General features: G+C 69.6%; 51 protein-coding genes and 3 pseudogenes (1 of these 54 only partly in view). 38 read left to right on the top strand and 16 right to left on the bottom strand.

What is annotated here, in order from left to right; all coding sequences use genetic code 11:
* The 13 genes and pseudogenes from ABGB08_RS20900 to ABGB08_RS20840 form a co-directional block, all read left to right on the top strand.
* A protein-coding gene (locus ABGB08_RS20900; protein ID WP_347592720.1) for a hypothetical protein crosses the window boundary here: on the top strand, positions 1 to 470 show its 3' portion. Its footprint begins 229 nt before the window's first position; only the last 470 of its 699 coding nucleotides appear in the window; its start codon lies beyond the left edge, outside the window; its stop codon occupies positions 468 to 470.
* Between the two features lie 31 nt (positions 471 to 501).
* Complete coding sequence (locus ABGB08_RS20895) at positions 502 to 1,578, top strand: C45 family peptidase (protein ID WP_347592718.1); 1,077 nt, start codon at positions 502 to 504, stop codon at positions 1,576 to 1,578.
* A 76-nt stretch (positions 1,579 to 1,654) separates the two neighbouring features.
* Complete coding sequence (gene arcC / locus ABGB08_RS20890; RefSeq protein WP_347592716.1) at positions 1,655 to 2,569, top strand: carbamate kinase; 915 nt, start codon at positions 1,655 to 1,657, stop codon at positions 2,567 to 2,569.
* A complete protein-coding gene (locus tag ABGB08_RS20885; RefSeq protein ID WP_347592714.1) occupies positions 2,570 to 3,667 on the top strand; it encodes a ring-opening amidohydrolase in 1,098 nt (365 codons plus the stop codon).
* Between the two features lie 324 nt (positions 3,668 to 3,991).
* Positions 3,992 to 4,549, top strand: a complete 558-nt coding sequence (locus tag ABGB08_RS20880; protein ID WP_347592712.1) for an SseB family protein — start codon at positions 3,992 to 3,994, stop codon at positions 4,547 to 4,549.
* A gap of 42 nt (positions 4,550 to 4,591) precedes the next feature.
* Positions 4,592 to 5,182 (top strand): hypothetical protein, encoded by a 591-nt coding sequence (locus ABGB08_RS20875; protein WP_347592710.1) that lies wholly within the window; start codon positions 4,592 to 4,594, stop codon positions 5,180 to 5,182.
* Positions 5,183 to 5,387: 205 nt separating this feature from the next.
* The gene (locus ABGB08_RS20870; RefSeq protein WP_347592708.1) at positions 5,388 to 6,038 is read left to right on the top strand and encodes an A24 family peptidase; all 651 of its coding nucleotides are present in this window, start codon (positions 5,388 to 5,390) and stop codon (positions 6,036 to 6,038) included.
* Positions 6,039 to 6,110: 72 nt separating this feature from the next.
* A complete protein-coding gene (aroC, locus tag ABGB08_RS20865; RefSeq protein ID WP_347592706.1) occupies positions 6,111 to 7,289 on the top strand; it encodes a chorismate synthase in 1,179 nt (392 codons plus the stop codon).
* Between the two features lie 11 nt (positions 7,290 to 7,300).
* On the top strand, positions 7,301 to 7,849 hold the full coding sequence (locus tag ABGB08_RS20860) for a shikimate kinase (protein ID WP_347592704.1): 549 nt from the start codon (positions 7,301 to 7,303) through the stop codon (positions 7,847 to 7,849).
* A 66-nt stretch (positions 7,850 to 7,915) separates the two neighbouring features.
* Positions 7,916 to 8,069, top strand: a pseudogene (locus tag ABGB08_RS20855) (adenylosuccinate lyase); the annotation flags it as partial.
* A 420-nt stretch (positions 8,070 to 8,489) separates the two neighbouring features.
* Positions 8,490 to 9,566, top strand: a complete 1,077-nt coding sequence (gene aroB / locus ABGB08_RS20850; RefSeq protein ID WP_347592702.1) for a 3-dehydroquinate synthase — start codon at positions 8,490 to 8,492, stop codon at positions 9,564 to 9,566.
* A gap of 501 nt (positions 9,567 to 10,067) precedes the next feature.
* On the top strand, positions 10,068 to 10,502 hold the full coding sequence (gene aroQ / locus ABGB08_RS20845; RefSeq protein WP_155359526.1) for a type II 3-dehydroquinate dehydratase: 435 nt from the start codon (positions 10,068 to 10,070) through the stop codon (positions 10,500 to 10,502).
* 50 nt (positions 10,503 to 10,552) lie between these two features.
* Positions 10,553 to 11,317 carry an SGNH/GDSL hydrolase family protein gene (locus tag ABGB08_RS20840; protein ID WP_347592700.1) on the top strand — a complete coding sequence of 255 codons (765 nt, stop codon included), beginning with the start codon at positions 10,553 to 10,555 and terminating at the stop codon, positions 11,315 to 11,317.
* A 136-nt stretch (positions 11,318 to 11,453) separates the two neighbouring features.
* Here ABGB08_RS20840 and ABGB08_RS20835 read toward each other — a convergent pair whose 3' ends face one another.
* Positions 11,454 to 11,780 carry a hypothetical protein gene (locus ABGB08_RS20835; protein WP_347592698.1) on the bottom strand — a complete coding sequence of 109 codons (327 nt, stop codon included), beginning with the start codon at positions 11,778 to 11,780 and terminating at the stop codon, positions 11,454 to 11,456.
* Between the two features lie 111 nt (positions 11,781 to 11,891).
* On the opposite strand from ABGB08_RS20835, the pseudogene ABGB08_RS20830 reads away from it, so the two are divergent.
* Both ABGB08_RS20830 and ABGB08_RS20825 read left to right on the top strand, forming a co-directional pair.
* Positions 11,892 to 12,119: pseudogene (locus ABGB08_RS20830) on the top strand (response regulator); the annotation flags it as partial.
* Between the two features lie 124 nt (positions 12,120 to 12,243).
* Entirely contained in the window at positions 12,244 to 12,558 is a 315-nt protein-coding gene (locus ABGB08_RS20825; RefSeq protein WP_347592696.1) for an ATP-binding protein, read from the top strand.
* Positions 12,559 to 12,702: 144 nt separating this feature from the next.
* Here the strand turns inward: ABGB08_RS20825 and ABGB08_RS20820 are convergent, their stop codons facing one another.
* On the bottom strand, positions 12,703 to 14,670 hold the full coding sequence (locus ABGB08_RS20820; RefSeq protein WP_347592694.1) for an ATP-dependent DNA helicase: 1,968 nt from the start codon (positions 14,668 to 14,670) through the stop codon (positions 12,703 to 12,705).
* Between the two features lie 374 nt (positions 14,671 to 15,044).
* Between ABGB08_RS20820 and ABGB08_RS20815 the strand changes: the two genes are divergently transcribed.
* Positions 15,045 to 15,953, top strand: coding sequence for a hypothetical protein (locus tag ABGB08_RS20815; RefSeq protein ID WP_347592692.1), 909 nt, complete (start codon positions 15,045 to 15,047; stop codon positions 15,951 to 15,953).
* Positions 15,954 to 16,002: 49 nt separating this feature from the next.
* Positions 16,003 to 17,592, top strand: coding sequence for a Na+/H+ antiporter (locus ABGB08_RS20810; protein ID WP_347592690.1), 1,590 nt, complete (start codon positions 16,003 to 16,005; stop codon positions 17,590 to 17,592).
* Positions 17,593 to 17,676: 84 nt separating this feature from the next.
* Here the strand turns inward: ABGB08_RS20810 and ABGB08_RS20805 are convergent, their stop codons facing one another.
* On the bottom strand, positions 17,677 to 18,456 hold the full coding sequence (locus ABGB08_RS20805; protein ID WP_347592688.1) for an AraC family transcriptional regulator: 780 nt from the start codon (positions 18,454 to 18,456) through the stop codon (positions 17,677 to 17,679).
* 165 nt (positions 18,457 to 18,621) lie between these two features.
* Complete coding sequence (locus ABGB08_RS20800; RefSeq protein WP_155359515.1) at positions 18,622 to 18,879, bottom strand: UBP-type zinc finger domain-containing protein; 258 nt, start codon at positions 18,877 to 18,879, stop codon at positions 18,622 to 18,624.
* A 99-nt stretch (positions 18,880 to 18,978) separates the two neighbouring features.
* Between ABGB08_RS20800 and ABGB08_RS20795 the strand changes: the two genes are divergently transcribed.
* From ABGB08_RS20795 to ABGB08_RS20780, 4 genes are all read left to right on the top strand, one after another.
* Positions 18,979 to 19,332, top strand: coding sequence for a hypothetical protein (locus ABGB08_RS20795; RefSeq protein ID WP_347592686.1), 354 nt, complete (start codon positions 18,979 to 18,981; stop codon positions 19,330 to 19,332).
* Between the two features lie 37 nt (positions 19,333 to 19,369).
* Positions 19,370 to 19,705, top strand: coding sequence for a DUF202 domain-containing protein (locus ABGB08_RS20790; protein ID WP_347592684.1), 336 nt, complete (start codon positions 19,370 to 19,372; stop codon positions 19,703 to 19,705).
* The gene (locus ABGB08_RS20785) at positions 19,702 to 20,007 is read left to right on the top strand and encodes a DUF202 domain-containing protein (protein WP_347592682.1); all 306 of its coding nucleotides are present in this window, start codon (positions 19,702 to 19,704) and stop codon (positions 20,005 to 20,007) included. Before ABGB08_RS20790 ends, ABGB08_RS20785 begins: the two co-directional genes overlap by 4 nt.
* Before the next feature lie 75 nt (positions 20,008 to 20,082).
* Complete coding sequence (locus tag ABGB08_RS20780; protein ID WP_347592680.1) at positions 20,083 to 20,457, top strand: hypothetical protein; 375 nt, start codon at positions 20,083 to 20,085, stop codon at positions 20,455 to 20,457.
* Between the two features lie 71 nt (positions 20,458 to 20,528).
* Here the strand turns inward: ABGB08_RS20780 and ABGB08_RS20775 are convergent.
* Positions 20,529 to 20,771 (bottom strand): annotated as a pseudogene (locus ABGB08_RS20775) (transglycosylase SLT domain-containing protein); the annotation flags it as partial.
* Positions 20,772 to 21,418: 647 nt separating this feature from the next.
* Here ABGB08_RS20775 and ABGB08_RS20770 point away from each other — a divergent pair.
* From ABGB08_RS20770 to ABGB08_RS20760, 3 genes are all read left to right on the top strand, one after another.
* The gene (locus ABGB08_RS20770) at positions 21,419 to 21,886 is read left to right on the top strand and encodes a glutathione peroxidase (protein ID WP_347592678.1); all 468 of its coding nucleotides are present in this window, start codon (positions 21,419 to 21,421) and stop codon (positions 21,884 to 21,886) included.
* Between the two features lie 131 nt (positions 21,887 to 22,017).
* A complete protein-coding gene (locus tag ABGB08_RS20765) occupies positions 22,018 to 23,088 on the top strand; it encodes a hypothetical protein (protein ID WP_347592676.1) in 1,071 nt (356 codons plus the stop codon).
* A 5-nt stretch (positions 23,089 to 23,093) separates the two neighbouring features.
* Positions 23,094 to 24,905: a DUF4012 domain-containing protein gene (locus ABGB08_RS20760; protein ID WP_347592674.1), complete on the top strand. Its 1,812-nt coding sequence runs from the start codon at positions 23,094 to 23,096 to the stop codon at positions 24,903 to 24,905.
* Here the strand turns inward: ABGB08_RS20760 and ABGB08_RS20755 are convergent.
* Positions 24,877 to 25,890, bottom strand: a complete 1,014-nt coding sequence (locus tag ABGB08_RS20755; RefSeq protein ID WP_347592672.1) for a LacI family DNA-binding transcriptional regulator — start codon at positions 25,888 to 25,890, stop codon at positions 24,877 to 24,879. The genes ABGB08_RS20760 and ABGB08_RS20755 overlap by 29 nt on opposite strands.
* A 201-nt stretch (positions 25,891 to 26,091) precedes the next feature.
* Here ABGB08_RS20755 and ugpC point away from each other — a divergent pair, with 201 nt between their 5' ends.
* Both ugpC and ABGB08_RS20745 read left to right on the top strand, forming a co-directional pair.
* Positions 26,092 to 27,312: a sn-glycerol-3-phosphate ABC transporter ATP-binding protein UgpC gene (ugpC, locus tag ABGB08_RS20750; protein WP_347592670.1), complete on the top strand. Its 1,221-nt coding sequence runs from the start codon at positions 26,092 to 26,094 to the stop codon at positions 27,310 to 27,312.
* A gap of 175 nt (positions 27,313 to 27,487) precedes the next feature.
* Complete coding sequence (locus ABGB08_RS20745; RefSeq protein ID WP_347592668.1) at positions 27,488 to 28,066, top strand: hypothetical protein; 579 nt, start codon at positions 27,488 to 27,490, stop codon at positions 28,064 to 28,066.
* Between the two features lie 82 nt (positions 28,067 to 28,148).
* Here ABGB08_RS20745 and ABGB08_RS20740 read toward each other — a convergent pair whose 3' ends face one another.
* The 6 genes from ABGB08_RS20740 to ABGB08_RS20715 all read right to left on the bottom strand — a co-directional run bounded on the left by ABGB08_RS20740 (position 28,149) and on the right by ABGB08_RS20715 (position 35,207).
* The gene (locus ABGB08_RS20740) at positions 28,149 to 29,537 is read right to left on the bottom strand and encodes a polysaccharide biosynthesis tyrosine autokinase (RefSeq protein WP_347592666.1); all 1,389 of its coding nucleotides are present in this window, start codon (positions 29,535 to 29,537) and stop codon (positions 28,149 to 28,151) included.
* Between the two features lie 3 nt (positions 29,538 to 29,540).
* Positions 29,541 to 30,554, bottom strand: coding sequence for an MraY family glycosyltransferase (locus tag ABGB08_RS20735; protein WP_347592664.1), 1,014 nt, complete (start codon positions 30,552 to 30,554; stop codon positions 29,541 to 29,543).
* Positions 30,551 to 31,570, bottom strand: a complete 1,020-nt coding sequence (locus ABGB08_RS20730) for an NAD-dependent epimerase/dehydratase family protein (RefSeq protein ID WP_347592662.1) — start codon at positions 31,568 to 31,570, stop codon at positions 30,551 to 30,553. Before ABGB08_RS20730 ends, ABGB08_RS20735 begins: the two co-directional genes overlap by 4 nt.
* 156 nt (positions 31,571 to 31,726) lie before the next feature.
* On the bottom strand, positions 31,727 to 32,986 hold the full coding sequence (locus ABGB08_RS20725; RefSeq protein WP_347592660.1) for a polysaccharide biosynthesis C-terminal domain-containing protein: 1,260 nt from the start codon (positions 32,984 to 32,986) through the stop codon (positions 31,727 to 31,729).
* Positions 32,970 to 34,124 carry a glycosyltransferase gene (locus tag ABGB08_RS20720; RefSeq protein ID WP_347592658.1) on the bottom strand — a complete coding sequence of 385 codons (1,155 nt, stop codon included), beginning with the start codon at positions 34,122 to 34,124 and terminating at the stop codon, positions 32,970 to 32,972. The genes ABGB08_RS20725 and ABGB08_RS20720 overlap by 17 nt, the downstream gene beginning before the upstream one ends.
* Before the next feature lie 36 nt (positions 34,125 to 34,160).
* Positions 34,161 to 35,207, bottom strand: coding sequence for a glycosyltransferase (locus tag ABGB08_RS20715; RefSeq protein ID WP_347592656.1), 1,047 nt, complete (start codon positions 35,205 to 35,207; stop codon positions 34,161 to 34,163).
* A 3-nt stretch (positions 35,208 to 35,210) separates the two neighbouring features.
* On the opposite strand from ABGB08_RS20715, the gene ABGB08_RS20710 reads away from it, so the two are divergent.
* The 5 genes from ABGB08_RS20710 to ABGB08_RS20690 all read left to right on the top strand — a co-directional run bounded on the left by ABGB08_RS20710 (position 35,211) and on the right by ABGB08_RS20690 (position 41,911).
* Entirely contained in the window at positions 35,211 to 36,539 is a 1,329-nt protein-coding gene (locus tag ABGB08_RS20710; protein ID WP_347592654.1) for a hypothetical protein, read from the top strand.
* Positions 36,532 to 37,686 (top strand): glycosyltransferase, encoded by a 1,155-nt coding sequence (locus tag ABGB08_RS20705; RefSeq protein WP_347592652.1) that lies wholly within the window; start codon positions 36,532 to 36,534, stop codon positions 37,684 to 37,686. The genes ABGB08_RS20710 and ABGB08_RS20705 overlap by 8 nt, the downstream gene beginning before the upstream one ends.
* Positions 37,687 to 37,784: 98 nt before the next feature.
* On the top strand, positions 37,785 to 38,732 hold the full coding sequence (locus ABGB08_RS20700; protein WP_347592650.1) for an NAD-dependent epimerase/dehydratase family protein: 948 nt from the start codon (positions 37,785 to 37,787) through the stop codon (positions 38,730 to 38,732).
* 2 nt (positions 38,733 to 38,734) lie between these two features.
* Positions 38,735 to 39,994, top strand: coding sequence for a nucleotide sugar dehydrogenase (locus tag ABGB08_RS20695; RefSeq protein WP_347592648.1), 1,260 nt, complete (start codon positions 38,735 to 38,737; stop codon positions 39,992 to 39,994).
* A gap of 243 nt (positions 39,995 to 40,237) precedes the next feature.
* A complete protein-coding gene (locus ABGB08_RS20690) occupies positions 40,238 to 41,911 on the top strand; it encodes a hypothetical protein (protein ID WP_347592646.1) in 1,674 nt (557 codons plus the stop codon).
* Between the two features lie 40 nt (positions 41,912 to 41,951).
* Here the strand turns inward: ABGB08_RS20690 and ABGB08_RS20685 are convergent, their stop codons facing one another.
* Together ABGB08_RS20685 and ABGB08_RS20680 are read right to left on the bottom strand one after the other, a co-directional pair.
* Positions 41,952 to 42,710, bottom strand: a complete 759-nt coding sequence (locus ABGB08_RS20685; RefSeq protein WP_347592644.1) for an SDR family NAD(P)-dependent oxidoreductase — start codon at positions 42,708 to 42,710, stop codon at positions 41,952 to 41,954.
* A 100-nt stretch (positions 42,711 to 42,810) separates the two neighbouring features.
* Positions 42,811 to 43,203, bottom strand: a complete 393-nt coding sequence (locus ABGB08_RS20680) for a carboxymuconolactone decarboxylase family protein (protein ID WP_347592642.1) — start codon at positions 43,201 to 43,203, stop codon at positions 42,811 to 42,813.
* A 257-nt stretch (positions 43,204 to 43,460) separates the two neighbouring features.
* Between ABGB08_RS20680 and ABGB08_RS20675 the strand changes: the two genes are divergently transcribed.
* The 5 genes from ABGB08_RS20675 to ABGB08_RS20655 all read left to right on the top strand — a co-directional run bounded on the left by ABGB08_RS20675 (position 43,461) and on the right by ABGB08_RS20655 (position 51,544).
* Complete coding sequence (locus tag ABGB08_RS20675; RefSeq protein ID WP_347592640.1) at positions 43,461 to 44,150, top strand: hypothetical protein; 690 nt, start codon at positions 43,461 to 43,463, stop codon at positions 44,148 to 44,150.
* A gap of 47 nt (positions 44,151 to 44,197) precedes the next feature.
* Complete coding sequence (locus ABGB08_RS20670; RefSeq protein WP_347592638.1) at positions 44,198 to 47,167, top strand: AAA family ATPase; 2,970 nt, start codon at positions 44,198 to 44,200, stop codon at positions 47,165 to 47,167.
* 197 nt (positions 47,168 to 47,364) lie between these two features.
* Complete coding sequence (locus ABGB08_RS20665) at positions 47,365 to 49,185, top strand: M14 family metallopeptidase (protein ID WP_347592636.1); 1,821 nt, start codon at positions 47,365 to 47,367, stop codon at positions 49,183 to 49,185.
* Between the two features lie 36 nt (positions 49,186 to 49,221).
* Positions 49,222 to 49,650, top strand: coding sequence for a hypothetical protein (locus ABGB08_RS20660; RefSeq protein WP_347592634.1), 429 nt, complete (start codon positions 49,222 to 49,224; stop codon positions 49,648 to 49,650).
* Between the two features lie 373 nt (positions 49,651 to 50,023).
* Positions 50,024 to 51,544, top strand: coding sequence for a S8 family peptidase (locus tag ABGB08_RS20655; RefSeq protein ID WP_347592632.1), 1,521 nt, complete (start codon positions 50,024 to 50,026; stop codon positions 51,542 to 51,544).
* On the opposite strand, the gene ABGB08_RS20650 is transcribed toward ABGB08_RS20655, so the two are convergent.
* Both ABGB08_RS20650 and ABGB08_RS20645 read right to left on the bottom strand, forming a co-directional pair.
* The gene (locus tag ABGB08_RS20650) at positions 51,522 to 54,002 is read right to left on the bottom strand and encodes an FtsX-like permease family protein (RefSeq protein WP_347592630.1); all 2,481 of its coding nucleotides are present in this window, start codon (positions 54,000 to 54,002) and stop codon (positions 51,522 to 51,524) included. The genes ABGB08_RS20655 and ABGB08_RS20650 overlap by 23 nt on opposite strands.
* Positions 53,999 to 54,742 carry an ABC transporter ATP-binding protein gene (locus tag ABGB08_RS20645; RefSeq protein ID WP_347592628.1) on the bottom strand — a complete coding sequence of 248 codons (744 nt, stop codon included), beginning with the start codon at positions 54,740 to 54,742 and terminating at the stop codon, positions 53,999 to 54,001. Before ABGB08_RS20645 ends, ABGB08_RS20650 begins: the two co-directional genes overlap by 4 nt.
* Before the next feature lie 132 nt (positions 54,743 to 54,874).
* Here ABGB08_RS20645 and ABGB08_RS20640 point away from each other — a divergent pair, with 132 nt between their 5' ends.
* Complete coding sequence (locus ABGB08_RS20640; protein ID WP_347592626.1) at positions 54,875 to 56,122, top strand: sensor domain-containing protein; 1,248 nt, start codon at positions 54,875 to 54,877, stop codon at positions 56,120 to 56,122.
* Positions 56,113 to 56,748 (top strand): response regulator transcription factor, encoded by a 636-nt coding sequence (locus tag ABGB08_RS20635; RefSeq protein ID WP_347592624.1) that lies wholly within the window; start codon positions 56,113 to 56,115, stop codon positions 56,746 to 56,748. Before ABGB08_RS20640 ends, ABGB08_RS20635 begins: the two co-directional genes overlap by 10 nt.
* Positions 56,749 to 56,847 lie beyond the last annotated feature (99 nt).

Genomic DNA, 56,847 nt, shown 5'->3' with positions numbered 1-56,847 from the left:
CGCCGCCGATGATCGAACCCGGCCGGATCGGCGGCACCTTCGCCGGCGCCGTCGAGCACCCGTTCCCCGGCTGTTTCGTGTGCGGCCACCGCGAGCCCGGCGACGGCATGCGCATCCATCCGGCGCCCACCGGCCGCCCCGGCGAGGTCGCCATGATCTGGCACGTGCACCCCGCCCTGGCCGACTGGTCGGCGACTCTGCCGCTGAGCCACGTGTGGGGCGCCCTGGACTGCCCGACCGGCTGGGCCCACCTCACCTCCGGCGGCGTCGCCCTGCTCGGCCGCCTCACCGGACGGGTGTACGGCTCGATCTTCCCCGACGCCACCTACGTCATCGTGGCCAGGACCGAAGGCCGGGAACGCCGGAAGCTGCACGCGTCCGCGGGGATCTACGAACCGTCCGGACGGCTGATCGCCGCCAGCCGGGCTACCTGGATCGAAATGCCCAATTTGAGTCCCCATAAATCGTGACAAGGATCACATTTCACTGCCGGTAGGAGCTGTGACGAGGTGGGATGCTGAGAATGTGATCCGCGCCTACACCTCAACAGACAGCGACCCCTTCGAACGTGGCCACGAGTTCGGCCAGGTCCACGCCGCTCAGGTAGCCCACACCGTGGACGTCTACCGGGACATGTTCCAGCAGCACGGCGGCTCCCGGATCGATCTCGTGGACCTTGGCACGCAGGCACTGAAGGCGATCGCGGCGTGGGCGCCCGACCTGGCCGACGAGATCACCGGCATCGCGGAGGGGGCGCGCCTCCCGGTCACCGACATCGCGGCCATCAACGCGCGGACCGAGATCCTGGCCATGCTCGACGGCCGGCCGCGCAGCGAGTGTTCCGCCGTCGTGCTGCTCGGCGACGATCCGGACAGCCCGCCGGTGGCCGTACAGACCTGGGACTGGACCCGGGACATGGCCGAGGGCTGGCTGGTCTGGACGATCGAGCACGAGGACCGGACCGTGCACACGCTCACCGAATACGGCGTGGTCGGCAAGATCGGGGTCAACTCGCTGGGGCTCGGGCTGCTGTTCACCCGGCTGCACCACGAGGACGACGGCCAGGAGGGCATCGGGCTGCCCGTGCACGTGGCCGCCCGGCGGGCGCTCGACGAGTGCGACAGCGTCACCTCGGCCGCGTACCTGCTGGCCAGCGCGGACGTGTCGGCCTCCTCGTCGTTGAACCTCGTGTCGTACGGCGCGGAGGGCAAGGCCGCGATCACCGCCGAGCTGCACCCGGGCGGGCCCGGCTGGAGCACGCCGGAGGACGACGGCATGCTCGTGCACACCAACCACTTCCTCGACCCGAGAGTGGTCCCCTACGACCCTTTTCCGAGCAAGCATCCCGGCACCCTGATCCGGCGCGACCTGCTCAGGCGCGGCCTGCGAGGGCAGACCGCCCGGCCCTCCGCGGACCAGGTCAAGGAGGTCATGTCCCGGCACGCCGGGGGCGTCTGCCACCACCGGGCGCCCGGGGCCGACGACGATCACATCACGCTGGCCACCGTCGAGCTCGACCTGCCCAACGGCGAACTGCTGGCCATGGAGGGCGGGCCCTGCGGGGACCTCACTTGGTGAATCTTGCCGAGGGAAATGCCGGTGGTGGGCGAGAGTCGCCCATGCGGGCAGGTGGGGGCGCGGCTAGTTTCGCCATGTGGATGAACGCGTACTGATCGCCCTCGGCGGGAACGCGATGACCGCGCCGGACGGCAGCGCCGCGCCGGCCGACCAGCTGCGGGCGGTCGAGCTCGCCATGGGGCACGTCGCCACGCTCATCCGGGCCGGGCACGAAGTGGTGCTCACCCACGGCAACGGGCCGCAGGTGGGCAACATCCTGCTGAAGAACCAGCTGACCTCGCACGTCGTGCCGCCGGTGCCGCTGGACTGGTGCGGGGCGCAGACCCAGGCCACCATCGGCACGATGATCATGAACTCGCTCGACCCGCTCCCGGCCGCCGTGGTGGTGACCCGGACCCTCGTGGACCCGGACGATCCCGCGTTCGCCGATCCCGTCAAGCCGATCGGGCAGTACTTCTCCGAGGACGAGGCACGGCGGTTCGAGCAGCTGGGGCAGACCTGGCGCAAGTTCGAGCGCGGCTGGCGGCGGGTGGTCGCCTCGCCCCGGCCCATCGAGATCCTGGACGCGGGCACCGCGGTCGCGCTGATGGCGGCGGGATACACGATCGTCGCCGCCGGGGGCGGGGGAGTGCCGGTGGCCCGGGGCGTCGACGGGCGGCTGGCCGGGGTCGAGGCGGTCATCGACAAGGATCACGCGGCGGCGGTGCTGGCCCGGGCCGTACGGGCCGGGGTGCTGGTGATCGCCACCGACGTGCCGAACGCCATCCTCGGGTACGGCACCGCCGACCCGCGCCCGATCGGGGTGGTCTCGGTGGCGGAACTCCGGGAGCACCAGGCGGCCGGGCACTTCGCCAGCGGCAGCATGGGCCCCAAAGTAGAAGCGGCGCTGCGTTTCGTCGAAGACGGGGGGCAGCGGGCGGTCATCACCTCGCTAGACCACATCAGTGACGCTTTGTCAGGAAATATTGGGACAACGGTAACGGAGAGTTAGATGCCGGATCCTATTGAGGTACGCAAGGTCGCCATCGAGAGTGTCACCGACGCGTCGGGGCTCGCGAAGCTGATCGACGACGGGGTGATCGAGGCGGGCCGCGTGCTCGCGGTGATCGGCAAGACCGAGGGCAACGGCGGGGTGAACGACTACACCCGGATCATCGCCGACCGGGCGTTCCGCGAGGTGCTCGGCGCGAAGGGGCATCCGGCGCCGGAGAGCGTGCCGCTGGTGTGGTCCGGGGGGACCGACGGGGTGCTCAGCCCGCACGCCACGATCTTCGCGACGGTTGATCCGGCAAAGGCCGTACAGAGCGATGAGCCGCGGGTGAGTGTGGGCATCGCGATGAGCGAGGTCATCCTGCCCGAGGACATCGGGCGTCCGGCGATGGTGGAGAAGGTCGCGGCCGGAGTACGGGAGGCCATGAAGATCGCGGGCATCGACGACCCGGCCGACGTGCACTACGTGCAGACCAAGACGCCGCTGCTCACCCTGTCCACGATCAACGACGCCAAGTCCCGCGGGCATGAGGTCATCACCGAGGAGACGGGCCTGTCCATGGACATCTCCAACTCCACCACCGCGCTCGGCATCGCCGTCGCGCTGGGCGAGATCGAGATGCCGGCCGCCGAGCAGATCCACAAGGACCTCTCCCTCTACTCCTCGGTCGCGTCCTGCTCCAGCGGCGTCGAACTCGACCGGGCGCAGATCGTTGTGGTGGGCAACGTGCGCGGCATCGGCGGACGCTACCGCGCCGGCCACTCGGTGATGAAGGACGCCCTCGACGCCGACGGCATCTGGGCGGCCATCCGCGACAGCGGCATCGAGCTCCCCGACCGCCCGCACCCCAGTGACCTCGGCGGACGCCTGGTCAACCTGTTCATGAAGTGCGAGGCCGACCCCACCGGCAGCGTCCGCGGCCGCCGCAACATCATGCTCGACGACTCCGACGTGCACTGGCACCGCCAGATCAAAGCCACCGTCGGCGGCGTCGCCGCCAGCGTCACCGGCGACCCGGCCGTCTTCGTCAGCGTCGCCGCCGTCCACCAGGGCCCCAGCGGCGGCGGCCCCGTCATCGCCATCGCCGACCTCGGCTAGCAGTAGTGAGGACGTAGTCGAACGCCTCCCGGTGGGAGCTGGCTCATTGGAGTGTCTTCGACCGGATTCGCCGATCCCGGCCGGGAGGCGGTCGTCCGCACTCGCCGGACGAGGCGCATGACCTCATAGGAGCCTGGCCACCTTCGTGATCTTCGTGGTCTTCGTTCGTCGTGAAGGCGCATGACCTCATAGGAGCCTGGCCACCCGGTCGCCGGTGGCCAGGTTGCCGTGTGGTTCGCAGTTTGTTGATGCCGGGAGGTTGCGACTCCGGCATGGTTGCGGTCTTGGGCGGGTGGCCTGATCAGGCAGGTAGGCTCCCGAAACGTGCCCAGCATCCCGAAGCCGCTCGCCCCTCACGACGACGGCAGCCCCGACCCCGCCGTGGCCGCGGCTCTCTCCGCCTTCCAATCCGGGACGGCCACTCCCGCCGACGTCCTCACGGCACTCAGCACGGCCCGCCTGCTGGTCCCCGTCGTCGCCCTCCTCACCGAATCGGAGCTCGGCGCCCACGGCCTCCGCCAGGAGAAGCAGAGCGAGATGGCCCTCCCCAAACTCATCGGCCAAGACGGCCGTGAAGCGGTCCTCGCCTTCACCGGCGTCACCGCCCTCCATCTCTGGCGCCCCGACGCCCGCCCCATCCAGGCCCTCACCCCCCAGGTCTGCCAGGCCGCCCGCCACGAGAACGCGGCCGCCGTCGTCATCGACATCGCCGGGCCCATCCCTTTCACCATCGAAGGCCCGATGCTCCCTGCTCTAGCCGCAATCGCCGATCCGTCTGAACTCGTCTACCTGTCTTCACTCGTATCAGACGTTACTATGGTCAACGTCGAACAACGACGCCCCAAGTGGCTACCAAGGTGGCTGCGGAGGGCGGTGGGCTAGCACTCGTACCTATCGGGGAAGGACTGGCAGAGAATGTCCACTGTGACCGAGCATGCGGGCGACCACGAAAGCCGCATCTCAATCCTGGAGAAGATCCAGGTCGAGGCCAAGGCGGGCTTCGACTACCTTCGCGATGACATACGGGAGCTCGTCCGGAATATGGCGGTGCTCGCCCGTGACATGGGCGAGCTCAAAAAAGGTCAGGACCGGCTGAACGAGGGGCAGGCTGAACTCGTGCAGGGGCAGGCCGAGCTCAGGACCGACATGGACGGCGTCAAGGAAGGAATGGCCGAGCTCAGGGGGGGACAGGCCGAGCTCAGGACCGACATGGACAGCGTCAAGGAAGGGCTGGCCAAGCTCGAGGTCAACCAGACCAAACTCTCGCTGGGGCTGGCCGAAGTTCGGGAGGGGCAGGCCAAGCTTACGGTCAGCCAGACCGAGTTCAGGGAGTCGCAAGGTGTGCAGATCGCGCTACTGGCCACTCTCAGGGACAACCTGAAGGAGGTCCAGAAGGAGGTCGGTGGTCTTCCGGCGTGGCGGGAGACGGCCGGTTATCGGATTCACATGCTTCTCAAGAAGTCGGAGGGGGTCACCTCGAAGGCGGCCGGCTCGGAGGAAGTCAACCCGGTCTGACGGTGCCACGGCGTTGGCGCGGGCGGGCGGCGCCCGGGAACGAATAAGGGCTGGGCGGGTGGGACAGCCAGCGTGACATGACATTCATGGTGGAGAAGAAACCGCTCTCGGTCGGGTGGCCGGGGGCGGTTTCTTGTTGGTGCACTTCGGGCTTTGGGGGTGGTGAGGGCGGGTGGCGGGTTACCGTCGCCGGGTGTCGTGGGTTGTGGTCGGAGCGCTGGGGGCGGCGGGGGTGGTCGCGGGGAGTTATGCGCGGGCGCTGGCCGAGGGGTTCGAGCTTGAGGTGGAGGACGTCCGGGAGGAGGCGCGGGAGGCGTTTCTGGGGGCCTTGCGGGGATGGCCGGTGCCTCGGACGCCATATCTGGTGGAGGCTGGGACGGGGGTGGTTTTTGGGGTCTTGGGGTGGCGGTTCGGGGGAAGTTCGTTGCTGTTCGCGGTGGTTTATGCGGCTTTCATGGGGGTTGTGCTCGCGGTCGTGGATTGGCGGACCTGGCGGTTGCCGGATGTGGTGACCCTGCCGTCGTACCTGATTGTGATCGGGCTGTTGACGCCTAGTGGGCAATTGGTCGTTGGGCTGGCATGTGGGCTGGCCTTGGGTGCGGTCTATCTCCTGCTTTGGTTGGGGCGGCCTACGGGGATCGGGCTGGGGGATGTGAAGTTGGCGGGGGTGCTGGGGATCGTGACGGGGGCGGTGAGTGTCAATGCGGCGATCATCGCGGGGGTGGGGGCGCACCTGCTGGGGGCCCTGTACGCGATCGGGCTTCTCCTGATGAAGAAGGGCGATCGGAAGAGCGAGTTTCCGTTCGGGCCTTTCATGATCTTTGCGGCGTTCGTCGCCGTGGTTGTCGAGGCGTAGGAAAGATTCGACTGTCTTGACTGATGAGCGGTATGGCGGTCGCAGTCTGAGGCGCATGGAAGACTTGGTGTCATGCTGCGCTGGTTGACCGCCGGGGAGTCCCATGGCCCCGAACTCGTCGCGATTCTCGAAGGGCTCCCCGCCGGAGTCGAGGTGACCACGGCCGGACTCGCCGAGGCTCTTCGCCGCCGGCGGCTCGGCTATGGGCGCGGGGCCCGGATGAAGTTCGAGCAGGACGAGGTCTCCGTCGTCGGCGGAGTCCGGCACGGCCGCACGCTCGGCTCGCCCGTCGCCATCCGGATCGGCAACACCGAATGGCCGAAATGGGAGACCGTGATGGCGGCCGACCCGGTCGACCCGGCCTTGCTGGAGGGCGTCGCCCGCAACGCGCCACGTTCTCGCCCGCGCCCGGGCCATGCCGACCTGGCCGGCATGCAGAAATACGGCTTCGACGACGCCCGCCCGGTTCTCGACCGGGCCAGCGCCCGTGAGACCGCGGCCAGGGTCGCGCTCGGGCAGGTCGCCAAGAACTTCCTCAAGCAGGCGCTCGGCGTGGAGATCATCAGCCACGTGCTGTCCATCGGCGCCGCCGCCAGCCCGTCGACGGACCTGCCCAGCCCCGCCGACCTGGCCGCGATCGACGAGGACCCGGTCCGGTGCTTCGACCCGGACGGCAGCGCCGCCATGATCGCGGAGATCGACAAGGCCCACAAGGACGGCGACACCCTCGGCGGCGTCGTCGAAGTCGTCGCGTACGGGTTGCCGCCCGGCCTGGGCAGCTACACGCACTGGGATCGCCGCCTCGACTCGCGCCTGGCGGGTGCGCTCATGGGCATCCAGGCGATCAAGGGTGTCGCGCTCGGCGACGGTTTCGAGACCGCTCGCCGGCCCGGATCCCGGGCCCACGATGAGATCGAGAACACCCCGTCCGGCGTGCGGCGGATCACCAATCGGGCCGGTGGGGTCGAAGGCGGTATGACCAACGGCGAACCGCTGCGGGTCAGTGCCGCGATGAAGCCCATCTCCACGGTGCCGCGCGCGCTGGCCACGATCGACGTGCTGACCGGCGAGGCCGCCAAGGCCCATCACGAACGTTCCGACGTGTGCGCCGTCCCCGCCGCGGCCATCGTCGCCGAGGCGATGGTCGCCCTGGTCGTCGCCGACGCGGCCATCGAGAAGTTCGGCGGCGACTCGGTCGAGGAGGTCGCCCGCAACCTGTCCGGCTACCTCTCCTCGATGGTCATCAAGTAAGGTAAATGATCATGAATTCGGTTCGGCGTGCTCCCGTGGCCGTCCTCATCGGCCCTCCCGGCTCCGGCAAGTCCACCGTCGGAAGCCTCCTCGCCGAGCGACTCGGCGTCCCCTTCCGCGACACCGACACCGACGTGGAGGGCACCGCCGGGAAGCCCATCGGCGACATCTTCGTCGAAGACGGCGAAGCCCACTTCCGCGAACTGGAAGCCGCCGCCGTCCGCACCGCTCTCGACGACCACGACGGCATCCTCTCCGTCGGCGGCGGCGCCATCCTCAACCCCGCCACCCAGGCCCTCCTCGCCACCCACACCGTCATCTACCTCCAGGTAGCCCTGGACCAGGCGGTCAAACGCGTCGGCCTGGCCTCGGCCCGCCCCCTCCTGGTCCTCAACCCCCGCAGCCAACTCCGCAAACTCATGGAGGAACGCCGCCCCCTCTACGAACAACTCGCCACCCTCACCTTCCCCACCGACGACCGCGACCCCGAAGACCTCACCACCGAAATCGCCACCGCCCTCGCCACCCTCAACCCCGAACCACCCATGAACCAGGAATGACCTCCCGCAGGTTCCCGGGGCGGATATGCGAGGGTGGCCACGCCGCCGCGGGTGCGGGCGGCTCCGGCGCCGTCCGAGGCGGCGCAGGCGACGGCGCTGGGCAAACTTCGCGTCGGTGGCCGACGAGTTGCTGGTGGCGTACGCGCGGCTGGAGGAGCTGATCGCCCGCAATCCGCCGCGCGGGGTGAAGGGCCCGGTCGGGATGTCGCAGGAAATGATCGGGCCTGGAGAAGATCATCGTGTAGCGGCCGGGCGGAAGAGGGCCGCTTCCCGATCCGGCTTCCGCAGTGGTGGAGGGGCATGAATTACCCCGCGGACATTGCCGCCAAGCCCCGTTTCTGGAGGGGCGGGTGTGGCTTTGTTCGCGTTCGTCCGGTGGGGATCTGGTTCTGAGTCGGTGGAGGGGTGGGGATGAATTCGCGGTGTCCTCCTGGTTCGACTTTGTTCCGGAGGTGCGATCTCGTGGGTGTCCCTCGGTCGGGTCGCGGTTGCGGAGCGGTGGGGGGCGGGTGTGAGCTCGCGCGTGGGTCTTGGTGATGAATCGCGTGATGTGGTGGTAGGAATCCTTCGGAGGGTCGGGTCGTCTGGCGGGTGCCGTGGCGGCGGGGAGCTGGAGTGCGGGACAAGGTGAAATAGGGTCATGAGCGTTTCGCGGATTCAGGTGCGTGGTGATGATCCTTACGACGTGGTCGTGGGGGCTGGGGTGCTGGCGGAGTTGCCCGGTCTGGTGGGGGATGGGGTCAGGACGGTCGCGGTGGTCTGTCCCGCGAGTCTGCCGGAGATCTCGCGGCCGGTCTGTGATGCGCTGAGGGCCGCGGGGTATGAGGTTCTGGCGTTGCCGGTGCCCGATGGGGAGCAGGCGAAGACGTCGGGTGTCGCGGCGGAGTTGTGGTCCGCGTTCGGGCGGTTTGGGATGACGCGGTCGGATGCGGTGGTCGGGGTTGGTGGGGGAGCCACCACTGATCTGGCCGGGTTCGTGGCGGCCACCTGGTTGCGTGGCGTCCGGCTGATTCAGGTGCCGACCACGTTGCTGGCCATGGTGGACGCGGCCGTGGGCGGGAAGACGGGGATCAACACGCCGGAGGGCAAGAACCTCGTGGGGGCGTTCTATCCGCCGAAGGGCGTGCTCTGCGATCTGGCGACTCTGGTGAGCGTGCCGCGTGAGGACTACGTGGCCGGGCTGGCCGAGATCATCAAGGGTGGGTTCATCGCGGATCCGACGATCCTGATGCTGATCGAGGATGATCCCGCCGGGGCTCGGGTGCCGGAGGGCGAGCATACACGGGCGCTGATCGAGCGGAAGATTCAGATCAAGGCGGATGTCGTGAGCGCCGATCTGAAGGAGAGCGGGCTGCGGGAGATCCTCAACTACGGGCACACACTGGCGCACGCGATCGAGCGAGCCGAGGACTACCACATCCGTCACGGCGAGGCGGTCGCGATCGGCCTGGTCTACGCGGCCGAGCTGTCCCGCCTGGACGGGCGGATCGGCGACGACATCGTGGATCGCACCCGCTCCATCCTGACCTCGGTCGGCCTGCCGACCTCCTACCGCAAAGACGCGTGGCCAGAACTCCGCGAACACATGCGCATCGACAAGAAGAGCCGCGGCGCCAAACTCCGCTTCGTCGTCCTCAACGGCCTCGCCCAGCCGTCCCGCCTCGAAGACCCCTCCGAGGAACTGCTGGAATCAGCCTTCTACGAAATCTCCAGATGATCTTTACCCAAGGCGTCCAGGCCCGGGAGCCAAAGCCTGACGGATATGCGCGTGTACGCCTACCGCTGGGCGATTGGCCGATGAGGGATGCGGGTTTGTCGATGGTCGTCGGATAGACGTACTCGCGTCGCCTCCTGACGGCGTGATCGCCTAGGGGTCGGCGCGTTGAGGGTCAACAGCCCATTTCCCCAGCCTGGACGACCGCGTTCCCAGTACCAACGCGGACATATCCACTCGCAAAGGTCACCGCGCGGACATGCTCGCGCTGGCTTCTGGCGGTGCGGGTGACTAGGCCGTGGATTGGCGTGTTGAAGGTCGCGGGCGGGCCTGTTCGCGTTGGGTTTCGGGGCGTGGTCGTCCTTGCTGGGATGGCTTGTTGAAGGTTGCCGGGGTCATGTTGTTTGCGGCGATGTGGGGCTAAGGTCGACAGGTCGTAGGGTCGGATGGTTCGGGAAATAGTCGGCGTTTTGTGGCGCTGGGGAGTCGAAGGGGAGTTGTGGGATGCGGGCGGTTCTGGTGCTGAATGGGCCGAATTTGGGGCGGCTGGGGAGCCGGGAGCCTGATGTGTATGGGGCGCATAGTTTTGAGGATCTTGTGGTGCTTTGTGAGGAGGCTGGGCGGGGGTTGGGGCTGGCGGTTGAGGTGCGGCAGACCGACGATGAGGCGGAGATGGTGAAGTGGATTCATGAGGCGGCCGATGGGAGGACGCCTGTGGTGTTGAATCCGGCCGCGTTCACGCATTACTCGTACGCGCTTCGGGATGCCATCGCGCAGCGGACCGCGCCCTTGGTGGAGGTGCACATCTCCAATCCGAACGCGCGGGAGGAGTTCCGGCACACGTCCGTGGTGGCGGCGGTGGCGACGGGGACGATCGCCGGGTTCGGGTTCCAGTCGTACGTGCTGGCGTTGCGGGCTATCGCGGAGGGCGAGAGCTGACACGGGGCCATCCCCCGCTAGGTTGTTGTGGGCGAAATGGGGATGGTGAGATGACGCGGTATCGGTCTTTTGTCGCGCTGGGGGACAGTTTCACCGAAGGGCTCAACGATCCTGGGGCGGATGGGCGGTTCCGGGGGTGGGCCGATCGGGTGGCGGAGCGGCTGGCACGGCTGGAGCCGGGGTTCCGGTACGCGAATCTCGCGGTGCGGGGCAAGCTGATCGATCAGATCGTCGCGGATCAGGTGCCGGTGGCCATGGAGATGCGGCCGGATCTGATCAGTTTCTGCGCGGGTGGGAATGACCTGCTCCGGCCGGGGAGCGATCCGGATCGCATGGCCAAGAAGGTGGCGGCGGCCGTACGGGATCTGCGGGGGACCGGGGCCGATGTGCTGATGTTCACCGGGGTTGATCCGCGGGATACGCCGATCATGCGGCGGGCTCGGGGGAAGTTCGCCACCTATTACCTGCATCTGCGGTCGATCGCGGATCTGTGCGGATGCCTGGTGGTGGATCAGTGGTCGATGCAGGGGCTGCGGGACTGGCGGGCGTGGAGTGACGATCGTCTGCACATGAACGAGGACGGTCATCGCATGGTCGCGGCGAAGGTGCTGGATGTGCTGGGGGTCACGGCCGAGGATGATTGGCGGAAGGTGTGGCCGCCGCGGGAACACGTGAATCTTTCGGTCAAGCGCCGGGAGGACGCGCAGTGGCTTCGCGAACATTTCGGTCCGTGGATCGGGCGGCGGCTGCGGGGAACCTCGTCCGGCGACAACGTCACCGCGAAACGCCCTGACCTCACGTTCTTCGACGAGTGACCAAACGTTCATGGTCACATCCCCCGGTGGACGATTGCCGGAGCTGAGGGCTCGGCCGACGGGTGGGCAGTCCTGCTCTCAGGATGGGAGCGAGGTCGGGTGCACGGCAGACCCGTACGCCCGGGCAGTCCTCCGCTCAGGATGGGAGGGAGGGGGCGGACGGAGCCGCCGGTGCGCCCGGCAGTTCGGCGCCGACGGGCAGTAGCGGCTCGCACGCCTTCACCGCCGCCCCGTACCTCGCGGAGAGGACGTCGACGCGGTCGCCCTTGATGTTGAGGTTGATCAGCCCGTCCGAGGAGACCGCGACCTCGGGAAAGTCGGGTAGCCCTTGTGAGCGCATGCAGGTGGTGAACGCCTTGCCGTCTTCGACGGTCGGGGCGGGCGGGGTGGCGGCGTTCCCGCCCACTACCGCGGCGAGGACTGCGGCGGCGAGGATCGCGTTTCTGATCGTGGAGCCAGACATGATGATTCACCCGTTTCTGTCGATGAAGCCAGAGAAGCCGAGGGCCGGTTACAGGGCGGGAACAGCGGCGGTTACCGCGCTGTAACCGGGGGCGGGGCATCCTGGGGGATCATGAAGGTGTTGCTGGTCGAAGATCACGAGGAGCCGGCCCAGACGGTGGCCGCGGGGCTGCGCCGCGCGGGCATGGCCGTCGACGTGGTGCTGGACGGCGACGCCGCACTTGAGCGGACCTCGGCCAACCACTACGACGTCGTCGTCCTCGATCGGGACCTGCCCGGCCTGCACGGCGACGAGGTGTGCAGGTCGCTGGCCGGCGCAGGGCACCCGGCGCGCGTGCTGACTGCATCACCGGCAGCCCCTCGACCTGGCCGCGATCACCGGACAGGCCCTCGATCAACCTGGAGACCCGGGCGTTCACATCGAGTCCGCACTCCACCCGGCACCGGCGTCCGGCGACCGGGCCTTGATCGAACGCCTGGTCGCGAACCTGCTGGACAACGCCTTGCGGCACAACGTGCCCGGCGGCTGGATCAAGGTGGCAACCGCCGTGCAGTCCGGCCGGCCCACCCTGAGGATCTCCAACAGCGGCCCAGTGATCCCGCCCGATCAGATCCACCGGCTCTTGCAGCCCTTCCAGCGCCTGGAATCCGGCAGGAAGGCTTCCGGCGACGGCGTGGGGCTGGGCCTGTCGATCGTCGCCGCCATCGTCAAGGCCCACCACGGCACGCTGGAGACCCGCCCCCTCCCGGACGGCGGCCTCGAAGTGACCCTCCCCTAGCATCGGACCCGGTAACCGTTCTCACCTAACCGAGAACTCCCCGCCGACCCCCGGCGCCGACAACCTCCGCACCCCTCCTCGCCGCACCGGCGCCAAACAGGCCCTGCTTCTCGGGTGCGAGAGGGTTTGCGCCATTTCTCGTGGTCAGGATGGGGTGGTTAGGCGTTTTAAGGCTTGGCGGACTTTTTGGGGGTCGGTTGTGCGCCAGTACGGGGGGAGGGAGTTGAGGAGGAAGGAGCTGTAGCGGGCGGTGGCGAGGCGGGGGTCGAGGACGGCGATGACGCCGCGGTCGGTGGTGGAGCGGAGGAGGCGGCCGGCGCCCTGGGCCAGGAGGAGGGCGGCGTGGGTGGCGGCGACCGTCATGAAGCCGTTGCCGCCTTTGGCGGCGATGTGGCGCTGGCGGGAGGAGGAGAGGGGGTCGTCGGGGCGGGGGAAGGGGATGCGGTCGATGATGACGAGGGTGAGGGAGGGGCCGGGGACGTCCACGCCCTGCCAGAGGGAGAGGGTGCCGAACAGGCAGGTGGCGGGGTCGGCGGCGAATTTCTTGACCAGCTGGGAGGTGGAGTCGTCGCCCTGGCAGAGCAGGGGCACGGTGAGGCGGTCGCGGAGGGCCTCGGTGGCGGCTTTGGCGGCGCGGGTGGAGGAGAAGAGGCCGAGGGTGCGGCCGCCGGCGGCTTCGATGAGCTCGGCGATCTCGGTGAGGTAGGCCTCGGGGAGGCCGTCGCGGCCGGGCTGGGGGAGGTGCTTGGCGACGTAGAGGATGCCGCTGCGGGTGTGGTCGAAGGGGGAGCCGACGTCCAGGCCGGTCCAGCCGTCGGTGCCGAGGCCCCACTGGGCGGCCATGCCGTCGAAGGTGCCGCCGAGGGCGAGGGTGGCGGAGGTCAGGATGACCGTACGGTCGCCGAAGAGCTTGTCGCGGAGCATGCCGCCGACGGAGAGGGGGGCGACGCGCAGGGTGGGCGGGACCCGGCCGTGCCCGGCGTCGAGCCAGACCACTTCGGCGCGGTCCACCTCCGAGTCGCCGCCGAACGCGTCCAGCATGCGCTGGGCGGTGTCGTGGACCTCGTCCAGCGCGGTGAAGGCGGCTTTGCGGAGGCTCGCGTTCTCGGGGTTGTCCTTGTCCCCCGAGCGGGGGCCCAGGGCGGTGAGGCAGCCGAACGCGGCGTCCCGGACCAGAGCCAGGGACATGCCGAGGGAGTTGGGAAGATCGTCGATCCGGCCGGGGGGCGCGGCGGCCAGCAGGGACTGCAGGTCCTCGGCGGCGGCCTGGAGCCGGTCGGCGACGCCCTGCTCGATCAGGCGCCCGGCCCGGCGGGCGGCGATGCCCACGCCGGTGTCGGAGAGCTCGTCGGTGACCACCGAGGTCACCCGGTCCACCAGCTCGTGCGCTTCGTCCACCACGACCACGTCGTGTTCCGGCAGGACCGCGAAGTCCTCCATCGCGTCGATGGCCAGCAACGCGTGATTGGTGACCACCACGTCGACCAGACCGGCACGTTCCCTGGCCAGCTCCGCGAAGCATTCGCCGCCGCTCGGGCAGCGCTGGGCGCCCAGGCACTCCCGGGCGGTCACCGAGAACTGCCGCCAGGCCTGCTCGCTGACGCCGGGCACCAGCTCGTCCCGATCGCCGGTCTCGGTCTCCTCCGCCCATTCCTGGATCTTCTGCACCATCCGCCCGGTGGCGCTCACCTCACGCGGATCGAAGAGCTGGTCGCCCTCGTCGTCCGGCATGCCCACCGTGGTCTTGTACCGGCACAGATAGTTGCGCCGCCCCTTCAGGATGGCGAACTCCGGCTTCTTCGGCAGCTCGCCCTCCAGCGCCTCGGCCAGCCGGGGCAGATCCCGGTCCACCAGCTGCCGCTGGAGCGCGATCGTGGCCGTGGACACCACCACGGCGTGCTCGGAACCGGCGGCGTGCCGGATCGCGGGCACCAGGTAGGCCAGCGACTTCCCGGTGCCGGTTCCCGCCTGGACGGCCAGGTGCTCCGACTTCTCCAGCGCGTCCTGCACGGCTCTGGCCATCTTGACCTGACCTGGTCTTTCTGCGCCGCCGAGCTCCTTTACGGCGGTGGTGAGCAGGTCTTCGACGGACGGCAGGTCGGGTGTTGGCACGGGGAAAACCGTACCCTGCTTGGCCGCGCCTGTGTCTGGACTGAGGAACGCAGGTCGCGGAGCGGCCGGAGTGACGAGGGAAGACGCAGGCTGAAGGCGGCCAAGCCCGCCGATCCGAAGGATCGGCCATGTCACAGCACTGACATCCGTGCCGTGTTATCGGTCTGTGACCGAGGGACCACATCCCGAAGTTCGGGGGCCCGCGGGCGAGATGCCATGGCACACTGGCCCCACCGGCCCTAGGCCAAAGACGATCAAAGACGATCTACCTCGGGTGTTCTGGTGACGGTCCGGCAAGGCCGGAATAGGCGTTTCGGTAGTGTTTCTAGAGGTCGAGTGGACGGATAAGGGCAGGTAAAGGCACTATGTCTGTCATGTCGGAAGTCGTCCCGCTGCCGTCGTTCGGCGAAGTTTTCTTTGACGCTAGAGGTCAGGACCGTGTTTTACGCGTCACCTGGCACGAGGGGACCCTCGTGCTCAGCCTCTGGCGCGGCGAGATGTGCACGGCCAGTTTCCGTATGCCCATGGACGATGTCGGCCGTCTCCTGGAGACGCTTGACGTCGGATTCGCCGAGGCCGGCGGGACATTGGAGACGCCGCACACCACCGTCGTGGACGGGACCGGTCCCTTCCCGCAACCCGAACTAGAGGACTACCCCGGAACCGGGCAGTACACCCGGCCACCGGCCCCGGGCCCGTACGAGCAGGGCTACCCGGACACCCCCGCCTACGGCCAGCCCGCACCGGCGCCGGCCGCGCTCGGGCCCAACGACGTGCTCGTCGCGCGCGGCAACCCGAACCGGGACCGCCTGGTGGCGGTCGATTCCGGCCCTCAGCGTGTCCCCGTACCTAGGGAAGTGCCCCGGGAGGCCCCCCGCGAGCAGAACCCGTACGAGCCGGCGGCCCAGGCGGGCCCGGCGGAACCGGTCTACCAGTTCCCGTCGCCGATCCCCGGCCGCCCGGCCTACCGCTTCGACCCGGAACCCCAGCCGGAACCGCAGTACCAGGAACAGCCGCAGTATCCGGAGCACGTGTACCAGAACTACCCCCCTGAGCCCCGCTATCAGGATTACCAGCAGGAACCCGCGTACTACCAGCCGGAGCAGCAGCAGTACCAGGACCCCAGGGACCCCCGCTACCAGCAGCAGCCCCCCCAGGTCGACCCCAACGACCCGCTCGGGCTGGGGCCCGTGGCCCGGCCGTATGTGCCGCCCAACGAGCAGATGTACGCCACCGGCGAGCGCCTGCGCCCGCCGGACCGTGACGACCAGCGCGATTGGTGAGACCGCCCGGGCCTGAGCACGCCCGGCGCGGCGTTACGCTGATCGTCTGATGGACGCGATCTCGGCACTCCAGCTGCTTCTGCTGCCCGCGGGCGCGCTCGCGGTCGCCGGGTTCGCCCGGCGGATGGACTGGAGCGCTCCGCTGCTGCTGGTGCTCGCGGGGCTGATCGTGTCGGTCATCCCGGGCGTCCCGGAGTACAACCTCAGCCCGGAGATCGTGCTGCTGGTCTTCCTGCCCCCGCTGCTCTACTCGGCCGCGCTGGACAGCTCCTACCTGACGCTGCGCGACGTGAAACGCCCGATCGCGCTGCTGTCGGTGGGCCTGGTGCTGTTCAGCATGCTGGCCATCGGCCTCACCGCGTACGCGATGATTCCCGGCCTGGCCCTGGCCGCCGCGCTGGCCCTGGGCGCGATCGTGGCCCCGCCGGACGCGGTGGCGGCGGCGGCGATCGGCCGCAAGCTGGGGCTGCCGCGGCGCACGATGACGGTGCTCACGGGGGAGAGCCTGTTCAACGACGCGACCGCGCTGACCGCCTACCGGGTCGCGGTCGGGGTGATCGCGGGCGCGGGCGCCAGCTTCCTGACCGCGACGGGCGAGTTCCTGTACGCGGCCGGGGTCGGCCTCATGATCGGCATGGTCATCGCCTACCTGGCCGGCCTGCTCCTCACGAAGATCGACGACGCGCTGGTGGCGAACGCGTTCTCGCTGATGATCCCGTACGCCGCCTACCTGGCCGCCGAGGTGGTGCACGCCTCCGGCGTGATCTCGGTGGTGATCGTCGGGATCTATCTGGGCCACCAGATGAGCAACACCTCCTACGGCACCCGCCTGCTGTCCAGGGCCGTCTGGCAGGTGGTCGACTACCTGCTGGAAGCGATCGTGTTCGCCCTGATCGGCTTGCAGCTGCTCCCGCTCATCCGCGGGCTCGAGGGCGAGAACCCCTGGCAGGTGACCGGATACGCGGCCGTGCTGTTCCTGGTCGCGATCATCGCCCGGTTCGTCTGGCTGATCCCGGGCACCTACCTGCCCAGGATTCTGTCCCGCAAGATCCGCGCGCGGGAGGCCCCGATCCCGTGGCAGCAGGTCGCCGTGGTGGGCTGGGCCGGGATGCGCGGCGTGGTCTCGCTGGCGGCGGCGTTCGCGCTGCCGGAGGTGAACCTGCCGGAGCGCAACCTGCTGCTGTTCCTCACCTTCGCGGTGGTGATCGGGACCCTGGTGATCCAGGGCATGTCGTTCCCGTGGCTGATCAGGAGGCTGGGCATCAGCAACGAGCGCGAACGTTTCCAGGACGATCTGACCGAGGCCGCGGCGCAGCAGGCCGCCGCCGCGGCGGGTCTGGCCAGGCTCGAAGAGCTGGTGGCCGAGGGCGTCCTGGACGTGCACGAGCGGGTGGTCGAGAAGCTCCGCGCCCGCTCGGAGCACTCGGCGCTGCAGGCGTGGGAGCGGCTGGGCGGCGGCACGGGACCGCAGGGCGAGGAGACCCCCGCCACCGTCTACCGGCGGTTGCGCCGGGAGATGCTCGCCGCCGAGCGTCAGGTGTTCATCCGGCTGCGCGACGAGCGCCGCATCGCCGACGAGGTGCTGCGCCGCGTCATGGCCGAACTGGACTTCGAAGAGGCCACCCTCGAACGCGACTAGGGCGTCCCGCCATGCGATCCCTGCGCCGACGGCTGTTGCCTAATTCACCCCGGCGATGCGTTCGCCGAAGAGGGCCCGGTGTGTTTACTTCGTGTCGTCGCGTAGATCCGCCTGGTAGCGGCCCGGGGTCTGGCCGACGACCTCGGTGAACGCCTCGATGAAGCTCGAGGGGTTGGACCACCCGCACTCCGTCGCGGTGTCGGTGACGGACCGGCCGTTGGTGAGATGGACCAAGGCGTGGTGGATGCGCGAGATGGTGCGCCAGCGGTGGAAGCTCATCCCGAGCTCGGTGCGGAACAGACGGCTCAGGGTGCGCTCGCTCGCTCCCACCGTCCGTCCCAGCTCGGCCAGGGTCGCGGTCCGGCCGGGATCGGCGTGCAGGAGATCGGTGGCGGCGCGCAGCCGGTCGTCGCGGGGTTCGGGTAGGTGCAGGGACTGCTCGGGGGTCTCGGCGAGCTCGTCGATCACCACCGCGCGCAGCCGTTCGTAGGCGCCAGGGCGTACCTCCCGCCGATCGGTCAGTGCCAGGAGGGCCTCTCGCAGGAGGGGGCTTACCGCGAACACGCTGGGGTGTGCCACGAGCGCGTCGCACAGGTCGGCCGGGATGGCGACGAGGCGGACGTCGGTCCTGCCGTAGAAGCGATGAGAGTGGTCGAATCCGGGCGGCGTCCACGTCACCCGGTTGGCCGGGGCGACCCAGGTCCCGCGTTCGGTCGTGGTGGCCAGGGCGCCGGCGGCCGCGTACACCAGCTGGCCCTGGGTGTGAAAGTGGGTGTCGAGGTGGTAGCCGTGCGGGAGCCAGCCTCCACTACGAGGCGCCCATAGCGGCGAGGGCAGTAGGGAAGATTGGCGGGTTTCCGGCATCGACCGCCAGCTTACCGGTGGCGAGTCCTCGCTCCCACCGGCATCTCGTCAGCGAACGCAACGTCGCCAGGTCCGGCATCGCCTTCCGCGGCTACTGGAAATACGGCAGAGCCAGTCTCTGACCACGTCGCACTGACGTCACCAGGAAGAACGGCTCGTCACGCGCTAGCCCATCAGGTTGTCGAGGTAGCACCAGCGCCAGGTCTCGCCCGGCTCGAAGGAGCTCATCACGGGATGCCCGGTCTCCTTGTAGTGCGCGGTGGCGTGCCGCCCCGGTGAGGAGTCGCAGCAGCCGATGTGCCCGCAGCTCAGGCAGCGGCGCAGGTGAACCCAGCGCCGCCCTTCCCGCAGGCACTCCTGGCAGCCTTCCGGTGTGGTGGCCGGCGGGTCGCCGGCCGTGGTCAGATGCTCACAAGTCCCCATAGAGCAGATGGTACGTGTTCCGATCAGGGTTCCCGTCGTCACCCGGCTCCGTGCGTTAGAGTCGCGGGCATGCGACTTCTCCCCGTTATTACCCTTTCGATGGCCGCGGTTCTGGTCACAGGATGTGGCGCGATCGAGGAGGTCACCGGAGCCGCCCAGCAGACCCAGCAGTGCATCGAGGCCGCGGGCATCGTCACCGAGACGGTGTCCAAGATCACCAGTCTGGCCGGCGACCCGGCCGAGGTGGAGAAGGCGCTCAACGAGGGCGCGAACAAGCTGACAACGTTGGCCGACGACGCGGCCAACACCTCCCTGAAGGAGGCCGCCGACGGCGTGGCCGCCAAGCTGGACGGCTACAACGTGCAGGACGCCAACGACGCGGTCGACGCGCTCCAGAAGATCGCCACGGATTCGGTCGCGTGGGTGGAGACGCTGACGAAGGCATGCTCCTGAATCCCTAGGGAAAATGTGGTGAAATATCCTATTTTCCATGGAAGGCAACGAGCCTGACCCCCGCTTCACCCTCGCCAACGAACGCACATTTCTGACGTGGTTGAGCACCTCGCTCGCGCTCTGCGCGGGCGGGGTCGCCATCGCGGCTCTGCCCGAACATCTGTTCGTCTCGTGGGTGCGCACGCTGCTGGCGCTGGTGCTGGTCACCCTCGCCGCGTTCGCGGCCCTGCTCGCCTATCCACGCTGGCGCCAGGTCCAGCGCGCCCTCCGCCGCGCCGAACCGCTCCCGCCGCCCCGCCTGGCCCCCCTCTTCGGGTACGGCGTCGCGGTGGTCGCCCTCATCGCCCTGGTATTGATCGTCATCAGCGCATGACCGGCCTGCAGAGCGAGCGCACCCGGCTGGCCTGGGTGCGCACCGCGGCCGCGCTGGCCACCATCGGCCTGGGCGCGGGCGGCGCGGCCCTCCGGCACGGGGCGGGCCCGGTGACCGGCGCCTTCTTCCTGCTGGCCGCGCTGGCCGGAGCGGTCCTGCTGGCCAGGACCGGCCTCCGCTTCTCCCGCGTCCAGCGGGCCCTGCGCGACGGCCTGCCGCTGGACGACACCTTCGACGCGCAGCTCGCCTGGGCGGGCACCCTGACCGTCATCGCCGGATCGCTGTCTTTCCTGCTTTTCTGAATATTTCAGCTGCTGTCCTGCGGCAATACGCCGGAGATGTGGTGGTTCCGGAAGGCCTCGCTAGGGTGCGGCTTCATGCGAACCCTCCCCTTGATCCTGCTTTCGGCCATCCTCGCCGCCGGGTGCTCCACGCCGGTGACCGCGCCGCGCGCCGACCTGCCCAAGGAGTGCTCGGAGGTGCCGGTCCTGATCGGCGCGAAACTGTCGGAGTTCAGCTCGCTCGCAGAGAAGCCCAAGGAGCTGAAGGCCAGCGTCGCGGCCGCGGCCACCGAGGTCGAGGCGAAGGCCGCGAGCATCCAGGACACCGCTATCAAGCAGGCCGTCCAGGGCTTCGCCGACGAGCTGAAGAAGATCGAGGTGACCACCCGCAAGTCCGCCGTCGACGCCACCCAGACCGCGATCGCGGGCGGCACGGGCACCATGGAGAAGGTCGCGAAAGCCTGCGCCTGACGCCAAAGCAAAACGCCCGGGCTGGGCCCGGGCGTTTCACCGAAGAGGGACCCCTTCCCCTGGGTTCTCTTCTAGTACCAATTGTGCGACCTAAAGTGGCCCCACGCACCACATGGTGAGCCATATCGGCCCTTGATGTATCTCAACCCCCAGCGGATCTGGGTTGCCGGGTTGAATCGCCAGTCCCAGGCCACCAGGCCCATCTTGTGACCGGGTAGCGCCTGCGGGATGCCGTACGCGCCTGACGAGCGGTTGTAGGCGCGGTGGTTCCAGTTGCTCTCCTGGGTCCACAGGCTGTCCAGGCAGCGGAACTGGACGGGTGACCAGAGCCGCCGGGTGACCAGTCGCGACGCGAAGGCCTTGACGTCGTTCGTACGGATCTCGCGGGCCGGGCGGTAGATCTGCTTGGCGGTGGTCCGCCAGGTGCCGTAGTGAACCTGCGACTCGCCGTTCTGCTGCGCTCCGATCCGCTCAGGCTCGCTCTCGGCGAGCGCCGGGGCCGAACCTAGAGCCGCGATCGTGAGCACGGCCGCGACGGTGGTGCTGCGCATGGCGCGCTGTCTGTCCATAACGCTCCCTTCTCCGGGTCGCGTGCGGAGACGGGCGCGTGAACGCGCCCGCGCGCGGTCCCGCCCATGGCGTGGGCGTGGCCGTCCGCTCGGCCATGGGCCGGATTTCCCTGGGGCAATCCGGCGGCTCCGCGACGGGTCCTTAGCGCGGATTGAAGTACGCCGACCCGGCCTCCCGCGCCGACTACGACACGCTGCGGCGAGGTATTTGCCGATCACGCGCCGAACACGGCACGTCTCGCGGGGCTGACCTGATCCGGCCCGAAGACGATCAAGGCGTGGGCTGCCCAGAAGATGGCCCGCGCGTGGCGTTTGAGATCGGAGCCCGGGGATGCGCGCGGGACACGCCTCCGAAGCGGAGGCGGAATCATGTTCTAGGTAAAGTCGGGCTTATGAGCATTCTTGATATCCCGGTGACCACCCTGGCCGGTGCCCCTACCACCCTCGGCGAGCTGCTCGGCGGCAAGGCCGCCCTGGTCGTCAACGTCGCCTCCCGCTGCGGCCTCACCCCCCAGTACGGCGGCCTGGTCCAGCTCCAGGACACCTATGGCGAGCGCGGCTTCACCGTCGTCGGCGTGCCGTGCAACCAGTTCATGGGCCAGGAGCCCGGATCGGCGGAGGAGATCCAGGAGTTCTGCTCCACCACCTACGGCGTGGACTTCCCGCTGCTGGAGAAGACCGACGTCAACGGCGACACCCGGCACCCGCTCTACCGCGAGCTGATCGGCGACGGCGACGACATCCAGTGGAACTTCGAGAAGTTCCTCGTAAACGCCGATGGTGAGGTCGTGTCCCGGTTCGCGCCGAAGGTCCAGCCGGACGACCCCACGCTGGTCTCCAGCCTGGAGAAGATCCTCTGATCTTGGTCAACAATGAGTGATCATTCTCTGAAGTGAGCGCGTCCACACCGATTCACCCACCGTTCTCACCGTGGAATGGGGTCATGTGACCCGAATGCGGGGCTCAGCACATCTGGCGCCGGGGAGTCGGAATGGCCGCACAACGTAAGTTCACTCTTCTGCTGGGGGCGGCCGTCGGCGTCGCTCTCAGCGGACTGTCCCTTAACGCCACCGCGCTCGCTTCGAGTGCGGCGGTACCACCTACTAGCGGGTATCTGGCGGCGGCGATCGCCCAGCCGTACCCACCCCAACCTCCCACGTTCGAACAGGGCTACGCGGACGGCTACGCCGCTGGTTACACCATCGGCTGGCTGGCCGGTCGGGCGGCCGCGGCCGCCAACGCGACGGGGACCGGGGCCACCAACGCGGCCCCGATCGTGCCGCCTGGCGCGCTGGCTTACGCCGCCGGCTTCCGGGCGGGCTTCCTGGCGGGCTACGAGCAGGGTTATGAGGACGGCTACGAGCTCGACCCGCCGAGGCCGACCCCGTGCATCACCAAGCTCGTTCACAAGTGTCACAAGCACAACGACAACGAGAACGAGAATGAGAACGAGGTCGAGAACGAGAACGAGAACCGGAACAAGACCGACATCCGCATTGACAACGATCAACGCCAGGACAACGATCAGCGTCAATCCGTCGATCAGCGCGTGAACGACCGTAAGCGCGAGCACTTCGATCGGCGCGAGAGCTTCGATCGGCAGCGGGGCAACGTGATTCGCGGGACCAACGTGCTCCACAAGGATGGCAGAGATCAGCTCGATCACAGCGACCGCGGCGATCACATCCTGCTGGATGGGGGCGACCACGGTGGCCACGATGATCACGGCCGGCACGGTCATCACTTCGGGCACGGGGATCGTGATCACGGCGAGCACGGGGATCACGGGCACCAGTGGTCTCGTGGCGACATCCAGGAGTTCGGCAACCTCATGGACGCCGGTGACTTCGCCGACGCCGGGGATCTCGGCTGGGCCGGCGGCCGCGGGCGTCAGGTGGCCGCCGGTGGCGGTGGCGGTGGCGGGGGCGGCGCCGCCGCCACGCTGCCGTGGACCGGAGCGCCGGTCGGCGCCGTGGCCGCGGTCGGCGGGGGTCTGCTCGCCGCCGGCGTGACCGGAACCCTGATCGCGGTTCGCCGCCGCCGCGCGAGCGCTGCCGAGTAACCAGGGTGAACAAACGCCGCCTGCTGGCGGGCCTCGCGCTCATCGGCGCGTTGCCCGCCATGGCCGCCGGGTGGTCGGCCTACCTGGGCCTGACCACCTGGCACCACCTGACCGCGACCCGATCAGCCCTGGCCGAGGCGCATGACGATCTTTCGTCGGCGTTGTCGTCCGCCAGGTCGCGCGCCGGGCGGGCGGGGACGCAGGAAGCCGGGAAGCCGCTGCTGGACTCCCTGCCGGACTTCGCGAAGGCGCTGTCGGCGGCGCGGGAGCACGCGGCGGCGGCCCGGCGGGTCACCGGGGGAGCGGACTGGGATCTGCTCTCCCGGTTGCCCGTCATGGGCGAGGAGGCGGCGGTCGTCCGGGGGATCGCGCGGGCGGCGGACCAGCTGACCCTCGCGCTCGACGAGCTGCAGGAGGTCGCCGTCGCGCTGCGCGGCTCGGTCTCCGGCGGCGTTCCCGGCCTGACCGGGCTGCTGGCGAAGCTGGCCGGAACCGACGTCACGGGCGCGGTGCAGCGAGCGCGGCTCCGGCTCCTGCTGGCTCGCGGCGAGCTGACCCGCGTGCCGGAGAGCACGGGGGTCGGCGCGATCGACGCCGCGCGGGCCAGCGCGATCAAGGAGATCGACCGGCTGCGCGGCTGGGTGGACAGGGCGGCGCAGCTCGTCGCGCTGCCCGCGCTGTTCGGCCGGGACAAGCCCAGCCGCTACTTCCTCGCGTTCCAGACCAACGCCGAGGCCCGGGGCACGGGGGGTCTGGTGGGCGCGTTCGGCATCCTCTCCGCCGGTGGCGGGAGTTTCGCGATCAAGAACCTGGCCGCGAACAACGGGCTCAGGAACGCCACCACGCCCGTGGTCGATCACGGGCCCGCGTACGTCGCGCGTTACGGCCCGAGCGCGATGGAACTGCTGTCCAATTCCAACCTCTCACCCCATTTCCCGTACGCGGCGGAGACGTGGACCCGCCTCTGGCAACGCCAGACCGGCACCCGCCTGGACGGCGCCATCGCGACCGATCCGGTCGGCCTGGCCCGGATGTTGTCCCTGGTCGGACCGGTCACGCTGCCCGGCGGGGAGCAGGTCACTGCCGCCAACGTGGTCGATCTCACCGAGCGCGCGGCCTACGCCCGCTACCAGGATCCTTTTCAGCGCAAACGTTTCCTCGTCACGATCGCGCGGTCGGTCGGCGACGCGCTGACCCGGCTGCCTGGGCTCGAAGCCCTGCCCGTCTTCTTCCAGCTCGTGGAGGAGGGCCGCCTGCGGATCTGGAGCCGGCACGACCGCGACCAGGCCCTGATCGCCACCACCCCGCTGGGCGGGACGCTGTCCACCGCGCGGGGACCGTACGCGGGCCTGGTGGTCAACAATTCCGGCGGCACCAAGCTCGACTACTACCTCGACCGCGAGCTCCACTACGACCTCGGCCCCCGGGAGGGCGACTGGCGCACCAGCCGGATCCGCATCCGGCTGACCAACGACGTGCCCGAAGGCACCCTCCCCAAGTACGTGACGTACCGGATGGACACCCCGCACGACCAGCCGCCCGTCGGCGCGAACAAGCTCTGGTTCTCCCTGTACGCCCCCGTCGGCGCCACCCTCAAGGCCGCCAGGATCAACGGCGCCACCACCGAGATGATCGTCGAGGAGGAACGGTTCCACCCCGTCTACTCCAAGGTCATCGAACTCGGCCCCCGCCGGACCGCGACCATCGAGCTGGACCTCCGCGAGCCCCACAGCGCGGCCCGCCCGAACGTCCCGGTCCAGCCCCTGGTGCGCCCCCAGCGGACCACCGTCACCTGCGCGGGCCGCAGCTGCCCCTGATGATCAGCTGGGTCGGCAGCATGACCGTCCTCGGCCGCCGGCCCTGGCGCATCACCAGCTCCGCCGCCCGATACCCGATGTCCTGCGCGGGCTGGGCCACCACCGTCAGCGGCGGGGAGCAGAGTTCGGCCCACGGCACGTCGTCGAACATCACCAGCGACAGGTCCCGCGGAATCCGCACGTCCAGCTCCCTGGCCGCCAGCACGGCCGCCTCGCCGAGCATGTTGTCCCCGGTCAGGACGGCCGTGATGTCGGGCCGCCGCTGGAAGAGACCGGACGCCGCCGCGTACGCGGAGTCGCGGCTCGCCCGCGCCGGCACCACCAGCTCCTCGTCCAGCAGGTCGCCCATCGCGGTGCGGAACGCCCGGGTCCGCTGGGTCTGCCCGTGCCGGGCCAGGAAGCCGATCTTGCGATGGCCGAGCCCGGTCAGGTATTCCACCGCCGTACGCACCCCGGCCCGGTCGTCGGCGAGCACGGCCGGCACCTCGTCCAGCACCCGCTGCTGCCCGGGCGCCGGGTCGCGCCACACCCGCCGGTCGGCGAAGACCACGCTCAGCCCCGCCCGGAGCGCGGGCGCCCACATCTCGCCGTCCCCCGACGGCACCGCGATCACCCGGTCCATGCTCTGCTCCAGCAGCGACCCGACCAGGTCGGCCTCCTGCTCCGGGTCGTCGCCGGTGACGCCGATGGTGACCGGCTCGCGGTAGGAGCGGGCGCAGGAGAGCACGCCGTCCGCGAGCCGCGCGTAGAAGTTGTCGGTGATGTCCGGCACCAGCAGCGCGATCCCGCCGCTGCGCTGCTGCCGCAGGTTCCGCCCGAGCGCGCTCGGGCGGTAGTCCAGCTTGGTGGCCGCGTCCAGCACCCGCTCCCGCGTCTCCGCGCTCGCCGACCCCCCTGACAGGACCCGCGAGACGGTCGCCACCCCGACCCCGGCCAGCTCGGCCACGTCCTTGATCGTCGTACGGCGCTGCGCTGGACTGCTCATGGAAACGATTCCATCAGAATTCCACAGTTGCCGCCAGTCTCAATCCCATAACGGGAATGTCATGACAGGCGGAAACTAGGCGAATCGCTTGACAGGCATGTCCGGTTCGGGTGAGATGCATGAAAACGTATCCACTTTTCCCCTAGTGGAGACCGGCGGCGGGGGTTCCGTGCCGGTCCTCGGGCAGCGTGAAGGACTGGCATGGCATCAATCGTTCTGAGCAACGTCGACAAGATCTACGCGGGTGGCGTGAAGGCCGTGAACGGCCTGAATCTTGAGATCAAAGACGGCGAGTTCATGGTCCTGGTCGGCCCGTCGGGATGTGGCAAGTCCACCGCCCTGCGGATGATCGCCGGACTTGAGGACATCAGCGCCGGCGAGATCGCGATCGGCGACCGGGTGGTCAACCACCTCCCGCCGAAGGACCGCGACATCGCGATGGTCTTCCAGAACTACGCCCTCTACCCCCACATGACGGTGGAGGAGAACCTGGCCTTCGGCCTCAAGCTTCGCAAGATGCCCAAGGCGGAGATCGCCAAGCGCGTCAACGAGGCCGCCAAGATGCTGGGCCTGGAGCAGTACCTCAAGCGCAAGCCGGCCGCGCTCTCCGGCGGTCAGCGCCAGCGTGTCGCCATGGGCCGCGCCATCGTCCGCGAGCCGCAGGCCTTCCTCATGGACGAGCCGCTCTCCAACCTGGACGCCAAGCTCCGCGTCTCCATGCGCGCCTCGCTCAACCAGCTGCACGAGCGCCTCGGCGTCACCACCGTCTACGTGACTCACGACCAGGTCGAGGCGATGACCCTCGGCGACCGCGTCTGCGTCCTGCGCGACGGCCTGCTCCAGCAGGTCGACACCCCGCAGAACCTGTTCGACAACCCGGTCAACCTGTTCGTCGCCGGGTTCATGGGCTCCCCGTCCATGAACTTCGCCTACGCCGATCTCGTCCGCGACGGGGCCACCGCCGCCGTGGCCTTCGCCGGCTACAAGCTCCCCGTGCCGGAGTCCACGTTCGCCGAGAAGCCCGGTCTCGACCGCTACATCGGCAAGCGCATCATCCTCGGCATCCGCCCCTCGGACTTCGAGGACTCGGTCGCCGCCAACGGCGCCTCCACCGGCTGGGTCCGCATCCCGGTCCGCGCGAACGTCACCGAGGAGCTCGGCTCCGAGATCAACGTGCTGTTCACCATCGACGCTCCCCCCGTCGAGCACCGCGACACGGTGGCCGCCGCCAACGACGGCGACGAGGAAGAGGCCACCCTCCCGCTGACCGGCGACAAGTCCCTGTGGACCGCCCGCGTCAACGCCCGCAGCCACGTCCGCCCCGGCCAGAACATCGAACTCGTCGTCGACACCCACAACCTGCACTTCTTCGACGTCGACTCCGGCCTCAGCATCGGCCACGAGGCCAACGTCGGCCGCTAAGGCCACTAGAACGTCCGCCCCCCGCCAGTCCGGCGGGGGGCGGCCACCAACCCAGCTCCACCTCAGAACGAACCCTCGCCGTCTCCCCCCTCCGACGGCGAGGGTTCTGTGCTTATGGCACAAGTTTTCGCCAAGCCTCCGAGGGTGATCCGCACTGCCCGCCTAACCTCGTCGGATGGGGTTTCGGGTGCTGTTCGTTTGTACGGGGAACATCTGCCGCTCGCCGATCGCGGAGTGCCTGACCAGGGCCGCGCTGGCGGCGGTCTCGGGGGTCGAGGTGGGGAGCGCCGGGACGCGCACGGTGGCGGGGGTGCCGATCAGTGCGGGCGCTCGGGAGGTGCTCCGGCGGATGGGCGCGGAGGTGGGCGAGTTCGTGTCCCGGCCGCTGGAATCCGAGATGGTGGTCGAGGCCGATCTGGTGCTGACGGCGACCCGGCGGCATCGGGCCGAGGTGGTGACCCGGGTTCCGGCGTCGGTGGGGCGGGTGTTCACGATCGCGGAGTTCGGCGCCCTGGTCCGGGCGGTCCCGGAGGGTCTGGTCGTGCGCTTCCTGGAGGCGGAGGAGCGGGGGAGGGCGCTGCTGGCCGAGGCGACAGCCAGGAGGGGGATGGTCCGAGTGGCGGAACCTGACGTGGTCGATCCGATCGGCCGTTCTGGGCGCGTCTATCGCGCGGTGGGGCGGCGCATCGCCGCCGAGCTCTCCGTGCCGCTGCGCCTGCTGGCCGGCGGCACGGAGAGTGCGGGTGGCTATTAACTAGAAAGTCGTGATCTGGATAGCCGCAGCGGTGAGTCGTCTGGTCGGCGGCTATGCGGCTGTCTATGGGACGGGTTTCTGGTTAACCAACCCCTACCGGGATCTTGTCGGGTTCGGCTTCCTTGACGGGTTCGTAGCTGTAGTCGTAGCCGTAGTGGTGGATGGTCCTGGACGGCGTGAAGTTGAGGATCGAGCCGATCAGGCGTCCGCTGACCGAGCTGAGCTGGGTGGTGGCGTGCGCGAGGTGGTCGCGCTGGGTCTTGGCGCTGCGGGCCACCAGCAGGACCCCGTCGGCGACGGCGGCCAGGGTGGCCGCGTCGGTGACGGGGAGCAGCGGCGGCGCGTCGATGAGCACCATGTCGTAGGACTTGCGGAGCTGGATGAGCAGCTGCCGCATCTGGTGGGAGCTGAGCAGCTCGCTCGGGTTGGGCGGGATCGGGCCGCTGGGCAGCACCTGGATCTGGTCGTCGCCCCAGGTCTGCAGGGCGTCGGCCAGGGTGGAGGTGCCGATCAGGACGTTGGTGAGCCCGACGGCGCCCTCGATGCCGAGGTAGTCGGGCACGCTGGGGCGGCGCAGGTCCGCGTCCACGAGCAGCACCCGCCAGCCGGCCTGGCCCAGCGCGATGGCCAGGTTGACCGAGGTCGAGGACTTGCCCTCGCCCGGTAGGCAGCTGGTGATCACCAGCGACCTGGGCTTCTCGTCGATGCCGACGAACTGCAGGTTCGTGCGGATCGCCCGGAACGCCTCAGCCCGGATGGAACTGCCCTGATCGCGCACGATCAACGGGTACTGCTTGGCGTCCTTCTCGTAACTGATGACGCCGAGCACCGCCCCGCCGGTGGCCTCCAGCAGGTCCTCCGGGGTCTTCACGGTGGTGTCGAGCCGGTCGTACAGGACGATCGCCGATCCGGCGGCGAGCAGGCTGAGCAGCACGCCGATGGACAGGTTCACCAGCGGACGCGGGCTGACCGGCTTCCCGGGCGTGACGGCCTTGTCGATGACCGTGACCTTGATGGTGGACTTGCTGTTCTTGTCCGGCCGCTCGATCTGGTCGATCAGCTTGGTCAGCTGCTCGCCGACCGCGTTGGCCAGCCGCCCGGCCCTGGCCGGGTCGCCGTCCTCCACGGTCGCCCGCAGCAGCACCGTGTCCGGCACGGCTTCCGCCTTCACGTTCCTGGCCAGCGAATCCGGGTTGAGGCCCTCGGGCCTGGCGACCTCGGTCACCACCCGGCGGCTGGTGATCAGGTTCGCGTACGACTTGACCCGCTGCTGCGACAGCAGGTTGGCCTGGTACGCGGTGGCCGTGGTGGATTCGTCGTCCTTGGCGGACACGAGCATGGACACCGTCGCGGCGTACCGCTCGGGCATCTGCTGGGTCACGAGCATCGCGCCCCCGGCGCCCGTGCCCGCCGCCAGGGCCATGATCCACCAGCTCCGGCGGGCCAGTCGCAGATAGGAGAGGAGTTCCAACGGTTACCGCCTTGAGGGTTGCAGCGCGGGGCGGGCGGCCGGGTAGGCGTCCACGCCCTGCAGCAGAACGACGAGGACGAGGCCCGAGCCGACGGCCAGGGCCAGGGCGAGCAGCGGGGCCAGCGCCAGGACGGCCACCGCGCAGGCCAGCCCGCAGGTCAGCGCGGCCACCGCGGCGAGCGCGAGGACCGTCTGCGAGACGGACAGGCCGAGCCGGCGCAGCCGGTGGGTGACATGGTCTGTTCCCCCGGACATCACCGAGCGGCCCGCCCGGCGGCGGGAGACCACCACCACGAGGGTGTCCACGGTGGCCACGAAGGTGACCAGCAGCAGCCCCGCCGGAGCCTGCCCGGGCCCGTCGAACACGAGCACGGCGGAGCAGGCGATGGCGAAGCCGATGAACAGGGAGCCGCAGTCGCCCATGAAGATCCGCGCCGGGGTCCAGTTGTGGACCAGGAAGCCGGCGCACGCCCCGGCCAGCGCCAGCGGGATGACGGCCGCCGCGGGCGCGCCGGTGGCGAACGCGGTGACGGCCAGCATGCCGCCGGTGGCGACGGCGACCGCGCCCAGCGCGCCGTCCATGTTGTCGAGCAGGTTGTAGGAGTTGGTGACGACCACGATCCAGATCGTGGTCAGCGGGATGTCCAGCCAGGTGCCGGTGACCGGGGCCTGCACCCCGTTGAGCACCACGGTCAGCGTGGCGAGCGTCTCCACCAGCAGCCGGGGCACCGGGCCGAGCGGCCGCAGGTCGTCGATCAGGCCGACCAGGGCGAGCACCGCCGCGCCCAGGATGATGGCCCGCACCGCGGGCTCCTCCGCCTGGAACGCGACCGGTGGCAGCGTGGCGGCCAGGATGGCCAGGCCGCCCAGGAACGGGGTGGCGCGGCGGTGCGCCTTGCGGCCGCCTGGCCGGTCGGTCAGCCGCGTCCACAGCGCGAAACGCCGGACCGGGACGGTGGTGGCGGCTCCGATCACCGTCGCCGACACCACCGTCCCCAAGCTGGCAGCGAGACTCACCGGCGGTCGGTCCCCGTCTCTTGCGCCCGATCGCCCGCCTGCCGCCCGCGGGACATCTCCCGCATGGTCTCCGTGATGGTGTCGAGCAGGATGTCGTCCAGATTGCGCTGCGGCCGCCACCCGGTCAGCGCCCGCAGCCGCGAGTTGTCCGGCACCCGCCGGATCATGTCCTCGAAGCCCTTCTGGTAGGCCTCGTGGTAGGGGATCATCTCCACCCCGGAGGTGCTCCGGGTCAGCTCGATGACCGTCTTGGCCAGCTCCAGGATGGTGATCTCGTCGGAGGAGCCGATGTTGAAGGTCTGCCCGACCGCCAGCGGCTCGTCCAGCAGCCGTAGCAGCGCGTCGACCACGTCCAGGACGTGCACGAAGCACCGGGACTGGGTGCCGTCGCCGTACACGGTGAGCGGCCGCCCGCTGAGCGCCTGGCGGACCAGGCGCGGGACGACCATCCCGTAGGAGGGGCTCTGCCGCGGCCCGACCGTGTTGAACAGGCGCGTCACCACGGTCGGCAGGCCGCGCTCCCGGTGGTACGCGTTGGCCAGGATCTCGTCCACGGCCTTGGCGGTGCTGTAGGACCAGCGGGAGACGGACGTGCTGCCCAGGATGCGGTCGGCGTCCTCGGCCAGCGGCCCGCCGGAGTTCTTGCCGTAGATCTCGCTGGTGCTGGCCACCAGGATCTTCTTGCGGTAACGGTGCGCGGCCCCGATGACGATCTCGGAGCCGCGGATGTTGGTGGTCAGCGAACGCAACGGCTGGTCCACGATCAGGTGCACTCCGACGGCGGCGGCGAGGTGCACCACCACGTCGCACTGGTGCACCAACTCGTCGACTACGAGTTCGTCCAGAATTGAGCCGTTGACCACCCGAAGGGCCGGATGCACGGCTGAGTGACGCAGGTTCTCGGCGCGACCGGTGGACAGGTTGTCGAGCACCGTCACCGAATCACCCCGCTCCAGCAGGGCATCGGTCAAATGCGATCCGATGAATCCGCTGCCGCCGGTTACCAGATAGTTCATGCCAATAGCAGCCAAGGTGACTCCTCTGCCGAACACGTGCTCGACGTGTCATATCTGTGCCAGTGAGACGGTAGAGATGGGGGATTGCACGCCCCCGACGCCACGCGCGACATGCGGCGCCTTTTGCCGTTATTTTCATTGGGGCTACCGAACGGTTTAGCCGGATCGGGCGGTGACGAGGTCGGCGCGCCGGGGCACCAGTTCCCTGGGGGCGGTCCGGGACGCCCGGACGAACCAGGTCACTTCGATCACGGCGATCAGCCCGTACGCGACCGTCGAGGACAGCGCCGCGCCGACCGCACCCCAGTGCGGGATCAGGACGCCGTTGAGCACGAGGTTCACGCCCAGGCCGATGATCGCGATGGCGGTCATGGTCATCGGCTGGGACAGCCGCACCAGGAACTGCTCGACCGGCTTGAGCAGGGCCAGCAGGATCGCTCCCGGGGCCAGCGCGAGCAGCGGAGCCACACTGGGCGCGTACGCTGGGCCGTAGACCAGTGGGATCAAGAGTGGGCCAGCCGCGGTCAGCGCCGTGACCACGGCGGCGGCGGTGAGCAGGGCAAGTCGCAGCGCCCTGGTGGTGGCCTGGCGGGCGCTGTCGCAGTCGCCGTCTGCCTGGCGGGCCAGGCTGAGCTGTCGGATGGCTTCCGCAGGGGCGCCGGCCAGTGACAGTACGGAAACCGCGACCGTGTAGAAGCCGGCATCTCGGGCGGATGCCAGCGCGTTGAGCAGCAGCACGTCCACGGTGACCAGCAGGTAGAAGGCGATGTGGCCGAGATGGTAACGGGCGGCGAGGCCGATCTGGTGGCGGGCGAGTGCGACTTCTCCGCGTAGTTTGAGCGGCTTGCTGACGACCAGGAACAGGGCGCATGGGACGGTCATGGACAGCGCCAAGCAGACGATCACTGCGGCCACGGACTCCTTCCCCAGGGCCATCAAGATCAGCAGCGGCACGCATTGGATCAGTGCGGCAAGTACCAGCGTCCGGTTGACCAGGCGTTGTCGAGACTGTAGGAGCAGCATGCCCTTGAGATTGACCGTGGCGACCCCGAACGGCACCGCGAGCAGCGCGATCGCCAGCAGTCCCGATGGCGCGAGAGGCAGCACCAGCCCGGCCGTATACCCGCCGACCGCGCACAACAGCCCCAGCGCCAGGCTGAGAAAGACGGAGTTGGCGAGCAGCGCTCTGCGTTTGTCCATGTCCGGCCAGAGGGCGATCTGGGAATGCTGCAGCGACAGATGGCCGATCTCCATGGTGATCGCGGCCGTGGTGGCCACGACCGCATAGAGGCCGCGGCTCTCTGGTGCCAGGGCGCGGGCGAGCAGCACGCCGGTCACCGCACCGATGCCCAGCCGCAGCAGCTGGCTGGCCAGGGTATCGACGGCCCGGCGCGTGGCGTCAGGCCGGCGGCTCATCGGGGCTGATCGCTATCCCGGCTCGTCGCTCCAGGTGCTCTCCGTAAAGGCGGATGTGTTCGGTGACCATGCGCTCGGTGCTGAACGTGGTCCGCGCCCAGGTGCGTGCGTTCTCACCTAGCCCAGGATGTCTCCCGGCCAGCACCTCCGTGATCGCCCGGGCCAATGCGTCCGGGGCGCTCGGCGGCACGAGCAGCCCGCGCCGAGGCAGGCCGCCGAGGAGTTCGGGCGTGCCGCCGACGGCGGTGGCGATCACCGGCCGACCCGCCGCCATCGCCTCCATGATCGCGTTGCTCAACCCTTCTCCCAGGGATGGCAGCACCACGGCGTCGGCGCGGGCCAGCAGCGGGCGCACATCGGCGATCGAGCCGAGGAAACGCACATCCACCCCAAACCGGGCCGCATCTCGTTCCAGGGCGGGGCGCTCGGGACCTTCCCCGGCCAGGGCCAGCGTCCAGTCGGTGCCGCGCGCCGCCATCAGCAGATCACCGTGCGCCTTGACCGGCCGCAGATTGGCCACGCAGGCCAGTACGGGCCCGTCGGCCGCCAGCGGCATGGGCGGCACGGCTTCGAACGCGCTATTTGGCAGCCCGTTATAGATGACTGCCAGCTTGCCCATCTTCACCGACTCGCCCTGGGCGGTCCAACTCGCCACCGCGTGCGCGTTCGTGACGACCGCGTCCGTCATGCGGTTCGCTGCCCGTACGGCGGTGGCGAGCAACGGCCCGCGGGCGGGGGCCAGGTCCCGCCGGGCCGACACCACCAGCGGTACTCCGGCCAGCCGCCCGGCAGGCACCCCGATCAGGTAGCCCCGAGTGAGGAAGGAATGCAGCACGTCGGGGGATTCGCGGCGTAGCAGGCGTACCAGGCGGCCCACCGCCCACGCATTGCCCGCCGCCGCCCAAGGCGCGCCGGACAGGCGTCGCAGCCCGAGCCTGATCACCCTGATGCCGGCCGCGTGCAGCTCGCGCTCCCGCGGTCCGCCCTCGAACAGGACCAGCACGCAGACATCGACGCCCTGGTCCCGTAGCCCTTCGGCGAGTACCACCACCTGTTTCTCGGCCCCGCCGCGGCCGAGCTGGTCGATGAGCAGGCAGACCCGGCGAACCCGGGCCCGTGCCCTCGTCAAGATCATCATGTGACGCACGGTAGTTAATGTGTGGCGTGTTGCGGGCTACCTGCTGGTCAGCAGCCGGTTATAGATGGTCAAATGTCGGTCCACAGAGACTTCTGCGGTCACGTGCTCACGGCTCCATGCCTGCGCGGCGGCACTCAGCCTGGCCCCGTGAGCGGGATCGCGGAGCAGCCGTTCGAGTCCGTCCGCGAGCGCCTCCGCGTCCCCGGGCGGCACCAGCACGCCGCGCCCGGTCAGTAGCTCGGTGATGCCGCCGACGGCGCTCCCGACCACCGGCACTCCAGCTGCCATCGCCTCAAGAACGGCGATGCCCAGTGCCTCCGACAACGACGGGTGCGCGACTAGATCTGCCCTGGCCAGCCAGCGTCCTACGTCGAAGCGAGCGCCGAGCAGCCGCAGGTCCAGGTTGAACGCGTGGGCCTGCTGGGTGAGCGCGTGCCGCTCGGGGCCCTCACCGATGATCACAATCGTGCAGTCCAGACCGCGCTGTCTGAGCAGGGCCGCCGCGCCGAGCAACACGCTATGGCCCTTCCAGGGCTGCAGATTTCCGATCGAAAGGATCACTGGTAGGTCGGTGCGGAGTTCGGCAGGGGGCTGCTGGGTGAAGGCGGTGGGCGGCAGTCCGCTGTACACCACGCCGATCTTGCGCGTGGGCACCCGGATCACCTCGTTCTCCAGCCTGGCCATCGCCTTGCTCAGGGTGATCAGGTAGTCGGCCCGGCGACTGGCCCTCCTGTCCAGGATCCGCTTCGGTGCCGACAGCCGGTCGGGTGCGCTGTGCCTACCCGCTACCAGCACCCGCACTCCGGCCATCCGGGCTAGCGCCGCCGCGGCCACGTAGCACTGGAACAGGTGCGCGTGCAGCACATCGGGCCGGGTCTGCCGCAGGTAGCGCAGCATACGCGCACAGCCGCGCACGGCCGCGGGAACGGCCCGCCACCCGTGCCGGGAGAAGGTGAGAAAGCCCAGGTGCACGATTGGCACGCCCGCCTCTCGCAGTGCTGCCTCGCGCGGGCCACCGTCGAACATGACCAGCACCTCACTGCGCAGCCCACGTGCCTTCAGCTCCCTAGCCAGCAGCACCACCTGGTGTTCCGCTCCACCGAGGCCGAGCTGGCCGATGAACTGAACAACCGTCTCGGGACGGCGCGAAGGGTCACGAATCATGATCGTGATATTACTCAGCGTGATCAATGGAGCAAGGAGAATCGCGTGGAGTTTTTGGTTGTAATGATGATGGTGGTGGCGCTCTTCTGGCTGGTGCGTGCCGCCCTGCCGCTGACGGTGGGCAGACGAGCCCTGCTAATCCTGCTCGGCGCTTTCGCCGTACGCCTGCTCGTGCATGTCCTGGTGATCAGGACCGATATGCTCGGGTACGGCGGTGATCATCTCAGCTACGAGGCATGGGCCACTGACATCGCCGAGTACTGGTCGGTGCACGAATTCCGGTTCGTCACCGGAAACGAGATGAGCCGGTTGCACTCGGTGGCTGTGCCGTGCAACCTGTTCGCACTGGTGATCGCCTTCTGTGGTGGCCCCGCCCCGCTGGCCTGTACGGCTGTGGTCGGGTTCATTGCTTGCGCGCTGTGCGTGGTGCTCTTTCGGGCGGCGCGCTTGGTCGGGGCCGACGAGCCGGCCGCGCTCCGACTGCTGTTGATCATCGCCTTCCTGCCTTCGTTTCTGTTCCACACCTCCGACACCTTCAAAGACGGCATCAATGCGTTTCTCGTAATCTTCTGCCTGTATTTGGCGATATCCAACCTGTACCGCTTCGGCGCGCTCAAGCTTGTGCTGCTCGCGCTGGCACTGGTGGCGCTGTGGCAGGTGCGGCCGTACATGGTGTTCATGTGCGCACTGCCGCTCGCGGTCGGGCTGGTGCGCGCGCGATGGGCGATCGCAGTCGGCCTCGCGGTGGCGGGGGCTGGGTTGTTCGTGCTTAGGCAGCTGCCGCTGGAGATCATGCAAGAGCAGCTGGATCGCGGTCAATCAGAGTTGGTGCGGCACGCGAACGCGGTCGGCGGCTCCGGCGTCGTCTTCGCCGATGGAGGCGATCCGTGGGCGCTGCTCGGTCCCAAGCTGCTCTACACGCTCTTCTCGCCGTTCCCATGGGCCGACGGTAGCCTGGTCTTCCAGCTGGGCAAGATCGACACACTGGTCTGGTACGCGCTGCTAGCGCTGGCCATCGTCGGGGCCAGGCGGTTGTGGCGGCGGGACCCGCGGCTGCTGCTGATCCTCGCGCTCTTCCTGATCCCGGCAACCGTCGCGTACGCGACGACGATGGCAAACGTGGGGCTAATCCTTCGCCAGCGCATGCCAATCGTCATGGTCGCCAGCCTGCTGGCCGCTCTGGCCTGGACGAAACTTCCGGCTGGGCCGGCAGTGGCCCGATCTGAGCGGGCGGAGGCCGTACATGAGTGAGCGGATCAGGGTCATGCAGGTGATCGCGCGGATGAACGTGGGAGGCCCGCCGATGCAGCTGATCACCCTGCAGGACGGTCTCGACCAGGAACGATTCGAGCAGCGCATCTACACCGGCGAGCCGGGCGAGGAGGAGGGCGACTACCTCAGTCTTCGCGGGCAGGGCGCCACCGTGCACCAGGTGCCCGGCCTGGGGCGCTCGATCGGCCCGCGCGACGACGCGCGGGCGCTGTCCACGCTGGTCCGTGAGATGCGCGGCTTCCGGCCGCACATCGTGCACACCCACACCGCCAAGGCCGGCGCGCTCGGCCGGGTGGCCGCCACGCTGGCCCGGGTGCCCGCCCGGGTGCACCAGTACCACGGGCACCTGCTGCACGGATACTTCACCGGGCCCAAGCGAGCGGCCATGATCGCGGCCGAGCGCGCCCTGGCCCGGGTGAGCCATCGCCTGGTGGCGGTGGGCGAGCAGGTGCGCGACGACCTGATCGCCGCCGGCATCGGCGACGCCGGGAAGTTCGTGATCGTGCCGCCGGGGACGAGCGTCCCGCCGCTGCCACCGCGGGCGGCGGCCCGGGCCGCGCTCGGACTGCCGCCCGACGTGCCCGTGGTCACCTTCATCGGCAGGATCACCCAGATCAAACGCCCGGACAGGTTTGTCGAGACGGCGCGGCTGATCCGCGGCGCGGTGCCGCAGGCGCGGTTCGCCATCTGCGGTGACGGTGAGCTGGCCTCGGTCATGAGCAGGGAGCCGGGAATGCACATGCTCGGCTGGCGTGGCGACATGGAGACCGTGCACGCCGCCTCCGACCTGGTGATGCTCACGTCCGACAACGAGGGCGTGCCGCTGTGCCTGGTGGAGGCCGCGCTGTCGGGGGTGCCGTGCGTGTCGACCAGAGTCGGCAGCGTGCCCGACGTGGTCGCGGACGGGCAGACCGGGCTGCTGACCGCCTGCGACAGCAGGGAACTCGCGGCGGCGGCCATTCTGCTGCTGACCGACCAGGCGCTGGCGGACCGGATGGGCCGGGCCGCGGCGATCAGCGCCGAGCGTCTTTTCGGCACGCGCCGATTCGTGGACGACAATGCCGCGCTCTATGAAAGTCTCTACCGGAGAAATCCACTATTGACCGAAAGCTCCGGCCGGCGGTGAATACCTGGTCCCCGACACGGTAGTCGTGGTGCATGAAATTCCGAGATCTCGAACTTAAGGTGATCTCGAATATTGATCGCATGTCTACGGGGTGAAATATGCGGGTGTTGATAACCGGTGGCGCGGGATTCATCGGGGCGAATCTCTGCGCTTACCTGACCGGATTCCCGGGGGTGCGCGCCGTGGTCGCGCTCGACGATCTGAGCACAGGGGACGCCGCCAACCTCGCGGGCACCTCGGCCGAGTTCGTCGAGGGCTCCATCCTGGACCGGCCGCTGGTGGCGGAACTCGTGGCCGCCGCCGACACGGTCGTCCATCTGGCCGCGCGGCCGTCCGTGCCCATGTCGCTGGCCGACCCGGTGGCCAGCCACGAGGTGAACGCCAGCGGGACGCTGAACGTGCTGGAGGCCTGCCGCCGGAACGGCATGCACGTCATCCTCGCCTCGTCCTCCTCCGTGTACGGCGACATCGCAATGTCGCCCAAGCACGAGGACCTGGCCACCCGCCCGCTCAGCCCGTACGGGGCGAGCAAACTGGCGGCCGAGGCGTACGCGCTGGCCTACGGCACCGCCTTCGAGGTGCCGGTGCTGCCGCTGCGGTTCTTCAACGTGTACGGCCCGCTGCAGTCGGCAGAACACGCCTACGCCGCGGTGGTGCCGGCCTTCGTGGACGCCGCCCTGCGCGGCGAGCCGGTCACCGTCTTCGGCGACGGCGAGCAGACCAGGGACTTCACCTACGTCGGCACGGTGGTGCGGGTGCTTGCCGACGCGGCCTGGCGGCGGGTGGTCAGCGACACCCCCGTCAACCTGGCGTACGGCTCACGGGTGACGGTCAACGAGCTGGCCGTCATGCTCGGGGAGGTGCTCGGCACTCCGCTCGTCACCCGGCACATCGCGGCCAGGATCGGGGACGTGCGGCACTCGCAGGCCGCCTGCGAGCGGCTCACCAGGCTGTTCCCGAACGTCGACCCCGTCCCGCTCGCGGACGGCCTGAAGCACACGGTCGCCTGGTTCGACCGCACTCTCAACTCGGTGGGGAACGTCTGATCATGAGCGAGACCGTACGGAACCTGATGGTCATCGGGCAGGGCTACGTGGGCCTGCCGCTGGCCGTGCATGCCGCCGAGGCCGGCTACGACGTGACCGGCGTGGACGTGGACGTCTGCCGGGTCAAGCAGCTCAACGTGGGCGAATCCTATGTGGAAGACGTGTCGTCGGAGCGGCTTGAGGCGCTGCTCGCGGCCGGGCGCTACCGCGCGGTGCTGGACGTGGCCGAGGCACCGGACTTCGACGTGTGCGTGATCACGGTGCCGACCCCGCTGCGGGAGGGAGTGCCCGACCTCAGCCACATCGTGGAGGCGGGCCGGTCCATCGCCCCCCTGCTGTGCCCCGGCCGCACCGTCATCCTGGAGTCGACCACCTATCCGGGCACCACCGAGGAACTGCTCCAGGAGATCCTGGAGGACGGCAGCGGGCTGCGCGCGCCCGAGGACTTCCATCTCGGCTACAGCCCGGAGCGGATCGACCCGGGCAACCCGCACTGGGGGCTCGCCAACACGCCGAAGATCGTGTCGGGCGTGTCGGAATCCTCGCTGCGGGCCGTGTCGGAGTTCTACGGCTCTATCGTGGAGCAGGTCGTCCCCGTTTCCGGAACCCGGGTCGCCGAGCTGTCCAAGCTGCTGGAGAACACCTTCAGGCACGTCAACATCGCGCTGGTCAACGAGCTGGCGGTGTTCGCCGCCGAGCTGGGCATCGACGTGTGGGAGTCCATCGACGCGGCGTCCACCAAGCCGTTCGGCTACCTGCGGTTCGTGCCGGGGCCGGGGGTGGGCGGGCACTGCCTGCCGATCGACCCGTCGTACCTGTCGTGGAAGGTGAAGCGGTCGCTGGGGCACAACTTCCGGTTCGTGGAGCTGGCCAACGACGTCAACGAGCACATGCCCGACTATGTGGCGCATCGGGTGATGCTGGGGCTGAACCAGCGGGGGCTGGCGATGCGGGGGAGCCGGGTGCTGCTGCTCGGCATGGCGTACAAGAAGAACACCGGGGACGCGCGGGAGTCGCCCGCGGCGGAGGTGGCCAAGCGGCTGCGGCGGCTCGGCGCGGACGTCGCGGCCGTGGATCCCTACGCGGAGCCGCCGGCCGGGGTGGAGCCGGTCGAGCTGACCGCCGCCGAGCTGCGCAGGGCCAGCGCGGTGGTGTTGCTCACCGACCACGACGTGTTCGACTACGCGCTGGTGCAGGAGCACGCGGCCTACGTTTTCGACACCCGCCGCCGCTGCGAGGGGCACAACGTGGAGTTGCTGTAGCCCTTCAAGAATTCCCCAAGTGAAGCGGATATAGAGCCATTTGTCCCTATTTGGCTTATGTTTCCTTTGGGTCGGAACTGCCGATACATGTCGTGAACGCCTGGCCTTGCGGTCTGTGCCCGACATCGGCTTTCTAAGGAAAATCTCCGTCGATTCGAGGAGTACGCGCGGCCGGTCGTGCGGATTGCTCAAAATCGGGGGAAAGCTATGGATATCGGACGCCCGCGTCCGCGGAGAGCGCAGGTGGTCGGCCGCATCGCGGCCGCCACCGCGCTCGCCGGCCTCAGCGTCACAGTCTCGTCGCCGGCGTCGGCGGCGCCGCTCAGCTCCGAGTCGTTCGCCGGCGCCAGGATCTCCTCCAGCGGCTGGGTGATCGGCAGCCCCCGGGGCGCCGGCAGTCCGTGCGCCACGGCCGCCACCGCCACCGTGGCCGGCTTCCTCCCGGCCTGCCGCGAGGTCGTCGCCGGAAAGGCGAAGGCGGACCCCGACGGCGGCGGCGCGTTCCGCCTCACCGGCAACAGCGGCGTCAACGCGGGCTCGCTGCTGCTTGACAAGCCGATCCAGGCCGAGCGCGGCGTCCGGTTCGAGTTCGACATGTACCAGTACAAAGGCAAGCCGACCACCGGCAAGTTCGGCGCGGACGGCATCGCCTTCTGGATCGTGGACGGCGCCGAGACCAAGGTCGACGCCGGTGAGGGTCTCGGCTACAAGGGCCTGTCCGGCGCGTTCGTCGGCATCGGCTTCGACGTGTTCGGCAACTTCTCCAGCACCCCCGGCGGCCCCGGCGGGCCCGGCCTCAAGCCGAACAGCGTCGCCGTCCGCGGTTCCGCCGCGGCTGGCTATGACTACATCTCCGGCAAGTCACTCGATCCGGCCACCCATCCGCTCGCCATCGACGCGGCCACCAGGCGGGCGGACGCCAAGCGCCACGTCATCGTCGACATCAACTCCAGCAACGTCATGAACGTCCGGATCGACTTCGATGACGGCAAGGGTCCGACGCCGGTCGTCACCGACCTCGACCTGGACAAGCTGCCCGGCCAGGAGCCGCTGCCCAAGACCCTGAAAGTCGGCTGGGCCGCCGCGACCGGCAACGCGGCGGCGGTGCGCGAGATCGGCGGCTTCTCCGCCCGTACGCTCGACGCCGGCCTGAAGCTGACCGTGACCGACAACGGTCCCTGGCAGGGCGGGCGGACCGGGGCGTACAACCTGGACGTCGCCGTGAACCCGAACCTCGGCTGGTCCGACGACCCGGTCAAGCTGAGCTGGAGCGTCCCGGCGGGCGTCACCCCGACCGCGGCCAAGGGCGACAGCTGGGCCTGCACGATCGCGGGCCGCGTCGTCACCTGCACCAGCGTGACGCGCATCGCGCCCGGCGCGCACTACCCGCCCGTCAAGGTCGACGTGGCGCTCGGCACATCCGTCTCCGGCAGCGCCGTCGCCACCGGCGGCATCGGGGCCGGCCTGGGCGACGACAAGGTGACCAGCACGGTCTCGGTGAAGCCCGCCGCCATCAAGCCGGTCGTGGGCAAGGCGGTCGTGAAGATCTCGTCCAGCCCGAACCCCTATGTGGCGGGGGGCAAGTTCACCTACACCGCCTCGGCGGCCAACCCCGGCTCCGGCGCGATGAACGACGCCACCATCGCGGTCACCTGGCCGCCCGCGTTCGAGCCGCTGAAGTGGAAGTGCACCGCGACCGGCGGCGCCGTCTGCCCCGCCGCGGACGGCACCGGCGACATCGACACCACGGTCGACCTGCCCGCGGGCGGCGCGCTGACCTACACCCAGGTGGGCACGATGCCGGTGGGCGTCACCACGTCGTTCACCGCCTCGGTCGCGGTCGTGGCGCCCGGCAGCGGCTGCACCGCCGACAAGCCGTGCGTCGCCGCCGAGACCAACAAGCCCCCGCTCTACTGAAGGGGCGCGCGGGCCACCCCGTTCGCGGGTGGACGCGCGCTCAGCGGAATCTGCGGCCCAGCCGGGTGGAGATCCTGGCGATCTGGTTCTGCGGGAGCAGCCGCCCCACGCTCACGATCGCCTTGTACCGCAGGCTGGGCACGCTGACCACCTTGCCGAGCGCGAGGTCGCGCATCGAGGCCCGGACCACGTCGTCGGCGGACAGCCAGAGGAAGCCCGGGATGCCGGAGGTGTCCATCTGGGCCCGCTGGTGGAACTCGGTCCGCACGAGGCCGGGGCACAGCGCCATCACCCGCACGCCCGATCCGGCCACCTCGGCCGCGACCGAGCCGCTGAAGTTGACCACCCACGCCTTGGTCGCGCTGTAGGTCCCCCGGGAGAAGAACGCCGCCACCGAGGCGACATTGATCACCCCGCCCCGCCCCTTCTCCCGCATGGCAGGCAGCGCGGCGTAGGTCAGCCGCAGCACCGCCTCGCAGTGCACCTTGAGCATGGTCAGCTCGGCTTCCACCGGGACCTTGAGGAACTCGCCGGGGTGGCCGAACCCGGCGTTGTTGACCAGCAGGTCGACCCCTTGGGCGAGGCGATCCTCGACCGCCGTCAGGCCCGCGTCGGTGGACAGGTCGGCGGGCAGCGTCTCGACCGTGACGCCGTACCGGCGGCGCAGGGCCGCGGCGTCGGCGGCGAGGCGGTCCCGGTCGCGGGCGACCAGCACCAGCGAGAAGCCGTCGCCGCCGAGGCGGCGGGTGTAGGCCGCGCCGATTCCCGCGGTGGCGCCGGTGATGAGTGCGGTGGGCATGGCGGTAGCTTATTAATCAGAAAGTCGTGATCTGGACAGCCGCGGCGGTGAGTTGCCTGGCAGGCGGCTATGCGGCTGGCTATGGGACGGGTTTCTGATTTCAGTCGAGGGTGCGCGCGATGATCTCCTCGACCTGGTCGTTCAACTTCGCGCCGCGGGTCCAGCCCGCGTAGTGGGTGAGGAAGACCACCATCTCCCGCAGTTCGGCCGCGGTCAGGTCACCGGCGCGCAGCGCGGCGTCGAGCTGGGTGGCGAGCGCCTCGTCCAGGCCCTGGCCGAGGAGCAGGCCGATCAGCAGCAGGCGCCGGTCCCGCATCGACAACACGCCGCGCCCCCAGACCTGGGCGAAGAGGTGCTCGACCGTCATGGCGAAGAAGTCGCCTGGCGAGTCGCCGACGTGCTCCCAGCCGTAGACCCGCTTCATGATCTCCATTCCGCGCGTCCGCGGGTCGCCCAGGTCTTGCCCGACCTCGCCGACCTCGTGTTCGCTCATCTCAGACTCCCGGTTCGTTATCTCCATCCTCAGCCCGATCGCGCGCCAGGGCCAGGCGGAAAAAAGTTTTATACTTCAACCAAACCCGGGTTTCCGCATGCTGTGATCATGTAACAAGTCGAGCTAAGATCTGGGCAAGATTTGGTCAAGTTTTCCCAGATGTAACAAGCTCAGCGTGAGATGGATACTGGGAAAACGGGCACTACTACCTCGTAGACCCGCAAAGCGGAGGTATGGCCCAGGTGAAAAGATCGCGGGTGCGTATCGCAGGACTGGCGTCCCTCGCGGCGGGTGCGCTCGTCGCTGGCCTCGCCGGATGTGGTGGCTCCCAGTTCACGTATGTCCGTGACAACGAGGGCGAGACCTATTTCAAGGTTCCGGCCTCCTGGTCAAAGGTCGACCACAAACCCATCCAGCAGATCCTCTATGGCGAGGATCCCAATTCCGAGAGCGCCCGCATGCGCGCGCAGTTCGTCTGGACGGCCGCCTTCGACGGCGACGCGGCCAGCCCTGGCGCGCAGCATTTCATCCCCCTCGGCGTCAAGGCCGAGGAACCGTTCGTGTACTCCGTGGTCCAGCCGCTCACCGAGGAGCAGCGGGACACCATGTCGCTGAACACCCTGCGCAACTGGGTGTGGCCGGTGACCAAGTCCCTGCGCGACCAGATCACGCAGTCGAACCCGGAGTTCCCCCTGCAGAACTTCGAGCTGCTCGATGACGAGGTGCTCGAGCCCGGGGATGGCGCCAGTGGCGTGCACGTCCGCTTCAACTACCAGCTCGGGCCGACGGGTGAGACGCACACCTTCGACCTCACCGGGTATCTGAACGCGGGCAACACCAAGGTCTCCATCCTGCTCGTCCGCTGCTCTGCGACCTGCTACCGCCAGCGGGCCGCCGAACTGGACGGGATCACCCAGTCATTCAAGATCAGGAAGTCGCTCGGGTAAGGAGCCCACCTTGTCCATAGATCAGAAACCCGGGTGGTGACGCTGCCATGAAGTCGGCCACCCGACCGGAATACGAAGGGCTCCGCCCCCCAGGTACGGGCCCTGACGACCGGGACCCGAAGACCCGCAAGAAGATGGCCTTCTGGGACCGCTCGAAGATCATCATTTTCCTGGGCGTGGCGTTCCTGCTGCTGAGCTTCAAGACCTATGGCGAGTACGAGGGCATCATGACCCTCCAGGACGCCTTCTACGAGCAGGCCGCCGCCACCCCGTGGATCCTCTGGCTGATCGGCGTCGACGCCCTCCGCCAGGTGCACTTCCTGATCAGCGAGCGATCCGCCGGATACCACCGCTTCTGGACCAAGGGCGTCTTCGGCGGCTTCGAGCGATGGACCCACCGCACCTTCAGCGACTGGGGCAGATTCCGGCTGGCCCGGGTGATCAAATGGGCGTTCTGGATCACGCTCATCGCCTTCGTCCTGGCCGAGCTGCTGCCCAACGACCCGACGCCGATCCAGGCGCTGTTCCAGGCTCCGGCCCTGGTGTGGTCGTGGCTGCCGATGATCATCCAGTACAGCATGATCCTGGTGTTCGTCGTGCTGCAGTTCGTGGTCATCTTCTGGTTCCTGTCCCGGGGTGGGATGGAGACCTACTTCCCCGACGACATCAAGACGCGCTTCTCCGACGTCTGGGGCCAGGACCACGTGGTCGAGCGGGTCAAGGAGAACATCGTCTTCCTGGAGCGGCCCGACGAGATCGAGCAGCGCGGCGGCTACGTGCCCAGCGGCCTGCTGCTGTGGGGCCCGCCCGGGACCGGCAAGACCCTGATGGCCGAGGCGGTCGCGGGGGAGACCGGCAAGCCGTACGTGTTCGTGGATCCGGGCGCGTTCGTGAACATGTTCATGGGCATCGGCATCCTCAAGGTCAAGTCGCTCTTCCGCAAGCTGCGCAAGCTGGCCCTGCGGTACGGCGGCGTGATCGTCTTCTTCGACGAGGCCGACTCGCTCGGGCGCCGCGGCTCGCTGGCCCAACAGGGCCCGCAGACCGGGCCCGGCATGACCGGCGCGTTCGGGAAGGGCGACTGCAACGGGCACTCCTACCTGTCCGGCGACACGCTCTCCCAGCTGGCGAACGCGTTCACGCCGCCCGAGGAGCCGAAGTCCCGCCGGAACATGTTCATGATGGGCGGCATGGCCGGCGGCGGCGGTGACATGGGCACCCTGCAGGCCCTGCTCACCGAGCTGTCCGGCCTGAAGAAGCCGCGCGGCATCATCAACCGGCACGTACGGCGCCTGCTCGGCATGCGCCCCAAGCCCCCGCCCAAGTACCGCATCCTCGTCATGATGGCCACCAACATGCCCAACGCGCTGGACGAGGCGCTGCTGCGGCCCGGCCGGATCGACCGCATCTACAAGGTCGGCTACCCCTCGAAGGCGGGCCGGCTCCGCACCTACGAGGGCTACTTCGGCAAGGTCAACCACGAGCTCACCGAAGCGCAGATGGAGAAGCTGGCCACCATCACGCCGTACGGCACCGGCGCGACGATCAAGGACCTGGTCAACGAGTCCCTGATCACCGCCATCCGGGACGGCCGCGAGGTGATCACCTGGCAGGACGTGATCAAGGCCAAGCACCTCAAGAAGCTCGGCCCGCCGGAAGGCGTCGAGTATGTCGAGCGCGAGCGGCACGCCACCGCCGTGCACGAGGCCTGCCACGCGGTCATGGCGGTCCGGGTCCAGCACAACCTGGAGATCGACCTGGCCACGATCGAGAAGGGCTCGTACTACCTGGGCATGGTGTCCCAGATCCCGGTGGAGGACCAGTTCACCGAATGGCGCTCCACCTACGAGGCCGACATCCTGGTCTCGCTCGCCTCGCTGGCGGGGGAGCGGCTGTTCTTCGGCGACGATAACTCCTCCGGCGTCTCCAGCGACCTGGCCAGCGCCACGATGGTGGCCGGGCACATGGAGTCGCACTGGGGCATGGGCGCGGGGATCTCCTCGCTGCCCGCGCTGCAGCAGATGGGGATCATGCCGGGCGCCCCCGACCAGCGCCGCAGGGGCGGGCCCGCGGAGATCGGCTTCCTGGCCGCGCAGCCGGGCAGCAAGGGCGACCGGATCGCGCCCAACGAGCTCGGCATGCGGGTGGAGTTCACGCTGCGGCGGCTGCTGGAGAAGGCCGAGGACCTGCTCCGGGAGAACCGGGAGGAAGTGCTCGCGGTGGCGCACGCGCTCGAGACGTACAAGACGCTCAGCGGCGACGACGTCAAGGCGGTCATGGAGGGCGTGCAGGGCACGGTCGTGAACGGCGCGATCTACAAGGACGTGCAGTTCATCGAGGAGATCGAGGCCTATCACGAGGCGGCGCTGCGGGCGCACCTGGAGCACGGCGTCTCGATGTTGCCGCTGCCGGTGGCGCGGCCGCTGCTCCAGCTGGAGCCGGTGGCCGTCGCGGCTGGCGGCCCCGGTCTGGGCACCCCGCCGCCGAGCTTCGCCACCGCCGAGATCGTGAAGGTCAACGGCAACGGCGGGCCGGTGGCCGAGGTGGCGCAGCCCGAGTTCGTGCCGTGGAACGGCGGCGGGCAGCCTGCGCCTCCGCCGCCGCCACCCGGGTACGCACCGGGGTACGCGCAGCCGTATCAGCCGCCGCCTGCGGAGGAGCCCAAGTCGCGTGGCATGCTGTGGGCGCTGCTCGGGGCCTCGCTGGCGCTGGCGGTGTTCGTGGTCGTGCTGGTCGTGACCTTCGGCAGCGGTGTCGCCACGCCGGATTCGGCCGAGCTGGCCCCCTCGGGCGGGTTCACGGCGGGCACGGCGATCGCCTTCCTGGTCGGGTTCCTGGTGTTCGCCGGTCTGGTGGGCGCCATGGTCGCGGTGCTGCGGGCGCAGCAGGCGACGCGCAAGCGCGCGGAGGAGGCCCGGGATCGGGCCAACGAGCGGGCGCAGCTGCTGGCCGCGGCGATGGAACCCGACGTGGCCATGCGGCTGCTCGGGTACGACGGCAGGGACAAACCGGTCTGACCCTGTTTTTCTGAAGGCCCGGTCTCCCTTCCGAGGGGGCCGGGCCTTCGTCATTGAAAAATCACAGTATTGGGGGAGAAGTCCAGCGATCTGACTCTATGGCGTAACTATCTTGACTTATGGGCGTGTGATGCACTTGAACGAAAGGTGCCTCCATCTCACGTTGTGGACAAGTCCGCAGATGGAGGTCAAAAAGGGTGAAACGCGTCTTAACGGGGTTCGTGCTGTTCGTTGTGTTCTGCGCCTGGGGATTCACCGGCGCCGGCGCGGCACAGTCGGCGGCGGAGCCGCTGCCCAACCGGCAGTATCTGGTCTCAGGGGCGAGCACGCAGCCCCAGCGCAGCGACATCGCCGCCACCGGCGCGGCCATCGACGAAGTGGCGGCGACCTCGGTCGTGGTGACCGCCACCGAGGCCGAAGTCGCCGCGATCAGGCAACTCGGCTACACCGTCACCGTCCTCGCTCCCAAACTCGGTCCCCAGGTGCCGCAGCCGCTGGACTTCCCGGCGGCCGACAGCGCATACCACAACTTCGCCGAGCTGACGGCGGTCGTGAACCAGGTGGTCGCCGACCATCCCGGGATCGCCAGGAAGATCAGCTACGGCACGTCGTACCAGGGCCGGGACCTGATGGCCGTCAAGATCAGCGACAATGTGGCCGCCGACGAGAACGAGCCCGAGGTGCTGTTCACCGCGCACCAGCACGCGCGCGAGCACCTGACCGTGGAAATGGCGATCTACCTGCTCAACCTCCTCACCGACAACTACGGCACCGACTCCCGGATCACCGACATCGTGAACGGCCGGGAAATCTGGATCATGCCCGACCTCAACCCCGACGGCGGCGAGTACGACATCGCCACCGGCTCCTACCGCTCCTGGCGGAAGAACCGCCAGCCCAACACCGGCTCCTCGGCCGTCGGCACCGACCTCAACCGCAACTGGGGCTACCAGTGGGGCTGCTGCGGCGGCTCGTCCGGTACGACCTCCAGCGAGACCTACCGCGGCCCTTCGGCCGAATCCGCCCCCGAGGTCAAGGCCGTCGCCGACTTCGTCAGAAGCCGGGTCGTCGGCGGCGTCCAGCAGATCAAGTCCACCGTCGACTGGCACACCTACGGCGAACTGATCCTCTGGCCGTACGGCTACACGACAGCGAACACCGCGCCAGGCCTGACCCAGGACGACCGCGACGCGCACGCCGCGCTCGGCCAGAACATGGCCTCCACCAACGGATACACCCCGGAGCAGGCCAGCGACCTCTACATCACCGACGGCTCCATCGACGACTGGATGTGGGGCGTCTACAAGATCTTCGCCTACACCATCGAGATGTACCCGGTCAGCTCCAGCCCGGGCTTCTACCCGCCGGACGAGCAGATCGTCCCCCAGACCACCCGCCTGCGCGAGGCCGTGCTGCGGTTCCTCGAATACTCCGACTGCGTCTACCGGATCATCGGCAAGGAGGTCCAGTACTGCAACGCCACCCCGCCGACGGTCGTCTACACCGACACGTTCGAGACCGCGACCGGCTGGACGACCAACCCGCTCGGCACCGACACCGCCACGTCGGGCCAGTGGCAGCGGGCCGATCCGGCGGCCACCACCTCCAGCGGGGCCAAGCAGCTCGGCACCACCGTGAGCGGCTCCTTCGACCTGGTCACCGGCGCTTCGGCGGGAGCCGCCGCGGGCGACTTCGACGTGGACGGCGGGGTGACGTCGATCCGGTCGCCGTCCATCACGCTGCCCGCTTCCGGAACCCTGACCCTGTCGTTCTCGTGGTATCTCGCGCACGGATCCAACTCCTCCACCGCCGACTATCTGCGGGTGCTCGTCAATGGCACCCAGGTGTTCCAGCAGCTCGGGGCGGCCAGCAACCGCAACGGCGCCTGGACGACCGGGACCGCGAACCTCGTAGGCTTCGCCGGGCAGAACGTGCAGATCACGGTGCAGGCCGCAGATGCCTCGACCGCCTCACTGGTCGAGGCCGGGATAGATGACATGAAGATCACACAGCAGTGATAGACGCCGCTGCGATGCGGTGAAACTGTGACATGTGTGGCAGCTGACCGGGTGCGTGGGACCGAACGGGAACTCGCCGTACTCCTGCGCACCGGTCCGTTCGAACGGGCGCTCCGGGCCGCCATCGCGGCCCGCGGGCTGTCGCTGGAACGGCTGCACGTGCGCCTCGCCGAGCGCGGGGCGCAGGTCAGCCTGGCGAGCCTGAGCAACTGGCAGCGGGGCAGGTCCCGGCCGGAGCGGTCTTCGTCCCTGGCGGCCGTAGGGGAGCTGGAGGTGATCCTCGGGCTCCCCGCGCACTCGCTGGTGACCCTGCTGGGCCCGCGCCGCCCACGCGGGCGCTGGCTCGCCGACGACCCCGCCGCCCAGCGCAAGGAGCTACGCGAACTGGTCGAGTCACTGGCCGACCACGAACTGCCGACTGTACTAGCCGTGCTGCGCGCCCTCCGCTCGTCAGATCGAAAATGACATACGACCCAATTCAGCCGGAAATTTCCTGGAAGCTCGTGACTCGCTGCCCAGGAAAGGACCCTCGATGCGCCCCTCAACGCACCGATCCCCCCAAGCCGTCCCAAGCCGTTTTCCGCGCCCTTGGAGCCCTTGGAACCCTCTGCGCTCTTGGGGTTCTTGGAGCTCTGCGCGCTCTTGGGGCGTTCCGCGCTCTTGGGGCTCTTGGACCTCTGCGCGCTCTTGGAGCGTTCCGCGCATTTGGGGTTCTTCGCGTATTTGGGGCTCTCCGCAATCACGGAGAGCGGGCGGGGCGGGGCGGAGCCCCGAGGTAACTCAAAGGGCTGGGTGGGTGGGAGAACCCCCGTCTCGTCCCTCGCGAGGCGTAGCCGCCGTGCTCGCCGCCACGCTGATGGGTGGGTGGTTAGCGGCCCCCGCGTCCGCCGCCGTTCCGTCCGCCGCCGTCATTGTTGGGGCGGGCTCGCCCGAGTCGATCGCCGGAAGTTACATCGTGGTCCTGAAGGATCCGCGTGAAGGAGACGTCCGGGCGCAGTCCCGTGACCTTGTCGCCGAGAACGGCGGCCAGGTCAAGAACGTGTACCAGCGGGCGCTCAAGGGCTTCTCGCTCCGGGCCTCGGCCGCTCAGGCCAGGCGGCTCGCCGCCGACCCCGACGTGGCCTACGTCGAGCAGGACCGGGCCATCACCCTCGACACCGACCAGCCCAACCCGCCCTCCTGGGGCCTCGACCGCACCGACCAGCGGGCGCTCCCCCTCAACAACCGCTACTCGTACGCGACGACCGCCGCCAACGTCACCGCGTACATCATCGACACCGGCATCCTCACCACCCACCAGGACTTCGGCGGCCGCGCCACCTCCGGCCGGGACCTGGTCGACAACGACGCCAACGCCACCGACTGCAACGGCCACGGCACCCACGTCGCCGGCACCGTCGGCGGCGCCACCTACGGCATCGCCAAGGGCGTCCGGCTGGTCGCCGTCCGCGTCCTCGACTGCAGCGGCCGAGGCTCCACCGCGGGCGTGATCGCCGGGATCGACTGGGTCACCCAGAACGCCGTCAAACCCGCCGTCGCCAACATGAGCCTCGGCGGCTCCGCCAGCCAGGCCCTCGACACCGCCGTCACCAACTCCATCAACTCCGGCGTCGTGTACGGCCTCGCCGCAGGCAACAGCAACGCCAACGCCTGCAACTCCTCCCCGGCCCGCGTCCCCGCCGGCATCACGGTAGGCGCCACCACCCGCACCGACGCCCGCGCCACCTACTCCAACTTCGGCCCCTGCCTGGACATCTTCGCCCCCGGCAGTGACATCGTCTCCGCCTGGCACACCTCCGCCACCGCGAAGAACACCATCAGCGGCACCTCCATGGCCACCCCCCACGTCGTAGGCGCCGCCGCCCTCCTCCTCTCCACCACCCCCACCGCCACCCCCCAGCAGATCCGAGACACTCTCATCTCCGCCGCGACCCCCGGCAAAGTCACCTCCCCGGGCACCGGCTCTCCCAACACCCTCCTCCACACGCCAATCGACACCCCATCCCCTTCACCGACCCCAACCGCGACCCCAACCGCGACCCCAACCGCGACCCCAACCGCGACCCCAACCGCGACCCCAACCGCGACCCCAACCGCGACCCCGACCGCGACTCCGACGGCGACCCCAACAGTGACCCCGTCTTCGACTCCGTCCGCGTCACCGTCGCCCACCCCATCACCCCAGCCCTGCTTCCGCGCGGCCAACAGCACCCACGTCTCCGCCGGCCGCGCCACCGTCCGCTTCTTCCTCCTCACCTACGCGAACGGCTCCGGCCAATACCTCGGCACCACCGGCACCACTACCTCTCTCCGCCAAACCCGCCCCAACTACTGGATCAAGGTCGCCACCTGCAACTGACCTGGCTTCTCAGCCGGGACGGGAGATGGGCCGCCGGGACGGCGCAGGCGAGGCTGGTGAGCAGTGCCACCAGCACGCAGCCAGCCGAGGTCGCGAGCAGGGGCGCCCAGGGGACCACGATCGGCACCGCGGACACGAGCGGGCTTAACGCGGCCGTGACCGCGGTGAGGGTGGCGGCGGTGACTCCACCGGCGAGCAGGCCGCCGGCGACACCGACCAGCGTGGCCTCGTGCGCCACGATGAGCAGCACCTGTCTGGGCGTCGCTCCGGCGAGGCGGAGCATGGCCAGTTCCCGCGCCCGTTCTCCGGCGGCCATCAGCTGGACGTTGACGATGGAGATGGCGGTGTAGACGACGGCCATGCCGACGATCGCCAGCAGCGCGAGGCGGGAGAGGGTGTCGAACTCGGCGTCCACGGTGGACAGATGTTTTCCGGTGGAGGTCAGCGTTCCGCCCAGCGGCCGTACCGCATCCTCGACGGCGCGCTCGGCGCCGGGGGCGAGGGCCAGGTAGAGCGCGTCGGGCAGCGGCACGGAAGAGTGCTCGTGGAGCGTCGTCCACGGCAGCAGCACGGCGGGCAGCCCCAGCCGGTCCCGGAACGTGGCGACCACGCGGGGCAGTACCAAGGCGCCGTCGCCGAGCCACAGTGCCGCCTTCGTCCCCACCCGCCAGCCGTGGGCCTCCGCCAGCGACTGGGACACCGCCACGGTGTCGCCGGTGAGCCCTGCCGCGGAGCCGGCCGTGACGGGCAGGCGCAGCACCCGTGCCGCAGCGGCTCCGTCGACATACCAGGCGGCATGCTGCCGGATCATGCGGTCGTCGCGGTCATAGGCGAACGTCTGCTTGATCCGTACGGCCGCCGTGACGCCGGGCACCCGCTCCGCCGTGGCGGCGGCCGGATCCGGCAGCGCCGCCGCCCCCGCGGGGATCACCACGGCGGACGCGGTGACGTGGTCGCGGGCACCCAAGGCCTGCGCGGCGGAGAGCGTCGCCGTACCGGCCAGGGACGCCCCGGCGAGCCCCACGGTGGCGAGCACCGGCACGGCGGTGGCCGCGGTCCGCCGAACGGCGGCCAGCGCGCTCTCGCGTGCCAGCACCCTGACCGGGCCACGAACGGCGACGGTGAGCGTCCGGACCAGGAGCGGCACGACAGCCGGGGCCAGCGCCGCGCCCGCGAGGATCAGCAGCAGCACGACGACGAGCAGGTACGCGGCCCCCTCCGGGGTGCGCATGAGCGGAATGATCGGCACGATTCCGGCCAGGCAGGCCAGCCCCGCCAGCCACCGGACCCACGTCATCGCGGGGCGCTCCACCGCGGCCCCCCGGAGCGCCTCGACCGGCCGTACCGCGGCGGCGCGGCGGGCCGCCCGCCAGGCGCCGACGACGGCCACGACCACACCGAGGGTGAATGCCGCGGCCATCGGCCACGGGGTGATCCGGACGGTGAAACCGGGCGGCGCCAGACCGGCGGCGGCCAGCCGGCGAGCGAACGGCTCCGCGATCGCGGCGCCGAGCGCGCAGCCCGCGAGCCCGGCCAGCACACCGACCCCGAGCGCCTCGCCGAGCACGAGGCGGCGGATCTGCCGCGGCGTGGCCCCGGCGGCGCGCAGCAGCCCGAACTCCCGCCGCCGTTGTGCCACCGTGAAGGTGAACGCGCCGGCGACCACGAACGCGGACACCAGACAGGCCACGGCGGCGGACTCCCCCAGCAGGGTGGTGGCGACCAGCAGCAGTCCCGCGTCCGGGTCAGGGTGCGCCGAACGCCGGGACTCACCGGTGAGCACGCGCAGCTCCGGCCGATCGGCCAGCGCCACCCGCGCGCGGGCGGCCACGGCGTCGGCGTCGGCCGACGGGGTGAACAGGGCCACCGCGGCGATCCGTCCGTGGGCGAGCCGGGCGGCGGTGGCGTCGGCGACGTACAGCGACTGCGGGGCCGGGGTGTCCAGCACTCCGCTGACCACGAACCGTCGCGGGCCGTCGGCCGTGGCCACCGTGACCTGGTCACCCGGCCGCCGCGCGGTCGGCGCGGGCAGCACGACCTGGCCGTCGGTCCGTGGCGGTCCACCGGCCAGGAACACGCCTGGATGCAGGGCGGCGGCCGACCACGGGTGGGCCTCGGCCACGCCGTCGAGCCGGGCGTAGACGGCCATGTCCACGACCATTCGCCCGGCGCCGTCCAGCGCGGCCAGCCGGGCTGGGATGCCAGGTGGCAGGTGGCCGCGCTCGCCCGGGGGCAGGACGGCGTTCCCTGGTTCCCCCCGGCCCCCCGCCCGGTCCGGCCCGGCGATCACCACGTCCGGCGTGGCGTACCACAATGGCCGGTCGCCGGGCGGGTCGAGCGCGGCGACGAGGGCGGCGCCGGCGGCCGCGCACAGCGCGACGCCGAGCGCGAGGGCTAGGAACGAGCCGGTCAGGCTCGAGCGGCGGGCGGCGAGGCCGGGCCAGATGAGCCGGATCACGGCGCCGTCTCCAGCGCCGTCATCCGCTCCGCGACCGCCTGCGGCGTCGGCCCGGCCAGCTCGCCGACCGGACGGCCGTCCCGCAGGAACACCACCCGGTCGGCGCAGGAGGCGGCCACCGGATCGTGGGTCACCATGACGATGGTCTGGCCGCGCTCGTCCACCAGGGAGCGGAGCAGCGTGAGCACGCCGCGCCCGGTGGCGGAGTCCAGGTTGCCGGTGGGCTCGTCGGCGAACAGCACCTGCGGGCGGGTCACCAGCGCGCGGGCGATGGCCACGCGCTGCTGCTGCCCGCCGGACAGCTGCCCGGGACGGTGGCCGGCCCGGTCCGCGAGCCCGACCGCGGCCAGCATCGCCGTCGTCTCCGCCCGGCGCGGGCGGCGACCGGCCAGCAGCAGCGGCAGCGCCACGTTGGACTCGGCGTCCAGAAACGGCAGCAGATTGAACGCCTGGAAGACGAACCCGATCCGGTCCCGGCGCAGCAACGTCAGCCGCGTCTCGTCCAGCTCGCCCAGCCTCGTCCCGCCCAGCAGGACCTCGCCGGACGTCGGCCGGTCCAGCCCGGCCGCGCACTGGAGCAGGGTGGACTTGCCCGAACCCGAGGGCCCCATCAGCGCGGTGAACGTGCCCGCGGCGAAGTCCACGCTCACCTCGTCCAGCGCGGTGACGGCGGCCAGGCCGGCGCCGTACACCTTGCGCACCGCCCGCAGCCGCACGGCCGCCTCGTCGTCGATTTCCATGCTGCGAGCGTCCCCGTCGCCCGCGGCGATGTCAGTGGCGTGCGGGTGCCCCTGAAGGTAACGCCAGCACTACCCCCGAGGGTGGTCCCGGCGGGAAGGCCATACCGGCCGAGCGGGCCTACTGTTTCGTCCATGCACACGCGGCGACCGGGGCACGGCTGGCGGGCGATGACCCGCGGCCCGCTGCGATTCCTCGCCTCGTCGTGGCCGTGGCGCTCGCTCGCCTACGTGCTGACCGGCTGGATCGTCGCGACCGTGTGGGTGGCCGCGGTCACGGGACTGATCGCCGTCCCCGCGTTCGGCCTCGGCGTGCTCCTCGCCGGAATCCCGCTGGCCGCGGTCGAGCGGTGGCGGCTGCGGCTCGTGGACACCGCACCCGCGCCGTCCCCCCACCCCCGGCTCGTACGCCCCGGGCTGTGGGGCTGGATCGGCGCCCGTTTCGGGGAGACGGCCACCTGGCGGGAGCTCGGCTACGCGCTGCTGTTCGCGCTCGGGCTGGCCTGGCTGGACGCCGTGGTCGGCCTGCTCTTCTGCTGCGCCCTCTACCTGATCGGCTTCCCCGCGCTGGTCGTGCTCCTGCCGGACTACCAGCCCGATAAGATCTTCGGTCTGGTGGCCGCCCAGCTGCCGCAGGCGTTCGCGCTCACCGCCGTCGGCGTGCTGACCCTGCCCGTCGTCATGTACTTGATCACCGCGTACGCCGCGGGTCGCGCGACGCTCACCCGTACGCTCGTGTCCCACTCGTTCGACGCCGAGGTGATGGAACTGACCCGATCCCGGGCACGGATCATGGACGCCATGGACGCGCAACGCCGCCGCATCGAGCGTGACCTGCATGATGGCGCCCAGCAGCGGCTGACGGGCGTCATCATGACGCTGGGCCTGGCGAAACTCCAGCTCGCTGACGCGCCGCCCGTCGCCCGTGACCTGGTCGGCAAGGCGTACGAGCAGGCCAGGGCCACGCTGGGGGAGCTGCGCGATCTCGTGCACGGCATCCATCCCCAGATCCTCACCGACCGAGGTCTCCCCGCCGCCGTGGCCGAGCTGGCCGAGCACTGCGCCGTGCCGGTCCAGGCCGACATCGACCTGCCGGAGCGGCCACCCGGACCGGTGGAGGCGACCGCGTGGTTCGTCATCGGCGAAGCCCTCACCAACGTGATCCGGCACAGCAACGCCCGGCAGGTCTGGATCGGCGTGTGGCGGCAGGGCCGGCTGCTGGTGCTGGAGGTCCGCGACGACGGCTCCGGCGGAGCCGACCCGGCGCGCGGCAGCGGGCTGATGGGCCTGGCCGACCGCGTCTCGGTGCTCAACGGCAGGATCACGCTGACCAGCCCGCCGGGCGGCCCCACGGTGCTGGGCGTGGAGTTGCCGTGCGCGTAGTGCTCGCCGAGGATTCCGCTCTGCTGCGCGAAGGGCTGACCCATATCCTGACCCACTTCGGGCACAGCGTCCGTGCCGTCGCCGACGCGGCTGAACTGCTCGCCGCCGTGGCCCAGGAGACACCCGACGCCGTGATCACCGACATCCGCATGCCGCCGGACTTCCGCGACGAAGGGCTACGCGCCGCCTTGCAGCTGCGCCGCCTTCACCCTGGCCTGCCCGTCCTGATCCTCTCCCAGTACGTCGAGCACACCAACGCCGCCGAACTCGTCGAAACCGGTCCAGGCATCGGCTACCTGCTCAAGGACCGCGTCGGCGACGTCACCGAATTCCTCGACGCCCTCGATCAGGTGGCCGCCCAGGGCACCGTCATCGACCCCGACGTGGTCCGCCGCCTGCTCACCCGCCGTCGCCTGCGCACTACCCTCGAACGCCTCACCCCCCGGGAACGGGACGTGCTCGCCCTCATGGCGGAGGGCCGCTCCAACACCGCGATCAGCCGCCGCCTCGCCATCTCCGACGCGGCCGTCGCCAAACACGTCAACGGCATCCTCACCAAGCTCGACCTACCTCCAGCCCCCGACGACCACCGCCGCGTCCTAGCCCCGTTTTCCGCAGGTCTGTGATCGTCACCGGAGCTGCCGTGGATCCACCCCGAGGAGATAGAGGAGATCGAGCTGGGTGGGGGTGGGCTGCGGGATCACCGGTGGCGTGGCGAGGTGGCC

Source organism: Acrocarpospora sp. B8E8 (assembly GCF_039871605.1).
Lineage (GTDB): Bacteria > Actinomycetota > Actinomycetes > Streptosporangiales > Streptosporangiaceae > Acrocarpospora > Acrocarpospora macrocephala.
Note: the sequence above shows the minus strand (reverse complement) of the source record. Positions and strands in the feature narration are given on the sequence as shown.

Excerpts from the sequence above, each read along its gene's own strand:
- ABGB08_RS20835 (WP_347592698.1), bottom strand. The coding sequence starts at position 11,780 with ATGTCTGGCTCCACGATCAGAAACGCGATCCTCGCCGCCGCAGTCCTC.
- ABGB08_RS20810 (WP_347592690.1), top strand. The coding sequence starts at position 16,003 with ATGGACGCGATCTCGGCACTCCAGCTGCTTCTGCTGCCCGCGGGCGCG.
- ABGB08_RS20860 (WP_347592704.1), top strand. The coding sequence starts at position 7,301 with ATGAATTCGGTTCGGCGTGCTCCCGTGGCCGTCCTCATCGGCCCTCCC.
- ABGB08_RS20885 (WP_347592714.1), top strand. The coding sequence starts at position 2,570 with ATGCCGGATCCTATTGAGGTACGCAAGGTCGCCATCGAGAGTGTCACC.
- ABGB08_RS20795 (WP_347592686.1), top strand. The coding sequence starts at position 18,979 with ATGGCCGCGGTTCTGGTCACAGGATGTGGCGCGATCGAGGAGGTCACC.
- ABGB08_RS20730 (WP_347592662.1), bottom strand. The coding sequence starts at position 31,570 with ATGAACTATCTGGTAACCGGCGGCAGCGGATTCATCGGATCGCATTTG.
- ABGB08_RS20840 (WP_347592700.1), top strand. The coding sequence starts at position 10,553 with ATGACGCGGTATCGGTCTTTTGTCGCGCTGGGGGACAGTTTCACCGAA.
- ABGB08_RS20765 (WP_347592676.1), top strand. The coding sequence starts at position 22,018 with ATGGCCGCACAACGTAAGTTCACTCTTCTGCTGGGGGCGGCCGTCGGC.
- aroC (WP_347592706.1), top strand. The coding sequence starts at position 6,111 with ATGCTGCGCTGGTTGACCGCCGGGGAGTCCCATGGCCCCGAACTCGTC.
- ABGB08_RS20640 (WP_347592626.1), top strand. The coding sequence starts at position 54,875 with ATGCACACGCGGCGACCGGGGCACGGCTGGCGGGCGATGACCCGCGGC.
- ABGB08_RS20745 (WP_347592668.1), top strand. The coding sequence starts at position 27,488 with ATGGGGTTTCGGGTGCTGTTCGTTTGTACGGGGAACATCTGCCGCTCG.
- ABGB08_RS20670 (WP_347592638.1), top strand. The coding sequence starts at position 44,198 with ATGAAGTCGGCCACCCGACCGGAATACGAAGGGCTCCGCCCCCCAGGT.
- ABGB08_RS20800 (WP_155359515.1), bottom strand. The coding sequence starts at position 18,879 with ATGGGGACTTGTGAGCATCTGACCACGGCCGGCGACCCGCCGGCCACC.
- ABGB08_RS20645 (WP_347592628.1), bottom strand. The coding sequence starts at position 54,742 with ATGGAAATCGACGACGAGGCGGCCGTGCGGCTGCGGGCGGTGCGCAAG.
- ABGB08_RS20815 (WP_347592692.1), top strand. The coding sequence starts at position 15,045 with ATGTCGGAAGTCGTCCCGCTGCCGTCGTTCGGCGAAGTTTTCTTTGAC.
- ABGB08_RS20720 (WP_347592658.1), bottom strand. The coding sequence starts at position 34,124 with ATGATGATCTTGACGAGGGCACGGGCCCGGGTTCGCCGGGTCTGCCTG.
- ABGB08_RS20680 (WP_347592642.1), bottom strand. The coding sequence starts at position 43,203 with ATGAGCGAACACGAGGTCGGCGAGGTCGGGCAAGACCTGGGCGACCCG.
- ABGB08_RS20725 (WP_347592660.1), bottom strand. The coding sequence starts at position 32,986 with ATGAGCCGCCGGCCTGACGCCACGCGCCGGGCCGTCGATACCCTGGCC.
- ABGB08_RS20685 (WP_347592644.1), bottom strand. The coding sequence starts at position 42,710 with ATGCCCACCGCACTCATCACCGGCGCCACCGCGGGAATCGGCGCGGCC.
- ABGB08_RS20755 (WP_347592672.1), bottom strand. The coding sequence starts at position 25,890 with ATGAGCAGTCCAGCGCAGCGCCGTACGACGATCAAGGACGTGGCCGAG.
- ABGB08_RS20770 (WP_347592678.1), top strand. The coding sequence starts at position 21,419 with ATGAGCATTCTTGATATCCCGGTGACCACCCTGGCCGGTGCCCCTACC.
- aroQ (WP_155359526.1), top strand. The coding sequence starts at position 10,068 with ATGCGGGCGGTTCTGGTGCTGAATGGGCCGAATTTGGGGCGGCTGGGG.
- ABGB08_RS20700 (WP_347592650.1), top strand. The coding sequence starts at position 37,785 with ATGCGGGTGTTGATAACCGGTGGCGCGGGATTCATCGGGGCGAATCTC.
- ABGB08_RS20705 (WP_347592652.1), top strand. The coding sequence starts at position 36,532 with ATGAGTGAGCGGATCAGGGTCATGCAGGTGATCGCGCGGATGAACGTG.
- ABGB08_RS20695 (WP_347592648.1), top strand. The coding sequence starts at position 38,735 with ATGAGCGAGACCGTACGGAACCTGATGGTCATCGGGCAGGGCTACGTG.
- ABGB08_RS20780 (WP_347592680.1), top strand. The coding sequence starts at position 20,083 with ATGCGAACCCTCCCCTTGATCCTGCTTTCGGCCATCCTCGCCGCCGGG.
- ABGB08_RS20785 (WP_347592682.1), top strand. The coding sequence starts at position 19,702 with ATGACCGGCCTGCAGAGCGAGCGCACCCGGCTGGCCTGGGTGCGCACC.
- ABGB08_RS20805 (WP_347592688.1), bottom strand. The coding sequence starts at position 18,456 with ATGCCGGAAACCCGCCAATCTTCCCTACTGCCCTCGCCGCTATGGGCG.
- aroB (WP_347592702.1), top strand. The coding sequence starts at position 8,490 with ATGAGCGTTTCGCGGATTCAGGTGCGTGGTGATGATCCTTACGACGTG.
- ABGB08_RS20790 (WP_347592684.1), top strand. The coding sequence starts at position 19,370 with ATGGAAGGCAACGAGCCTGACCCCCGCTTCACCCTCGCCAACGAACGC.
- ugpC (WP_347592670.1), top strand. The coding sequence starts at position 26,092 with ATGGCATCAATCGTTCTGAGCAACGTCGACAAGATCTACGCGGGTGGC.